This window comes from Micromonospora haikouensis (genome assembly GCF_900091595.1).
GTDB classification, from domain to species: domain Bacteria; phylum Actinomycetota; class Actinomycetes; order Mycobacteriales; family Micromonosporaceae; genus Micromonospora; species Micromonospora haikouensis.
The window spans coordinates 1-57,671 of the sequence record NZ_FMCW01000020.1; the positions used below are offsets into that span (position 1 = coordinate 1).

At 73.5% G+C, this 57,671-nt stretch carries 44 protein-coding genes and 1 riboswitch (1 of these 45 running past the window's edge); of the genes, 21 read left to right on the plus strand and 23 right to left on the minus strand.

Annotation, left to right across the window (positions count from 1 at the left end):
• Nucleotides 1–917 precede the first annotated feature (917 nt).
• A complete protein-coding gene (locus GA0070558_RS20475) occupies nucleotides 918–7,304 on the minus strand; it encodes an RHS repeat-associated core domain-containing protein (protein ID WP_256092043.1) in 6,387 nt (2,128 codons plus the stop codon).
• A 340-nt stretch (nucleotides 7,305–7,644) separates the two neighbouring features.
• Here GA0070558_RS20475 and GA0070558_RS34880 point away from each other — a divergent pair, with 340 nt between their 5' ends.
• The gene (locus tag GA0070558_RS34880; RefSeq protein WP_091282768.1) at nucleotides 7,645–12,054 is read left to right on the plus strand and encodes a LamG-like jellyroll fold domain-containing protein; all 4,410 of its coding nucleotides are present in this window, start codon (nucleotides 7,645–7,647) and stop codon (nucleotides 12,052–12,054) included.
• Between the two features lie 61 nt (nucleotides 12,055–12,115).
• On the opposite strand, the gene GA0070558_RS20485 is transcribed toward GA0070558_RS34880, so the two are convergent.
• Nucleotides 12,116–13,156: an App1 family protein phosphatidate phosphatase gene (locus GA0070558_RS20485; RefSeq protein ID WP_043964328.1), complete on the minus strand. Its 1,041-nt coding sequence runs from the start codon at nucleotides 13,154–13,156 to the stop codon at nucleotides 12,116–12,118.
• Nucleotides 13,157–13,319: 163 nt separating this feature from the next.
• Between GA0070558_RS20485 and GA0070558_RS20490 the strand changes: the two genes are divergently transcribed.
• The 4 genes from GA0070558_RS20490 to GA0070558_RS20505 all read left to right on the plus strand — a co-directional run bounded on the left by GA0070558_RS20490 (nucleotide 13,320) and on the right by GA0070558_RS20505 (nucleotide 17,694).
• Nucleotides 13,320–14,936 (plus strand): glycosyltransferase family protein, encoded by a 1,617-nt coding sequence (locus tag GA0070558_RS20490; protein ID WP_091282882.1) that lies wholly within the window; start codon nucleotides 13,320–13,322, stop codon nucleotides 14,934–14,936.
• 64 nt (nucleotides 14,937–15,000) lie between these two features.
• Nucleotides 15,001–15,816: a peroxide stress protein YaaA gene (gene yaaA / locus GA0070558_RS20495; protein WP_091282770.1), complete on the plus strand. Its 816-nt coding sequence runs from the start codon at nucleotides 15,001–15,003 to the stop codon at nucleotides 15,814–15,816.
• 106 nt (nucleotides 15,817–15,922) lie between these two features.
• Nucleotides 15,923–16,630: a hypothetical protein gene (locus tag GA0070558_RS20500; protein WP_091282772.1), complete on the plus strand. Its 708-nt coding sequence runs from the start codon at nucleotides 15,923–15,925 to the stop codon at nucleotides 16,628–16,630.
• 107 nt (nucleotides 16,631–16,737) lie between these two features.
• Nucleotides 16,738–17,694 carry a TAXI family TRAP transporter solute-binding subunit gene (locus GA0070558_RS20505; RefSeq protein WP_091282884.1) on the plus strand — a complete coding sequence of 319 codons (957 nt, stop codon included), beginning with the start codon at nucleotides 16,738–16,740 and terminating at the stop codon, nucleotides 17,692–17,694.
• A 4-nt stretch (nucleotides 17,695–17,698) separates the two neighbouring features.
• On the opposite strand, the gene GA0070558_RS20510 is transcribed toward GA0070558_RS20505, so the two are convergent.
• The gene (locus tag GA0070558_RS20510) at nucleotides 17,699–19,117 is read right to left on the minus strand and encodes a sensor histidine kinase (RefSeq protein WP_091282774.1); all 1,419 of its coding nucleotides are present in this window, start codon (nucleotides 19,115–19,117) and stop codon (nucleotides 17,699–17,701) included.
• A 10-nt stretch (nucleotides 19,118–19,127) separates the two neighbouring features.
• Nucleotides 19,128–19,784: a response regulator transcription factor gene (locus tag GA0070558_RS20515; RefSeq protein ID WP_043962785.1), complete on the minus strand. Its 657-nt coding sequence runs from the start codon at nucleotides 19,782–19,784 to the stop codon at nucleotides 19,128–19,130.
• A 127-nt stretch (nucleotides 19,785–19,911) separates the two neighbouring features.
• Between GA0070558_RS20515 and GA0070558_RS20520 the strand changes: the two genes are divergently transcribed.
• Together GA0070558_RS20520 and GA0070558_RS20525 are read left to right on the plus strand one after the other, a co-directional pair.
• The gene (locus GA0070558_RS20520) at nucleotides 19,912–20,250 is read left to right on the plus strand and encodes a DUF952 domain-containing protein (protein ID WP_091282776.1); all 339 of its coding nucleotides are present in this window, start codon (nucleotides 19,912–19,914) and stop codon (nucleotides 20,248–20,250) included.
• Between the two features lie 162 nt (nucleotides 20,251–20,412).
• Nucleotides 20,413–20,955, plus strand: coding sequence for an acyltransferase (locus GA0070558_RS20525; protein WP_091282778.1), 543 nt, complete (start codon nucleotides 20,413–20,415; stop codon nucleotides 20,953–20,955).
• A gap of 57 nt (nucleotides 20,956–21,012) precedes the next feature.
• Here the strand turns inward: GA0070558_RS20525 and GA0070558_RS20530 are convergent, their stop codons facing one another.
• From GA0070558_RS20530 to GA0070558_RS20545, 4 genes are all read right to left on the minus strand, one after another.
• A complete protein-coding gene (locus GA0070558_RS20530; protein ID WP_176734288.1) occupies nucleotides 21,013–22,770 on the minus strand; it encodes a CDP-glycerol glycerophosphotransferase family protein in 1,758 nt (585 codons plus the stop codon).
• A 230-nt stretch (nucleotides 22,771–23,000) separates the two neighbouring features.
• The gene (locus GA0070558_RS20535; RefSeq protein WP_091282780.1) at nucleotides 23,001–25,388 is read right to left on the minus strand and encodes a DUF6077 domain-containing protein; all 2,388 of its coding nucleotides are present in this window, start codon (nucleotides 25,386–25,388) and stop codon (nucleotides 23,001–23,003) included.
• Between the two features lie 168 nt (nucleotides 25,389–25,556).
• Complete coding sequence (locus tag GA0070558_RS20540) at nucleotides 25,557–26,519, minus strand: Gfo/Idh/MocA family protein (protein WP_077937092.1); 963 nt, start codon at nucleotides 26,517–26,519, stop codon at nucleotides 25,557–25,559.
• The gene (locus tag GA0070558_RS20545) at nucleotides 26,516–27,616 is read right to left on the minus strand and encodes a DegT/DnrJ/EryC1/StrS family aminotransferase (RefSeq protein ID WP_077937091.1); all 1,101 of its coding nucleotides are present in this window, start codon (nucleotides 27,614–27,616) and stop codon (nucleotides 26,516–26,518) included. Before GA0070558_RS20545 ends, GA0070558_RS20540 begins: the two co-directional genes overlap by 4 nt.
• Nucleotides 27,617–27,820: 204 nt before the next feature.
• On the opposite strand from GA0070558_RS20545, the gene GA0070558_RS20550 reads away from it, so the two are divergent.
• Nucleotides 27,821–28,894: a lysylphosphatidylglycerol synthase transmembrane domain-containing protein gene (locus tag GA0070558_RS20550; protein WP_091282782.1), complete on the plus strand. Its 1,074-nt coding sequence runs from the start codon at nucleotides 27,821–27,823 to the stop codon at nucleotides 28,892–28,894.
• 17 nt (nucleotides 28,895–28,911) lie between these two features.
• On the opposite strand, the gene GA0070558_RS20555 is transcribed toward GA0070558_RS20550, so the two are convergent.
• From GA0070558_RS20555 to GA0070558_RS20595, 9 genes are all read right to left on the minus strand, one after another.
• Nucleotides 28,912–30,150 (minus strand): acyl-CoA reductase, encoded by a 1,239-nt coding sequence (locus tag GA0070558_RS20555; RefSeq protein WP_091282784.1) that lies wholly within the window; start codon nucleotides 30,148–30,150, stop codon nucleotides 28,912–28,914.
• 76 nt (nucleotides 30,151–30,226) lie between these two features.
• Nucleotides 30,227–31,276, minus strand: a complete 1,050-nt coding sequence (locus tag GA0070558_RS20560) for a LuxE/PaaK family acyltransferase (protein WP_091282787.1) — start codon at nucleotides 31,274–31,276, stop codon at nucleotides 30,227–30,229.
• On the minus strand, nucleotides 31,273–32,694 hold the full coding sequence (locus GA0070558_RS20565; protein ID WP_091282789.1) for an AMP-binding protein: 1,422 nt from the start codon (nucleotides 32,692–32,694) through the stop codon (nucleotides 31,273–31,275). Before GA0070558_RS20565 ends, GA0070558_RS20560 begins: the two co-directional genes overlap by 4 nt.
• Nucleotides 32,691–33,446, minus strand: coding sequence for an SDR family NAD(P)-dependent oxidoreductase (locus GA0070558_RS20570; RefSeq protein WP_043962777.1), 756 nt, complete (start codon nucleotides 33,444–33,446; stop codon nucleotides 32,691–32,693). The genes GA0070558_RS20565 and GA0070558_RS20570 overlap by 4 nt, the downstream gene beginning before the upstream one ends.
• The gene (locus tag GA0070558_RS20575; protein WP_091282791.1) at nucleotides 33,439–33,678 is read right to left on the minus strand and encodes an acyl carrier protein; all 240 of its coding nucleotides are present in this window, start codon (nucleotides 33,676–33,678) and stop codon (nucleotides 33,439–33,441) included. Before GA0070558_RS20575 ends, GA0070558_RS20570 begins: the two co-directional genes overlap by 8 nt.
• Before the next feature lie 33 nt (nucleotides 33,679–33,711).
• Nucleotides 33,712–34,344, minus strand: coding sequence for an acyltransferase (locus GA0070558_RS20580; protein WP_218107046.1), 633 nt, complete (start codon nucleotides 34,342–34,344; stop codon nucleotides 33,712–33,714).
• On the minus strand, nucleotides 34,341–35,531 hold the full coding sequence (locus GA0070558_RS20585) for a glycosyltransferase family 4 protein (RefSeq protein ID WP_091282794.1): 1,191 nt from the start codon (nucleotides 35,529–35,531) through the stop codon (nucleotides 34,341–34,343). The genes GA0070558_RS20580 and GA0070558_RS20585 overlap by 4 nt, the downstream gene beginning before the upstream one ends.
• A 117-nt stretch (nucleotides 35,532–35,648) precedes the next feature.
• Entirely contained in the window at nucleotides 35,649–36,581 is a 933-nt protein-coding gene (locus tag GA0070558_RS20590; protein ID WP_077937082.1) for an NAD-dependent epimerase/dehydratase family protein, read from the minus strand.
• 27 nt (nucleotides 36,582–36,608) lie between these two features.
• Nucleotides 36,609–37,751: a DegT/DnrJ/EryC1/StrS family aminotransferase gene (locus GA0070558_RS20595; RefSeq protein ID WP_077937081.1), complete on the minus strand. Its 1,143-nt coding sequence runs from the start codon at nucleotides 37,749–37,751 to the stop codon at nucleotides 36,609–36,611.
• 130 nt (nucleotides 37,752–37,881) lie between these two features.
• Here GA0070558_RS20595 and lhgD point away from each other — a divergent pair, with 130 nt between their 5' ends.
• Complete coding sequence (lhgD, locus tag GA0070558_RS20600) at nucleotides 37,882–39,078, plus strand: L-2-hydroxyglutarate dehydrogenase (protein ID WP_091282796.1); 1,197 nt, start codon at nucleotides 37,882–37,884, stop codon at nucleotides 39,076–39,078.
• Nucleotides 39,079–39,154: 76 nt separating this feature from the next.
• On the opposite strand, the gene GA0070558_RS20605 is transcribed toward lhgD, so the two are convergent.
• On the minus strand, nucleotides 39,155–39,790 hold the full coding sequence (locus GA0070558_RS20605; RefSeq protein ID WP_077937079.1) for a TetR/AcrR family transcriptional regulator: 636 nt from the start codon (nucleotides 39,788–39,790) through the stop codon (nucleotides 39,155–39,157).
• A gap of 224 nt (nucleotides 39,791–40,014) precedes the next feature.
• Here GA0070558_RS20605 and GA0070558_RS20610 point away from each other — a divergent pair, with 224 nt between their 5' ends.
• The 4 genes from GA0070558_RS20610 to GA0070558_RS20625 all read left to right on the plus strand — a co-directional run bounded on the left by GA0070558_RS20610 (nucleotide 40,015) and on the right by GA0070558_RS20625 (nucleotide 45,115).
• A complete protein-coding gene (locus tag GA0070558_RS20610; protein ID WP_091282799.1) occupies nucleotides 40,015–40,911 on the plus strand; it encodes an ABC transporter permease in 897 nt (298 codons plus the stop codon).
• On the plus strand, nucleotides 40,904–41,722 hold the full coding sequence (locus GA0070558_RS20615; RefSeq protein ID WP_091282801.1) for an ABC transporter ATP-binding protein: 819 nt from the start codon (nucleotides 40,904–40,906) through the stop codon (nucleotides 41,720–41,722). The genes GA0070558_RS20610 and GA0070558_RS20615 overlap by 8 nt, the downstream gene beginning before the upstream one ends.
• Before the next feature lie 144 nt (nucleotides 41,723–41,866).
• Nucleotides 41,867–43,372, plus strand: coding sequence for a bifunctional cytidylyltransferase/SDR family oxidoreductase (locus tag GA0070558_RS20620; RefSeq protein ID WP_091282803.1), 1,506 nt, complete (start codon nucleotides 41,867–41,869; stop codon nucleotides 43,370–43,372).
• 42 nt (nucleotides 43,373–43,414) lie between these two features.
• Nucleotides 43,415–45,115 carry a CDP-glycerol glycerophosphotransferase family protein gene (locus GA0070558_RS20625; RefSeq protein WP_091282805.1) on the plus strand — a complete coding sequence of 567 codons (1,701 nt, stop codon included), beginning with the start codon at nucleotides 43,415–43,417 and terminating at the stop codon, nucleotides 45,113–45,115.
• Nucleotides 45,116–45,260: 145 nt separating this feature from the next.
• Here GA0070558_RS20625 and GA0070558_RS20630 read toward each other — a convergent pair whose 3' ends face one another.
• The 5 genes from GA0070558_RS20630 to GA0070558_RS20645 all read right to left on the minus strand — a co-directional run bounded on the left by GA0070558_RS20630 (nucleotide 45,261) and on the right by GA0070558_RS20645 (nucleotide 49,566).
• The gene (locus tag GA0070558_RS20630) at nucleotides 45,261–46,133 is read right to left on the minus strand and encodes a C39 family peptidase (protein ID WP_176734289.1); all 873 of its coding nucleotides are present in this window, start codon (nucleotides 46,131–46,133) and stop codon (nucleotides 45,261–45,263) included.
• A gap of 218 nt (nucleotides 46,134–46,351) precedes the next feature.
• A riboswitch (cyclic di-AMP (ydaO/yuaA leader) is annotated at nucleotides 46,352–46,494 on the minus strand.
• Nucleotides 46,495–46,713: 219 nt separating this feature from the next.
• The gene (locus GA0070558_RS32920) at nucleotides 46,714–46,908 is read right to left on the minus strand and encodes a hypothetical protein (protein WP_141722271.1); all 195 of its coding nucleotides are present in this window, start codon (nucleotides 46,906–46,908) and stop codon (nucleotides 46,714–46,716) included.
• Between the two features lie 5 nt (nucleotides 46,909–46,913).
• Nucleotides 46,914–47,681 carry a hypothetical protein gene (locus tag GA0070558_RS20635; protein ID WP_091282809.1) on the minus strand — a complete coding sequence of 256 codons (768 nt, stop codon included), beginning with the start codon at nucleotides 47,679–47,681 and terminating at the stop codon, nucleotides 46,914–46,916.
• Nucleotides 47,682–47,826: 145 nt separating this feature from the next.
• Complete coding sequence (locus GA0070558_RS20640; protein ID WP_091282811.1) at nucleotides 47,827–48,240, minus strand: hypothetical protein; 414 nt, start codon at nucleotides 48,238–48,240, stop codon at nucleotides 47,827–47,829.
• Nucleotides 48,241–48,408: 168 nt separating this feature from the next.
• Nucleotides 48,409–49,566 (minus strand): acyltransferase family protein, encoded by a 1,158-nt coding sequence (locus GA0070558_RS20645; RefSeq protein WP_256092044.1) that lies wholly within the window; start codon nucleotides 49,564–49,566, stop codon nucleotides 48,409–48,411.
• 198 nt (nucleotides 49,567–49,764) lie between these two features.
• Between GA0070558_RS20645 and GA0070558_RS20650 the strand changes: the two genes are divergently transcribed.
• The 8 genes from GA0070558_RS20650 to GA0070558_RS20685 all read left to right on the plus strand — a co-directional run.
• Complete coding sequence (locus GA0070558_RS20650) at nucleotides 49,765–51,087, plus strand: polysaccharide pyruvyl transferase family protein (RefSeq protein ID WP_091282813.1); 1,323 nt, start codon at nucleotides 49,765–49,767, stop codon at nucleotides 51,085–51,087.
• 90 nt (nucleotides 51,088–51,177) lie between these two features.
• On the plus strand, nucleotides 51,178–52,317 hold the full coding sequence (locus GA0070558_RS20655) for a glycosyltransferase family 2 protein (protein WP_091282815.1): 1,140 nt from the start codon (nucleotides 51,178–51,180) through the stop codon (nucleotides 52,315–52,317).
• Complete coding sequence (locus GA0070558_RS20660) at nucleotides 52,314–52,871, plus strand: GNAT family N-acetyltransferase (RefSeq protein WP_256092045.1); 558 nt, start codon at nucleotides 52,314–52,316, stop codon at nucleotides 52,869–52,871. The genes GA0070558_RS20655 and GA0070558_RS20660 overlap by 4 nt, the downstream gene beginning before the upstream one ends.
• Nucleotides 52,868–53,917 carry a pseudaminic acid synthase gene (gene pseI / locus GA0070558_RS20665; protein WP_043962757.1) on the plus strand — a complete coding sequence of 350 codons (1,050 nt, stop codon included), beginning with the start codon at nucleotides 52,868–52,870 and terminating at the stop codon, nucleotides 53,915–53,917. The genes GA0070558_RS20660 and pseI overlap by 4 nt, the downstream gene beginning before the upstream one ends.
• Before the next feature lie 189 nt (nucleotides 53,918–54,106).
• Nucleotides 54,107–55,090, plus strand: coding sequence for a UDP-N-acetylglucosamine 4,6-dehydratase (inverting) (gene pseB / locus GA0070558_RS20670; protein WP_082106258.1), 984 nt, complete (start codon nucleotides 54,107–54,109; stop codon nucleotides 55,088–55,090).
• Nucleotides 55,087–56,244 (plus strand): DegT/DnrJ/EryC1/StrS family aminotransferase, encoded by a 1,158-nt coding sequence (locus tag GA0070558_RS20675; RefSeq protein WP_091282817.1) that lies wholly within the window; start codon nucleotides 55,087–55,089, stop codon nucleotides 56,242–56,244. The genes pseB and GA0070558_RS20675 overlap by 4 nt, the downstream gene beginning before the upstream one ends.
• A gap of 10 nt (nucleotides 56,245–56,254) precedes the next feature.
• Complete coding sequence (locus GA0070558_RS20680; protein ID WP_077937062.1) at nucleotides 56,255–57,097, plus strand: hypothetical protein; 843 nt, start codon at nucleotides 56,255–56,257, stop codon at nucleotides 57,095–57,097.
• Nucleotides 57,087–57,671, plus strand: the beginning of a protein-coding gene (locus GA0070558_RS20685) for a hypothetical protein (protein ID WP_091282819.1). It continues 1,320 nt past the right edge of the window; 585 of the gene's 1,905 nt are visible here — the first part of the coding sequence; its start codon is at nucleotides 57,087–57,089; its stop codon lies off the right edge, out of view. The genes GA0070558_RS20680 and GA0070558_RS20685 overlap by 11 nt, the downstream gene beginning before the upstream one ends.

Here is a 57,671-nt window from a genome sequence, read left to right on the forward strand (position 1 = left end):
GGTGGCCCGCGACACCCCGAACCCGGCCCCGAGGGTGGTCTTGTCCTCACCCTTGCGGAACCACACCAACACCAGAAGCGCCTGGTAGAAGCACGTCAACGCCCTCGCACGGCGGCGAGTGCGCACCGCCCGACGTTCGGCGTGCAGAAGCCGCGCCACGTGTCGCACCAGTTCCCTGGGGACGTCAAGCCTGGCAGAATACGTGATCACGTGGGGCCCTCTCGGAGACCGATTCCGTCGCAAGAACCTGTCTACCGATGGCTCCACGCCCATATCCAGCGCCGTCCGGTATGGACGTTAAGCCCGTGTCATCCCACTCGGCCGCCGAACCTTGCTGAGATCACCTCAATGGTCAGTTCGTTACATCTCCGGCCCACACACGGGCCTCCTTGATCCGTCTTAGTGCCTCGTCCCGAGCGGGCGCTATCTGCCGCACCGACCAGACGAGGCCAGGCCCGCCGGGGGGACAGGATCCACAGATACCGTTGATCTTGCCAAGCCACCGGTCAGCCTATAACCAGATCCCTGATCACCTACGACCGCCAACCCGAATGCGGACTTACCCGTCTAGCTACTTCTTTGATCCTCCCAGCCACAAGAGGTCCCTCCACAAGGCCCGCAAGAAGCCCAACTGCCCGTCAATGCTTCGCGCTCCAACCCCCAGCGAACTCACGAACTTCGACGTCGCAACAGCACAAGGAATCGCCACCAGGGATGCCAAAACTGAGGCAAGAACCGCGGCTGCTGCCAACCGTCCAAGAAGGTTTGCGGGGGCGCCGAAAGACACCGCCACGAGCAATGCCAATGCGGCGAAGAATCCCAACAGGAAGACTCGCATCGACTGCACCAGTAGCCTATACGTCAGACTGTTCCGAAAGGCCGCCAAGCCCACAACCACCCTTCCCGATAGTGCACGCCTACCAAAGGTCTACATGTCCCAACACCCACGAATAGGACAATCCAGCCTCGCCAAAAGAGACACCCGGCCCGCCGGAAACCTCGCCGCTTATACCGTAGATGTCACTGGATGTAGATTTCGAAAAGCCCGCCGTCCCGCCGACAGGCTGCTCAACGCCACCCTGGATGTAATACGACGAGCCTCCCTGGTCTCGCACGCCCCCATTAGACAGAGTCACGCCAGCGGATCCACCTATACCTACACCGGGGCCCATTCCCCCCTTAAAGCCGTGATAGGCACCAACGCCATCATGGTCGACTCCGATACACACTGAATACGATCCCGCACCGCCGATCTGCAGATTGGGTCCACCACAGACGGCGACCATCCACGTGGACGGCTCGGCTGGCGGCGGCGGCTGGTCGAGCGTGGGATCCCGATCATGGGGAAGTCCATCCCCCCACGGCGAGGGGGCGGGAGTAGGGGAGCCCATCACACGGGTGCCCACCGAAGGCTGCGGATAGGGCTTAGGCATGGGCTTCATACGAGGCGATGGCCGGTAAGTGCCTCGCTTCGATCTGGTCGATGACCAGCCATTCTTTTTACCCCATGCCTTGTTCTTCGCGGTGCCGCAGCCACCATGGCAGCCGCCGGCACCGCGACCATCACCCTTCTTCAAAGGCCGAGGGTCATAGCCATAGCAGTCGAAGTGGCGGCAGTCTTCAGGAATCATGCCGGTCGGATCGCTAGAGGTGATGGGGGTGTTGTTGGCGTAGGAATAGGCGTTCCACTGTTGTGGCTGAGCGACGTCCTGCAGCGGGTCGACGGAGGCGAAGCGTCCGATGACCGGGTCGTAGGCGCGGGCGCCGACGATGGTGAGCCCGGTCGGGCTGATCGGCTTGTTGAGGAACCCACGGTTGTCGGGAACGGCGACCGCCGCGCCTCGGGTCGCCCCGTACGGCGTGTACTGCCGCCAGGTGGGGTTCTGCGCGGTGTTGTCGAGGTACAGGGTCGGGGTGCCCTGGTGGTCGGCGATGGCGAACGTGTAGGCCGTGCCGCTGCCGGAGCGGATGCAACTACCACCGCCCGGGAGTGCGTGGTAGCGGTTGCCGTCGACGGCGTTGGTGGCGGTGTTGAGGGTGAGCTGCTGCCCCGGCAGGTAGAGGGTGGTCTTGCCGGGTTCCTTCTGCAGCAGGAGCTCACCGTCGGCGTCGTGGGTGAAGGTGTTGGTGCCGCTGGTGCCACCGGTGACGCTGGTCAGCTTGCCGGCATCGTCCCAGGCGAGGGTCTGGTTGCCCTGGGCGGCGTTGCGGCCGGTGGTGTTGCCGGCGGCGTCGTACGCGTAGGAGGTGCTCCCGGTCGCCCCGCCGCTGGTGGCGGTGGAGGTCAGGGTGTGGGGCTTGTTCTGCCCGTTGCCGTCGTAGGTGTAGGTGGTGGTCGTGTCGGTGCCGCCGGTCAGGTTGTGCTCGACCTGCTGGGTGCGGTTGCCGATCGGGTCGATGGTCCAGGTGGTCCAGTAGGCGCTGCCGGCGCCGACGGTGTTGCCGACCATGGTCTTGTCGGCGTTGGTCGGCGTGGTGGCGCAGGCGTCGGTGGCGGTCCACGCGTCGGTGAGGCGGGCGAGGCCGTCGTAGCCGTAGCACTGGGTCTCCGCCGGGGTGGTGACCCCGAGGCGCTTGCTGGTCTTGCGGGTGATGTTGCCGACCAGGTCGTACCTGTACTCCTGCTCGTCGACGGTGGCCGGGGTGGCCGTGGAGCGGGTGACGAGCTGGTTGGTCAGCCGGCTGGTGTGGGTGTCGTAGGTGTTGGTGACGTAGGCGGCGCTGGTGGCGGTGCCGAGACTCTGCTGGTTGACCCGACCCCAGGCGTCGTAGGTGACGCCGGTGGTGTAGGCGGCGAGGCCCGCGAGGGTGGTGGGCAGGTCCAGCACGCCGGAGTAGCCGTGCAGGACGGTCTCGGCGGGCAGGCTGCCCTTGGCCGGGTACGTGTCGGTCAGCGGCAGGCCCAGCACCGAGGTGTACGAGTGCCCGAAGACGTACGAGCCGGCGAGGGCGCCCTCGGTGGCGGGAACGGTGACGGTCTGCCCGAGGCTGCTGCCGAAGACGTTGAACGCCTTCTGCTGGGTCGTGAAGGGCTGGCCGTCGCGGTAGGCGATGGTGGTGGTGAGCTTGCCGACGGCGTTGGTGACCCCGGCGACGGCGTTGCTGTTGTCGTACACCCAGGCGGCGCGCTGATTCGCCGACGACTGGCTGGCCACGGTGGCAGCGTACTCGCCGGTCTTGCGGTCGAGGGCGTCGTAGGTGAACGACAGGGTCTTGGCGCGGCCGTCGGTGGACTGGACGAGGTTGCCGTTGGCGTCGTAGACCATGCTGCTGTTGCCGGCGTCGGGGTCGGACTTCGCCACGACCTGGCCGAGCAGGTTGTAGGTCGAGGTCCACACGTTGTTGTCGGCGTCGGTGAGCGTCGCCTGGTTGCCGCGGCTGTCGTAGCCGTACGTGCTGGTCGTGGCGGTGCCGCCGGTGACGGTGAAGTCGCCGGTGAAGGTGTCCGCCGGGGTGGTCACCGTCGGGCGGGCCTGGTATTCGTGCAGCTCCTTCTCCCGGCCCAGCGGGTCGGTGACGGTGGCCTTGACCACGCCACCCGTGGGCGGCACGACGGTGGTGCGGTCTCCGGCGTGGATCGTCGTGGTGGTGGAGACGGTGACGCCGTTCTTCGCCGCCGTGGTGACGATGGCGCGGCCGAGGCCGTCGTAGGTGGTGAAGGTCTGGTGGGGCACCTGCTTGCCGAGGGTCGCCGCCGACACCGGCGTGGTGACCGCGGGCGTGGTCGCGTCGTCCCACCAGCCGTTGTAGGACGCCCTGGTCCAGCCCCGGGTGTCGTAGAACGTGTCGGTGATCATCCGGCCGCCCTGCGGGGTGACCGTCTGCGTCTGCCGGCTGCGCAGCAGGGCGTCGTAGAGGGTGATCGAGGTCTGGTAGCCGTTGGAGTTGTTGAGCTTCTGGCTGGTCACCGCCGTCACGCCGGTCTTGGACACCGTGTAGGTGAACTTCTGGTTGGCGTTGCTGCTGGTCGCCCGGTTGTGCAACCAGACGGCGGTGGCGCGGCCGAGGGCGTCGTACTGCTGCCGGGTCACCACGCTGTTGGCGTCGGTGCTGGTGAGCATGCCGCCGCGCTTCGGGTTGATCGTGGCCGACGACGTCTGGAGCAGCGCATTGGTCGTCGACGTCCCGGTGACCAGGTTGACGGCGTTCATGGTGTAGCCGGTGCTGGTCTTGTTGTTCTTGGCGTCGTACTCGTCGACGACGCGGCCGTACGTGTCGTAGGTGGTCTTCCCGCTGGTCTGCCAGACGTAGGCGCCGGAGGTGTGGTCCCTGGCGAGCTGGGTGAGGGTGACGTCGCCCTTGGTCGGGGCGGCGGCCTGCGGGAACGTGGTGGCGAACGTCGGATCGTCGTAGAAGTTCCGCTCGACCTTGACCACCTGCGCCGGCCGGTTCACCGTCGCCGGGGCGGTCAGCGTGTTGACGCTGCCCGGTGCGGAGGCGGGGCTGCCCTGGGTGAAGCCGCCGCACGCCACCGACACCGTCTCGGTCTGGCTGACCAGCCCGGCCAGGTTCGCGCCCGCGTTGACCGGGGCGTACGTGTAGCTGGTGCACTGGTCGTACGCGGTGTTGACCGGCACCGTGTAGGTGTAGCTGTGCTTCAGCTCGCCGAAGGTGGCGCTGGCGGTGTTGGCGTCGTAGCTGTTGTCGCTGGCCGTGTAGCGCCAGGTCAGCGACGCGCCGCTGGTCACCGCCTGCCGCGCGTACGTCTTGATCGGCGCGACCCACTGTGCGGTCAGGGCCGACAGGCCGGTGCGCGAGCGGGTGGCGGTGGCCCCGGACACCCAGTAGGAGGTGATGGTGGAGGAGTCGACCCGGCCGCCCTCACCGAGATACTGGGTCGTCTCCAGCTCCCTGCCGGCGAGTTCGTCGATGTCCTCGTGGACACCGCCGGCGGAGTCGGTCAGGTTGACCACGGTGGTGGAGTTGTTCTTGCTCATGCCGCGGTGGTAGGCGACCTCGGACTGGGTGCGGCGGTCGTTGACGCCGTCGCCGGTAAAGGTGCGCACCTTGGCGTAGCCACGGAACTGCCCGTAGGTGCGGTACTTGGCCTTGACGACCTCGTTCTCGTCGTAGCGCCAGGCCGCCCCGCCGAGGTAGCTGTAGCTGGTCGACAGCGCCGGCGCCCCGCCGGTCGGGTCGGTGGAGGTGACGCGGGTGACCGCGTACTTGTGGAACCAGTCGAGCTTCGGGTTCACGTACCCGTCGGGGGTCCAGTAGACCGGGTAGCACGACTTGGTGTTGGTGGCCGGGGTGGTCGTCACCGGGGCGGTGCACGGCACCGGCAGCTCGTAGCTCGGGGAGATCACCGAGCCGGTCTCGGTGGTGATCGTGTTGATGCGCTGCCGGTAGAAGTTCGGCAGCCCGCCGGTGGTGTCGACCCGGTTGGCCAGCTTGACCCCGGTGAACGACACCGTCGGCAGGGTGATCGCCGCCGTCGAGCCGCCCGCGCTCGTGTCGTGGCCGGTGCGGGCGACCGACGTCAACCACAGCGTCGGGGAGGTGCCGTCGCCGGTGGCCGGCATGGTGTGCGACAGGGCGTACGAGTCGACCGCCTCGTACGCCGACGTGGCCGTGTTGTACTGCTGCGCCTCGATGGACGTCAGGCGGACCGTCGAGAAGAACGACGGGCTCCAGTCGTCGCAGTCGGTGCCGGAGTTGCAGATCAGGTCGAACGGCACGTCCGGCCAGTTCGCCTTGTTGGCCGAGTTCAGCGGCTGGCACGTCCCCGACAGGCAGCGGTCGCCGGTGGTGAACACCACCCGGTTCGGCACGGTGCCGTAGGCGTTGCCGTCGGTGAAGCCGTAGTCGATGCGCGCCAGGTTGCTGTCGCGCACGTACGACACGTCGGTGGCGCCCTTGTTGCGGCCGTAGAAGTTGGTGGCCTGCTGGTAGTAGTAGGCCATCGCGTTGCCGTGGACGTCCTTGACGTAGTCGAGGTTCCACCGGTAGGCCATCGTGCACACCGACGAGGAGAACCCGGCCGCGTTGTAGCACGGGTTCCCCGAGTGCGGCGAGTAGACGGGGGTGTGGTCGACGGACTTCGTCTCGGCCTTGCCCGACGTCCAGCCCGGCAGGCGGTTACGGCCGAACTCGTACACCGTGCCGTCGCGCAGCGTCACCCGCCAGTAGTCGGTGTTGTAGGTGCCGGTGCCGTTGTTCGAGTTCACGACGTGGGTGATCACCTCGCCGTTGTCCGACTCCGGCTTCCACTCGCTGTTGCCCGAGTCCCACACCAGCGACGTCGACGACCCGTTCAGCGACAGGGTCAGGATCGGCCCGTCGTAGCAGCGGTCGTAGGTCTTGACCGGCGAGGCGCTGCCGCCCGGATCGTCCATGCAGGAGGCGAAGGTCTGCTCCACGTACGAGCGGGGCGTCGACCAGCCGTCGCCCACCCACGACGACTGGGCGTTCGTCGACGCGGTCTGCCCGTCGACGCTGCCCGAGTCGTAGGAGAGGGCCACCGTGGGCACCAGGTCCGACGCCGCCGGCGGCACCGTCACCGGATACGAGTACGTGAACGAGCCCGTGTTCCCGCCGCCGGTCCACGAGCCGGACGGCTTGAGGTCGGTGGCCGCGTAGGTGCCGCCGTTGCCGCCCTCCTCGCCGGCTGCGGCCACCGCCGCCAGCACCACGCGCGCGCCGGACGCCGACGCGGTCATCGGCACCTCGGCCGAGACGGTCCGCGCCGCCGGGTCGTTGGTGGACGCCAGGGGCTGCGCCGTGCGGCACGCCGCCGCCTTCGGCGTGGTCAGCGCGCACTCGGGCAGCCGGACCAGCCGCAGCCGCGACCCGTAGTTGCCGCCGAACGCCTCCGCGAAGCCCGCGTAGTCCACGCCGACCCGCGCCGCGCCCGACGACCGGTCCGGCGTCACCGACAGCAGCACGCCGTCGACGCCGGCCGCCTCGGCGGCCTTGCGGCCGGCCACCGTCACCGCGAGCCGCTTCGGCCCGGAGGATTGTCCGCTTTTGACAGCCACCGGCTGCGCCCACACCGGCGTGCCCGCCGCCCGCGCCTTCGGCGACCCCGCCGACAACGCCTGCGGTGTCCCCAACGCGACCTGCGCCGACGCGGCGGCCGGCCACACCGTCCGTGCGGGGCGGTGGGTCGACTTCGCGTCGTCGCGCGGCGTGACGAACCGCGTCGGCATCGGCTTGACGCCCTTCACCGACGGGCCCGGTGACGTCGCGGGCGGCTTCGCCGCGCCCTCGCCCTTCGGCTTCGCGGCGGCCGGCGTGCCCGACCACAACCCCGCCACCAGCGCCGTCGACACGACCACCGCGACCAACCGTCTCGGTCCAGTCAACAGGCGTGTTCCCCCGTGCCCGACCATGCGCGCTCCACTCCACAGAAGACAGAAAGCCACGCAGCGTGCCCGAACGAGCACCCGCGTGGCGCGAACAATGTTTCACGTCCACTCAGGCCGGAGGTCACGGCAAGGTAACGATAGGAGGGTGGCGCGCGGATCAAATGCGCCACAGGGAGTCCGAAAGGGACAACCCGGTGTGATGTTCGGCGTTCCCCGTGGTCGCGCGGGCTGATTCACTGTGCCCGCCCACCGGACGCGATCCCGCGTCCGCCGGACACACGCACGGGGGAGAAACCACTCCATGCCCTTGAACAGCCCTTCTATCAGGACAACCGGGGTGAAGGCGATCGGGTCGGTCGTCGCGACGAGTGTCGTCGCGGCGGGCGCGGCCATCGCCCTGGCCGCCCCGCCGGCCGCCGCCGCAGCCCCTGTGGCACCCGTCGAGAGGCCGGCCGCCGGCCCGCTCGGCGTGGACCGGGCCATGGCCGAGGCGCGACGCACGGGCCGGCCCGTCGAGGCGACCGCCGCCGGCAGCTCCACCTCCACCGTGACCGCCCGCCCCGACGGCACCGTCGAGCTGACCCAGACCGCCGTGCCCACCCGCACCCGCGTCGACGGGAAGTGGCGCAGCCTCGACCCGACCCTGGTCCGCCACCCCGACGGCAGCATCACCCCGACCGTGACCACGAACCAGGTCCGGCTCTCCCCCGGCGGCACCGGCCCCCTCGCCGAACTGACGAGCGGCGACCGCGCGCTGTCGCTCACCGCGCCGATGGCGCTGCCCGCGCCCACGTTGTCCGGGCCCACCGCCACCTACCCCGAGGTGCTGCCCGGCATCGACCTCACCGTCCGGGTCACCGGCGAGGGCGGCTTCTCCCACGTCTTCGTCGTCAAGAACCGCCAGGCCGCCCGGCACCCCAAGCTGGCCACCCTCGACCTGACCACCACCACCCGGGGCGTCACCCTCACCGCCGACACCACCGGCAACATCACCGGCCGCGACCGCGCCGGACAGGCCGTCCTCACCGCACCCGCCCCGACCATGTGGGACTCCGCCACCGGCCGCAACGAGCGGCCCACCGCCGCATCGAGCGCCGCCGCGCCGGGCCGGACCGCGAGGAGCGCCCCCATCGGCGTACGGATGGCCCCCGGCACGCTGCGCCTGTCCCCCGACCGGAAGCTGTTCGACGACCCGGACACCGTCTACCCCGTCTACGTCGACCCCACGTTCAACTGGACGCCCGTCGGGCCCAAGATGTCCGGCTGGGCCACGATCTCCTACCAGCACCAGTCCACCAACTTCTGGAAGGACACCCCCGACCTCATCGGCCGCATGCAGGTCGGCAACTCCGGCAGCCAACGCTCCCAGACCCTGGTCAACTTCCCCGTCCCGTACAGCACCCTCGCCGGGGCCGAGATCTACGACGCCATCTTCAGGATCACCAACACCAAGTCGTGGAACTGCACCGACAAGACCGTCAACATCTACGCCCCCGCGACCACCCTGACCTCCGGCAACGCCACCTGGAACCACTGGGAGGGCGTCACCAAAGGCAGCGTCGTGACCTCCAAGAGCTTCGCCTACGGCTACAGCGGCTGCGACGCCGACGCCGTCTCCTTCGACGTCACCAACCAGATCGAAGCCGACGTCACCGCCAAGAAGCCCACCCGCACCCTGTGGATGATCGCCGCCAACGAGGCCAGCGACACCCAGAGCTGGAAGGAGTTCCTCGAAACCAGCCCCACCCTCACCATCCGCTACAACCACAAGCCCAACACCCCGACGGGGATGACCACCTCACCCACCACGTCCTGCGCCGCCGCCAGCCCCACCGTCGTCGGCGACACCTCGGTCTCGCTCTACGCCCCGGTCTCCGACACCAACCGCGGCACCCTCGGCGTGACCTTCAAGCTGTGGAAGGCCAGCGCGCCCGGGACGCTGCTGGTCAACACCAACCCGAACCTGCTGACGTACTCGTCCGGCAGCACCGCCGTGTACGTCGTGCCCCGCGCGACCCTCGCCGCCGCCGCCGGCGTCACCGGGACCAGCAACGGCGTGCCGACCACCTTCGCCTGGCAGGTCCAGGCCACCGACTTCCGCACCCCCAGCAACTGGTCGGCCACCTGCCGGTTCACCTTCGACGCGACCCGCGCCGGACCGCCGCGGATCTCGCCGCCCGCCCAGACCACCGTCGGCGTCCAGGCCACCTTCACCGTCGCGCCACCCGTGGGCGGCACGCTGCCGACCGGCTACACCTACCAGCTGAACGCCGCGCCGCCGGTGACCATCACCGCCGACGCCAGCGGCAACGCGACGATTCCCGTCCGACCCACCCGGCTGACGAACACACTCTCCGTCACCAGCGTCACGGCGGCGGGCCAGAACTTCGGCGAGACCGACACCCTGACCTTCAACGCCATCCCCCCGGCCACTCCGGCGGCCGACGGTGACCTCACCGGCGACGGCCGGGCCGACCTGCTGAACGTGGGCTCCGCCAACAACCTCGCGGCGGGGATCTGGCTGGCGGAGAACAACGGCGCGGCCGGCGTCAACCCGAGCATCAGCAACATCGGCGCTCGGGGCAACGGGGTCTCCGGGAGCAACTCACCGTCCGACTTCGACGGCACCCAGGTCGTCAGCGGTCGCTTCCTGGGCGGCAGCTTCCAGGACGTCCTGGTCTACTACCCGGCCGCCGACCCCGTCCGCGCGGAGCTGATCGCCGGCAACGGCGACGGCTCGGTGCTGCGCCCCGAGCGGGTCGAGAACCAGTTCGGCATCGAGGGCTCGTTGCTGAACGACCCGAACGGCAACCCGCCGATCCAGCTCGCCAACGCCGGCGACAGCCGGCAGGCCGGCTCCGGCTACCCCGACCTGATCGGGACCAGCGGGGACGCCGCCAACGGCTACTTCCTCACCTACTATCCCAACTTCGGCATCCCCGGCGGCTACCTCGGCACCCAGCACACCACCGCGTCGACCCCGACCGGTGGCACGGACTGGAACAACTGGCGCATCGCCACCGCCGAGGCGTCGGACGGCACCGCCATGTTCCTGTGGAACCGGACCACCGGCGCGCTGCACCTGTGGACCGGCCTCGCGTTCAGCCAGGACACCGGGCAGCTCACCTACACCGCCCGCACCCTCGCGGCGTCCGCCTGGAACACCGGCGCGAACCTGAGCCTGCGCGCGGGCGACATCAACGGCGACGGCACCGTGGACCTGTGGACCGTGGCCGCCGACGCCGCCACGACCGCCTGGCTGGTGACCGGCCTCCAGGCCGGCAGCGCCACCGTCACGGCGCAGCCGAAGCAGACCCTGATCACCTCGGACCACACCTGGAAGTTCGACGACCTCGGCGACGGGGCGGTCACGACCGCGACGGACGTCACCGGCGGCAGCGCGCTGACCGCCTCCGGCGGCGACGCCTACTGGCGCAGCGACGACCTGTTCAGCCCGGCCCTCATCATGAACACCGACGAGACCGGCACCACGGTGAACCCCACGGGCGACGGGGCGCTGACGGTCAACAGCCCGCTGATCGACACCACGAAGTCGTTCAGCATCTCGGTCTGGGCCAAGCCGACCGCGGCGGGCGGGGTCATCGCCAGCGAGGACGGCGCCAACGCGTCGCGCTTCCTGCTGTGGAACAACACGAGCGACAACACGTGGCGCTTCGGCATGGGCAACGCCGACAGCGGCTGGTCGTACACCCAGGTGGTGACGCCGGCCGGGACGGCGCTCGGCGTCTGGACGCACCTGGTGGCGACCTTCAACGCCAAGACCCGGACGATCTCGCTGTACGTGAACGGGGTGCTCAAGGGCAGCGCCCAGTTCACCGCGACGCCGACGTGGCCCAGCGGCGGCAAGTTCGTCGTCGGCCGCTACCTCTACCAGGGCCAGCCCACCGCCTACTACGCCGGGATGATCAGCAACCTCCAGGTGTGGAAGCGGGCGCTCACCCCGACCCAGGTGGGGGCCACCAACATCGTGCCGGCGACCGGGGCACGCACCCCGTTCGGCGCGACCACCTGGACGCCGCCCGGCACCGGGACCACGGAGACGGACATCTACGCGGCCGACACCGCCGGCAACCTGTGGCGGTACCGCAAGCAGAACGCGCAGGTGGGCACCCCGCGGCTGATGTCGACCGGGTGGAACCAGTTCACCGTCTTCGGCATCGCCGACTGGGACCACGACGGCAACCAGGACATCGTGGTCCGCGACAACACCTCCTGCGAGCTGCAGGTCTTCCTCGGCACGGCCGACGACCTGAGCGCCACGCCGACGTTCCTGGGCAACCAGTGGTGCAACTACCGCCCGTACGGGGTGGCCGACTGGAACCGCGACGGCTTCCAGGACGTGATCACGGCGGGATCCACCAACGACCTGTGGGTGTATCCCGGCGACCTAGCCGGCGGCACGAGCGCCCGGGTGGACATCGGCGACGGCTGGTCGACCGGCTACGCCCCGTACGGCATCGCCAACGTCGTCGGCGATGCCACGCCGGACGTCTACGCCCGGGTGGCGAGCACCGGCATCCTGCGGTTGTACGACTTCCCGGCGGTCAGCATCACCCAGGTCGGCGTGGGCTGGGGCGGTTACACCGCGTTCGGCCTGACCGACTTCAACCGCGACGGCAAACCCGACGTCGTCGCCCGGGAGAACTCGACGGGGATCCTGTGGCTGTATCCCGGCGCGTCGGCGGGCCTGTTGAGCGCCCGCAGCCAGATCACCACCGGCTGGTGACGTAGGGCGACCGGCCGGCCGGGCTGACGGGCCCGGCCGGCCGGTGCCGAGCGGGGGCGGGTCAGACCAGGCCGGCGTCGCGCAGCAGCTTCCACAGGCCCGCGCCGTCCGGCGCGGAGAGCCACTTCTGCCCCACGGGGCCCGAGGAGGAACTGCCCGACGGGGTGGGCAGGCTGCCGGCGAGCACCGACTGGGTGGGTGACAGCCGGCGGATCGCCACGCCGGCCACGTTGTCGGGGTGCCCGGCGGCGAACTCGCGGTAGATCTCCGGGTCGTGCTGGCCGTCGTCGCCGATGAGCAGCCAGCGCACGTCGGGGAACTCCCGCGACAGCCGGGCCAGGGTGGCGCGCTTGTGTTCCCGGCCGCTGCGGAACCACCGGTCGGCCGTCGGCCCCCAGTCGGTGAGCAGCAGCGGCCCGGCCGGGTAGAGGTGCCGGGACAGGAACCGGGTCAGCGTCGGCGCGACGTTCCACGCGCCCGTGGACAGGTAGAACACGGGCGCGCCGGGGTGGGCGGTGACGAGGCGCTCGTAGAGCACCGCCATGCCGGGCACTGCGGCGCGGGCGTGCTCGTCGAGGACGAAGGTGTTCCACGCGGCGAGCAGCGGACGCGGCAGGGCGGTCACCATGACCGTGTCGTCGATGTCGGAGAGGATGCCGAACCGGACGTTCGGGTCGAGGACGCGGATCAGTGCCTCCACCGGCTCGGCGTCGGCGACGCTGAGGCGCACCGACGCCCAGCCGGGGGTCAGGTCGGCCTCGACGACGGTGTCGACGAAGCCGCTGCGGTCGGCCTTCGCCTCGTGCGTCACCCCGCCGGCCTCGATGGTGACCGTCACGTGCTTGGCGGGCAGGGTGGTGAAGCTGCGCCAGCCGCGCACCTTCTCCAGCCGCTGCCGGGACCGGGTGTCGGGGCGGCCGAGCAGCACCCGGCACAGCACCCGAGCCCAGCCGGGGGCGCCGTAGCCGGCGTACGCGATGATGTTGGTCTGCCACCCGGTGCGCCGCAGCCGACGCTCGACCAGGTTGTGCACGGCGTCCTCGAACCGCGCGGCCCGGTGCAGGTTCGGTACGGCCAGTTCGCCGGCGGGTGTCGGTGGCACACGGCAACCCTGCCACACCGCGGCGACGTCGGCCACGCGAGCCGCCGGCTCCGCGACGGCCGCACGGGCGACCTCGGCCCGCCCCCCGGTCTGCGGCGATCCGGCCCGGCGCGTCCCGGGCGCGTGACACACTCCGGTCGGGGCGACGACGGGGGCGTTGGTCGTGTCGACAGCTGTGCGGGACCGTGGGCGGTGGCGTCCGGCGCTCGACCGGCCGGCGCTGGCGGCGCTGCTGCTCGGGCTGGCCGGGTTCGGCTACCGGCTGGTCCTCACGCTGCTCACGGTGCCCGTGTCGAACAGCGACGAGGCCACCTTCGGCCTGGCCGCGCTGCACATCGCCGCCGGCCGCGAGCACCCCGTGTTCCTGTACGGGCAGCGCTACATGGGCATGGCGGAGGCGTACCTGGCGGCGCCGCTGGTCGCCGTCGCCGGGCCGAGCTGGCCGGTGCTGCGGCTGCCGGTGCTGGCGCTGTGGGCGCTGTTCGTGTTCCTGGCCTACCGGCTGACCCGGCGGATCTGCGCGCCCTGGTTCGCCGTGCTGGTCGTCGGCCTGCTCGCGCTCGGCCCGGAGCGGGTGCTGCGCGACCAGTTGCAGGCGGTCGGCGGGCGGCCCGAGGTGAAGCCGGCGGTGCTGGCGATCCTGCTGGTGGCGGTGGGGCTGGCCGACGGGCGAATGCGGTCCCGGCCACTGGCGGCCGGGGTGGCGGGGCTGCTGGCCGGGCTGGCCGTCTGGTCGGACTGGCTGATCGTGCCGTACCTGGCGGCGGCCGTCCTGCTGCTGGCCTGGGTGCTGCGCCGGGAGCTGCTCGGTTGGTGCGGGGCGGCGCTGGCCGCCGGGTTCGCCGTCGGGGCGGTGCCGCTGATCGTCGACAGCCTGCGCGCGCCGCCGGGGCAGGACTCGCTGTCGGTGGTGCGGCGGATCAGCGGGGAGGCCGGCGCGGCGCCGCCGCTGGCCGAGCGGCTGCGCGGCGGGCTGCTGGAGGGGGTGCCGCTGGCCACCGGGCTGTGCCCGGCCGGCGGCTGCGCCCGCTGGCAGCAGTGGTTCGGGGTGGCCTACCCCCTGCTGCTGGTCGCCGCCGCGGTGCTCGCGCTGGTCGCGTACCGGCGGGCCGCCGCCCGGCCGGCCGGCGACCGGGTCGGGCCGGCCGCGCAGCTCGCCCTGGTCGCGGGCGCGGCGTCGACCCTCGCGGCGTACGTGCGCAGCCCGCTGGCCGCCACCGACCCGCTGAACAACGCCCGCTACCTGTCGGTGCTGCAGCTGTCGCTGCCGGTGGTGCTGTGGCCGCTGTGGGTGGCGGCCCGGCACGTGTGGCGGGGCCCGGCGGGCGCGGCCGGGCGGCTCGCCGGGGCGTCGGCGACGGCCGCGCTGGCGGGGCTGGTCGCCACGGCGTTGGCCGCCACCGGCCTGTTCGTGGCGGGTCTCGGGCCGCTGCGCGTCGAGGAGCGGCAGGCCCGGCAACTGGCCGACGTGGTGCGCCGGGCGGGGCTGCAAGCGGTGTACGGCGAGTACTGGACCTGCAACCGGCTGGTCTTCGAGACGGCGGAGGAGGTGCTCTGCGGGGTGCTCGACGGGCGGCTCATGCCGGGGCAGAACCGGTACCGGCCGTACTGGCGGCAGGTGGCGCTGGCCGACCGGCCCGGTTACGTGCTGGTGGCCGGCGGCCCGGCCGACCGGCGGCTGCGGGAGCTGCTCGGCCCGCGCGCCGGGGCGGCGCTGCGCGCCGAGGTCGGCCGGTATCGCGTGTACCACCCGGAGACGGCCGTGCGGCCGTGGCGCTGAGCGGGGTGCGTACGCTGGCCCGACCGGCGCGCACGTCGCCGGGTGCGCGAGGAGTCGTGAGGCGATGCTCATCCTGCTGCCGCCCTCGGAGGGCAAGGCCGACGCCGGGACCGGCCGGCGGCTGGACCTGACCCGGCTGTCCCTGCCCGAGCTGACCGACGCCCGCGCGCGGGTGCTGGCGGCGCTGGTGGGGCTCTGCGTGGGCCCGGCCGGGCCGGGGGCCCCGGAGGAGACGGCGGCTCTGGAGGCGCTGGGGCTGACCCCGGGGCTGGCCGGCGAGCTGCGCCGCAACGCGCGGCTGGAGCGGGCGGCCACCGCCGAGGCGGGCCGGCTCTACACGGGCGTGCTGTACGAGGCCCTCGACCTGGCCACGTTGCCGGCGGCGGCGCAGCGGGCGGCCCGCCGGTCGGTGCTGATCAGCTCCGGGCTGTGGGGCGCGGTGCGGCTCACCGACCGCATCCCGCCGTACCGGTGCCCGATCGGGGCGCGGCTGCCCGGCGTGGGGGCGCTGTCGGCGTACTGGCGGCGGGAGCTGGGGCCGGCGCTGGAGGCGGCGGCCGGGCGCGGCCCGGTGCTGGACCTGCGCTCCGGCGCGTACGCGGCGACGTGGACCCCGCGCGGCGAGCTGGCGGAGCGGACGGTGACCGTGCGGGTGCTGCACGAGCGGGACACCCCCTCCGGGCCGGTCCGCAGCGTGGTGAGCCACTTCAACAAGGCGACGAAGGGGCGGCTGGTGCGCGACCTGCTCACCGCCGGGGCCCGGCCGCGCACCGCCGACGGGCTGGTGGCCGCCCTGCGGGAGGCGAAGTACACGGTGCTGGAGCAGCCCGTGGCGGCCGGGCGGCCCCGGGCGGTCGACGTGGTGGTGACGCAGTTGTGACGCTCTGAACTGTCGCAAGATTTCCTCAAGCCTGGCGGCCACGGGTACCACCGGGCCGTCCGGCGGGCCACGGTATGGGGTATCCGACGCCGACAAGGAGACTGTGGTGCCCCTCGAACCCACGCTGCTCGACCGGCCTCGTCTTCCGGCGACCCCGGCCCCGCTGGACTGGGTGACCCTCGCCGACGCGTTCGAGGTGGCCTGCCTGTTGCGCTGCGTGTCCGCGCCGGCCGCCCCGGCCGCACCCGTCCGGGCCGGGCGGCGACCGGCGGCCCCCGCCCACCCGCACGCCGGCCCCGCCGCCGAGTTCAACCGGGAGGACGCGGCGCACCGGATGCGTCAGCTCCTGGCCCGGCTGGAGATCCCGGTGCGGCACGAGGTGACCACCGGTGGCCTGCGCCGCCGCTACGAGCTGCACCGCCTCCAGGTGGCCCGCGAGCACCGGGCGGCGTACGCGGCGCTGGTGGAGACCGGCTGGCGGCAGGGTCGCCGGGAGCTGCTCGGCGGGCCCGCGTCGGGGGCGTCGGCGCCGCGCCGGACGTGGCGGCCCCGGCTGGCCGCCGCGGCGTGGCGGGCGTCGCTGCTGGCCGGCGGCCGGCACGTGCGCCGGCACATCCTCGGGATCCGGCTGACCGACCGGGAGCTGGCCGCCGTGCTGGTCCGGGGGGCCGCCCTGCTGGAGGTGCCCGCCCTGCTGCGGCCCGGCGCGGGCTGCTTCGTGGTGAGCGTGGCCGACGGCCCGGACCGGGACCGCATCCTGCACAGCGTCACCCTGGACCCGGCGACCGGGCCGGGGGTGGCCGCCGTCGGCTGACCGGCCCCGCGCACCGGCCCCGCGCACCGGCGGGGACGGGACCGGCCAGCGGCGGGCGCGGCCCGTGGGCTTGCGCGGGCGGCGGTGCACCGCGCAGAGTGCACCGGGTGAGCCGTAGCTGGACTGTGCCCCCGCGCGCCGCCGGCGTGGCGGCGCTGCTGCTGGTGCTGGTCGCGGCGGCGCCCGGGCTCGCCGGCTGCCAGGACTCGCCGGGCGAACCGGTGCCGATCCGCATCGCCACCGGCAGCCCCACGGCCGTCTACCACGCGTTCGGCCGGTCGCTGGCCGGCATCCTCAACCGGGAGCTGCCCGGGGTGCGGGCGAGCGTGGTGGTGACCGCCGCCTCGGCGGAGAACATGCGCCTGGTGGGCGCGGGCCAGGCCGAGCTGGGCTTCACCCAGGCCGACGTGCTGCCCACCGAGCGGGAGGAGCACCCGAGGGTCCTGGCGGTGGCGCGGGTCTACGACGACCTGCTGCACCTGGTCACCACGGCCGGCAGCCCGGTCCGCAGGGTGGCCGACCTGCGGGGCCGGCGGGTCTCCGTCGGCGCGCCCGGCTCCGGCACGGAGGTCACCGCCACCCGGCTGCTGGAGGTCGCCCACCTCGGCGGCACCGCCGTGCGTCGGGAACGGCTCGGCCTCGACGACTCCGTCGCCGCGCTGCGCGCCGGCCGCATCGACGCGTTCTTCTTCTCCGGCGGGCTGCCGGTGCGCGGCGTCAAGGAACTCGCCGCCGGCAGCGCCGTGCGGATCGTCGACCTGGGCGAGTGGACCGAGCCGCTGCGGCGCAGCTACCGCGAGGTCTACGTGTCCCGCGACATCCCCCGCTCGGTGTACGGGGTGGAGCCGGTCACGACCGTGGCGAACCCGAACTACCTGGTGGTCCGGGCGGACCTGCCGGAGCCGCTGGTGCGCGAGGTGACCCGGCTGCTGATGGAGCGCCGGGCGGAGCTGGCGGCGGCCCACCCGGCGGCCGGCCGGATGAGCCCCCGGTCGGCGATCGCCACCGCCCCGCTGCCGCTGCATCCGGGGGCCGCCGCCTGGTACCGGTCGGCCAAGCCCTGACCGGTCAGCCGGCGTCGTCCGCGACCGGGGCGGGGGCGGGTGCCGCGTCGACCGCGTCGGGGGCCGGGAACCACAGGCCGGCCACCAGCCCGCGCGGCTGCCCCGGCCGCATGGTGAGCCGGCCGTCGGAGGCGTCGACGAGGACCGCCACGATGGTCAGCCCGAGCCCCGCCCCGTCGACGTTCTGCACCTCCGGGGCCCGCCAGAACCGCTCGGTGGCCCGGTCGAGCTGGTCGAGGGTCATGCCCGGTCCGGTGTCCCGGACCTCCAGGGCCACCCCGTCGTCGGCGCGCCCGACGCTCACCGTCACCTCGCCGCCCGTGCCGCTGAACTTCACCGCGTTGTCGATCAGGGCGTCGAGCGCCTGGTCGACCGCGGTCGGCACGGTCCGGGCGTACGCCGGGCCGTCGGCCGTGGCCAGCCGGAGGGTGACCGACCGGTGCCGGGCCAGCGGCTGCCACGCGGCGACCCGCGACGCGGCCACGGCCGCCGCGTCGACGGTGACCCGCTGGTTCTCCTCGCGCTCGGCACGCGCCAGGGTGAGCAGGGCGTCGAGCAGCAGCGCCAGCCGGTCGGTCTCCTCCAGCGCGAGCCGGTGCTCGGCCCGCCCCTGCGGGTCGGTCAGGCTCGGCCCCAGCTCCTCGACCCGCAGTCGCAGGGCGGTCAGCGGGTTGCGCAGCTGATGGCTGGCGTGGGCGACGAACGCCCGCTGCCGGTCCATCACGTCGGACACCACGTCGGCCATGTTGTTGAAGCTCGCCGCCAGGCGGCGCAGCTCCGGCGGGCCCAGCCGGTGCTGGACCCGGGCCCCCCGGTCCCCCTCGGCGATCTCGTGGGTGACGGCGTCCAGCTCGGTGACCGGGCGCAGCACCCACCCGGCCAGCCCGAACGCGGTGAGCACGCAGGCCAGCACGGCGACGATGCCGGTCGCCGCGAGCAGCAGCCACCACGCGGTGACGGTACGGCGCAGCGCGCCGGCCGGGGTGGTGATGACGACGGCGCCGAGCACCTCGCCGCCGTCGTTGATCGGCACCGCCACCACGACGGGCCCGTCCGCCCACGGCCACACCGAGCCCGGGGCGCTGAACTGCTGCCCGGCCAGCGCGTTGTCCAGCGCCGACTCGGTCCCGGCACCCGACCGCCAGCTGCGCGACGCCACCACCGTGCGGCGGTCCCGGTCGACCACCGCCGCGCCGATGCCGTACAGCTCGTCGTAGCTGCTCAGCTCGCCGCCGAGCGGCCCGGGGACGCCGCCGCGCAGCGCCGGCCCGGCGAGCGAGGCGAACCGGGTGGCGTCGGCGAGCCGGTCGGCGCGCACCAGGTCGGTCTCCCGGGTGGCCAGGGTCGCCGCGAGCGGGGTCTCCAGCGCGACGAGCACCAGCACCATCAGCAGCAGGTAGCTGATGACCAGCCGACGACGCACGGGGCTCCCCTCACTCCCCGCGCAGCCGGTAGCCGACCCCGCGTACGGTCTCCACCAGCCGGGGGTCGCCCAGCTTGCCGCGCAGCGACCCGACGTGCACCTCCACGGTGTGCCGGTCGGCCCAGGTGGTGCCCCACACGTCCAGCAGGATCCGGTCGCGGGACACCGCCACCCCGAGCTGCCGGGCCAGCGACACCAGGATGTCGAACTCCTTGCGGGTGAGGGTGACCTCCCGGCCCGCGACCGTGACGGTCCGGGCGGCGACGTCGATGCGCACGGGCCCCGCCTCGATCACGTCCCGCTCCGGGGCGGCGTGCGCGGCCCGACGCAGCACCGCCTCGATCCGGGCCTGCAGCTCGACCATCGAGAAGGGCTTCACCACGTAGTCGTCGGCGCCCAGCCGCAGGCCCAGGACGCGGTCGCGTTCCTCGCCCCGGGCGGTGACGGCGATGATGCCGAGCTGGGCGCTGCGCCGACGCAGGGCGCGGCACAGGTCGGTGCCGTCGCCGTCGGGCAGGGTCAGGTCGAGCAGCACCAGGTCGCAGGGCGCGGCGCGCAGCGCCGCCGCGACGGTGGCCGCGTGCTCCACCTCGTAGCCGCGGCGGGTCAGGGCGGACGACAGGGCGGCGGCCACCCGACGGTCGTCCTCGACCAGCAGGATGCGCAACCCGCCTCCCCGGTTCCTCGTTCTCGACCGTGGAATGGTCGCAGACGTGCCGACCGGGCGGGAGGGCCGCCCGGTCAGTCCCCGTGTGCCCGTCCCGCCGGGGCGGTCCCGGCCGTAGGCTGCCGGGGTGATCTACAAACTGCTGACCGGTACGGAGTGGGAAGCCGCCCGCGCCGCCGGGCACTTCGCCGGCTCGGCGGTGGACCGCCAGGACGGGTTCATCCACCTCTCCGCCGCCGGTCAACTGGTCGAGACCGCCCGGCGGCACTTCGCCGGCGCCACCGGGCTGACCCTGCTCGCCGTCGATCCGGCGGCGCTCGGCGCGGCGCTGCGCTGGGAGCCGTCGCGGGGCGGCGAGCTCTTCCCCCACCTGTACGCGGCGCTGCCGGTCGCCGCCGTGGTCGAGGCGCACGCCCTGCCGGCCGACGTGCCGGCCGCCGACGCGGTCGCGCGCCTGCTGGGCTGACCGCTCGCTATGCTCACTCCCGGCCGACGCCCCGGCCGGGCCCTCCGAGCCCACCGCCGGGCGCGGCAGCCCCCGATCCCGCGCGGACGGCGGCGAACACCCGCCGTCGTTCCGCCGCGTCCACCGCCGGCGCCCGGCGCCCCGAGCGATGCGAGTTGAAGGATGACTGACACCACCGAACAGCCTGCCGCGACCTTCGTCCACCCCAGCGCCGACGTGGAGGAGGGCGCCCGAGTGGGCGACGGCACCAAGGTCTGGCACCTGGCCCACATCCGGTCCAGCGCCCGGGTCGGCGCCGGCTGCGTGATCGGTCGCAACGTGTACGTCGACGCCGGCGTCACCGTCGGCGACCTCGTGAAGATCCAGAACAACGTGTCGGTGTACCAGGGCGTGACCATCGAGGACGAGGTCTTCGTCGGCCCGTGCGCCGTCTTCACCAACGACCTGCGCCCCCGGGCGCAGAACCCGGACTGGACCATCACGCCGACGCTGGTCCGCCGGGGCGCGTCGATCGGCGCGAACGCCACCCTCGTGTGCGGGGTCGAGATCGGCGAGTACTCGATGGTCGCCGCCGGTTCGGTGGTCACCCGGGACGTGGCGCCGTACCAGCTGGTCGCCGGCAACCCGGCGCGGCCGAAGGGATGGGTGGACGAGAAGGGTGAGGTCGTCTCCCGCGACGTGACCAGCCCGCGCCGCCCCGACTGACGGTGGTACGGCGAAAGGGGGCGGCAGGTGCCGCCCCCTTTCGCCTGGCGTCGCCGATCAGCCGCAGAGGCGGCCGATCTCCTGCCGGAACCGCTCCATCGAGTTCGGCTCGTCCGGGCCGAGCAGGTAGACCTTCAGGTCCCGGCGGGCCTCGGTCATCGGGTCGTCGCCGGCCCGGGTGAGCGCGACGATCTTCTCCAGCTCGCCGCAGTCGCGCGACAGAAGGTACGCGCCCCGGGAGGTGGGGAAGTTGCGGCGGAAGTCGTCCTCGGGCAGGCCGCTCGGGTTCGCCACCACGTACGGGCGCTGGCTCTGCACGAAGTCGGAGACCACGCTGGAGATGTCGCTGATCAGCAGGTCCGTCTGGTTGAAGCAGTCGAACAGGGCCGGGACCCGGCCGGTGACGACCCGGTGGCGGGGGCCGTCGAGGGAGCTGGCGTCGACGTCGCCGCCGGCCGCGCCGATCAGCTCCACCACCCGCTCGTGGACGGCCTTCGCCTCCTTGGACCGGGTGCCGGTCAGCGGGTGCGGCTTGTAGATCAGCCGCAGCGACGGGCGGGCGGCGAGCAGGCCCCGGACGATCCGCTCCCCCATCAGCACCAGCGACGTGTGGTACGGGTCGTCGTCGAGCCAGCCCTCCCACGTCGGCGCGTAGAGCACGGTGAAGGGCCGGTCGGGCGACTCCGAGCCGAACGTGTGCACGCCCGCGAGCTGCGGCCGTCCGATCTCGACGATGTCGGCGTCCAGCACGCCGACGCCGGCCCGCGCGTACCGCTCCCGGCCCGCCAGGCCGGCGACCCACACCTCGTCGTACACCTTGCTGTACGGGTTGACGCTGGCCTGCTTGTCGCTGTCGCCGTGCCCGACGAAGACGTGCTTCATGCCCGGCTCCCGGAGCATGTGGATGTTCGCGCCGACGTTCGCCGCGTACATGGCGGCGCGGACGCTGCCCAGCTCCAGGTTCATGAAGTCCACCCCGGCCGGCACGCAGATCACCGGCAGCCGGGTGTCGGCCAGCTCGTTGAACGCCTCGCGGCTGCGCATCAGCACCACGGCCCGCCGTTCGAGGGCCTCGGTCGGGGCCAGCCACATGTTGGCCTGGTAGACGTCCTTCGCCGGGCCGGCGAAGTAGAGGGCGACCTCGGGCCGGTAGGAGTCCAGCCACTTCTGCACCGCCGGCAGCACCGGGCTCTTGCCGGTGCCCCGGCCCCGCAGCCAGGTCAGCGCGACGATGCCACCGGCCACGGCCGCGGCGAGCACGGCGGCGGCAGCGCCGGCCAGCACCGGCGCGGCGTCGTCCCACAGCGCCGAGAGCACGGCCGCCGGGACCAGCAGCAGGTTGCACATGGCGAGCCGCTCACCGGCGACCCCGGCCGCCCACTCGGGCGGGCGCGGCGCCGAGCGCATCGGGCCGAGGTCGATGTTGCGCACCAGCGCGGAGACCGGGTTGCGCCGGTCGATCATGCGGTTCAGCGCCCCGGCGAAGACCGCGATCACCCAGGTCACGGCGGGCAGCAGCAGGATCGCGGTCAGCTCGACCGAGCTGGGCCGGATCGCCGAGACCACGAGCAGCACGGCCGAGAGGTCGCGGGTGAGCTGCCGGTAGCCGCGGCCGAGGCCGACCTTCTCCAGCAGCGTCATGGTGGGCGCCGACCACCGGGCGAGGGCGAACTCACCGGCGATCGCGGCGATCCCGCTCACCGCGAACACCCAGACCGCGCCGAGGGCTCCCGCGGCGAGCGCGATCAGGTAGAAGAGCAGCAGCACGGCCCCGCGAGCGGCCACGCCCGCCGGTCCCATCAACTTGCCGAACAACGGTTACTCTCCCCCAACGAGATCGGCGACGGGGCCGGGCCCCTGCGGGACCGGCCTCCTCGTTCAGTGCGGCTAGCGGCGGGGACCCCCCGTGTGTCGTCCTGGTCCCACTCGCCCCCAGACCTTAACGCGAGACGAACGGCGAGCCATATTCGGGTATTACGGGCTTCGTCCCGTTGCTACCCGATCGGCCCCCGACCGCGCCGTCGGGCGGGTCGGGGACCGGCCGTTCAGGGCTGCCGGAAGCAGCGGACCGAGCCGGGGGCGAACCGCCGGGCGTACATCTCGTAGCCGAGCCGCTTGAGGGCGGCCTTGGCCTCCAGGTTGACCCAGTAGACGCAGATGGTAGTCACGTCCAGCCGCTCGATGGACGCCTTCACCTCCGCGTCGGGGGCGATCGCCGTGCCGTCGGCGAACGCGGCCAGGCGCTGCCGGTCGCGGACGAAGTCGGAGTTCTGGTCGTACTCGACGAGGTAGCCGTCGCGGGGCATCACGACCCGCAGCCGGCTGCTGACGATGGGGGCGACCCGCATCAGCGTCGACGGGGCGAGCAGCAGGCCCGGCTCGCGGGGCAGCCCCTCGATCCACTGGACGATCTCCAGGCGTTGCTGCGGCAGCTTCCACAACGGGCGCGGCGCCACCTCCATGAAGCTGTCCCTGCTCCACATCGGCACGCCGAACGTCGCGAAGCAGAAGATCAGCGAGCTGGCGACGATGAGGCCGACCAGCCGGGACACCCACGGCAGCCGAGGCAGCCGGACGGTGCAGAGGATCCCGATCAGGCCGGGCAGGGCGAGGATCCAGGGCACCCGCCACAGCACCGCGGACACGCCGCTGGCCTCGGCGAGCGCCTCCAGCACGCCCGGCACGAACAGCACGCTCATGGTCAGCGCCGCGCCGGCGGCGAGCAGCCGGGGCGCGCGCCCCCGGACGAGCAGGGGCGCCAGCCACAGGGCGAGGCCGCCGATCACGCCGAGCACGCCCACCAGCAGGGTGCGGCGGTAGGTGCCCTCGGCGTCGAAGAACTGGGTCTCGCCCCCGGCGGTGGCGACCGGCCCGAGCACCAGCCGGGACACCAGCACCCCGCCGATCGGGTAGGCCAGCGCGGCGACGCCCGCGGCCAGCGCGGTCCCCCAGCGGCCCACCAGGAGCATCGCCAGGCCGGCCGCGCCGACCAGCAGCGGCAGGATGATCGCGGACGTCGTGGACAGCCCGGTCGCCACCACGGACAGCGCGGCGATCAGGAACAGCTTCCACCTCGACCGGGACTCGAACCAGTCGGTCAGGTAGACCCACATGAGCGGGACGACCGCCGAGACGAACATGCCCTTGCCCTCGTAGAGCCGGGGCAGGTGGAAGGTGCCGAGCGCGGCGTCCGAGCCGACCACCAGGTAGAGGTAGGTGATGGCCACGACGAACGCCAGCACCGGACGGCGGGGCGCCCAGCGGTGCACCAGCCGCCACAGGGCCAGCACCGCGAGCACGGCCAGGGCCGGCAGCAGCACGAACCAGGTGGCGTCGGCGGCGTGCAGGCCCAGGAACCGGGCGAGCGCACCGGCGAAGACCTCGATCGAGGCGGTCGGCGGCTGGGTGCTCAGCGGGGCGGCCACGTTCTCGGTGAACAGGAAGTCCCGCACCGGGACGATGTCCCGCTCGGCCACCCACACCGACTTGCCGAGGTAGAAGACGTCGTCCTTGCTGTTGCGGGCCATGTAGAGCGAGGAGACCGCGACGCCGGCCGAGACGAGCAGCACGAAGAGCGCCTGCCAGCCCGTGGCGGTCGGCTCCGGCGGACCGGTGCGGGCCAGCCAGGCCCGGCGGGCCAGCAGCGCCGCGCCGACGGAGGCGGCGAGCCCGAGGCCGGTCGGCACCCACCACGACGCGAGCCCGCCCATGCCGGCGATGACGGCGGCGGCGATGCCGAGCGCGGCGGTGACCACGCCGACGGCGAGCCACCACCAGCGCGCCCTCCCGGCCGGCGCGGGGTCGGCGGGTGCGGCCGGCGGCACCGGCGCGACGCGGCGACGCCGTACGGCACGGACCACCCCGAGCACCACGGCGAGGACGGCGAGCGCGCCACAGCACCACAGCCAGCTCAGGAACATCACCGACGGTCGCAGCTCGGCCAGGAAACCCGCGTGGTAGATCACCGTGAACAACGCGAACGCCAGCACGGCGGCGTCGGTGATCCGGCGCGGGAGGGCACCGAAGGCGGCCCCGAACCGCCGGGGGAAGGACAGCCGCGCGGGGGCGGTCGGGGCGTCGGGGGTGCGCTCCGGCGCGGGCGGCTGCTCAGCCGGGTCGGCGGGCTCGGCGCTCGCGGCCGGCTCGGCGCGCGGTGCGCCGGGCTCGTCGCGCGGTGTGCCCGGCTCGTCCTGCGGCGTGCCCGGCTCGTCGCGCGGCGTGCCGGGCGGGTCCTGCGGTGTCGCGGGCTCGTCCTGCGGTGTGCCGGGCTCGTCCTGCGGTGTCGCGGGGCGGTCGTCGGGCGTCTCCGGCTGGGCCTCGCGCGTGCCGGGCGGGTCCTGCGGCGTCTCGGGCTGGTCGTCCGGGGCGCGGGGCAGGTCCTCCGGCGCGCGCTGGTCCTCCACTGCCAGGGCGTCGTCTGCGACGTTCGGCACAGGGGATTCCTTGATTTCTGTCGAGGATTTCTGTCGAGTCGAAGGCGGGCCGCCGGGGCTCGCCCTCGGCGGGCGGCGGCGGCCGGCCGGGCGCACGGTGGGCAAGCCTACCCGAACGCGATCGCCGGCCCGGCCGGCGACACGAGGCCGCCGCCCGGGCCCGCGGGCTCAGCCGTGGTCGGCGAAGAGCCGGCCGACGGCCCGGTGCGCCGGGAGGATCGACCGCCGCTCCGCGTCGGCGTCGGCGGTGCCGGCGAGGAGGTCCAGGAAGTGGTCGAGCTGGGCGGCCAGCGGCTCCCGGCCGGAGACCAGCTCCGGCACCTCCATGATGCTCTGCTGCCGGTAGCCCCGGCCGTCGGGCGTCGCCGCGTCCAGCGACACGTGCCGGTAGATGGTGACGTCCCGCCGGATCAGGTCCGCCTCGATCAGCCGGTCCACCTCGCTGACGACCAGCGTCCGCACCTTCCGCTGGCCGATCCGGCTCGCCGAGACGTTGGCCAGCGCCGCGCCGCCGAAGGTCAGCAGGGCCTCGGCGACGTCCTCCGCGCCGGGCAGCGAGGACGGGTGGAAGTGGCCCAGCACCCCGCGTACGTCGGTCGGCTCCTGGCCGCCGAACGCCCGGATCGCCAGGTCGACGTCGTGGATCAGCAGGTCCCAGGCCACGCCGGTGCGGATCCGCGGCGCGTACGGTGAGTGCCGGGTGACCGTGAGGTGCACCGGGTTGTCGACCAGGGCGAGCGCGGTGAGCACCGCCGGGTTGAACCGCTCCAGCAGCCCGCACAGCAGCGGGACCCCCCGCTTCTCGGCGGTGGCCACGATGTCCTCGGTCTCGTCGAGGCTGCCGCAGACCGGCTTCTCGATCAGCAGCGGCAAGTCGGCGGCGAGCACCTCACCGGCGAGCGCGTGGTGGAACTCGGTGGGGGCGGCGATCACCACCGCGTCGACGCCGGACAGGTTCGACCCGTCGGGCGTCCACCGCGCGCCGTACCGGTCGGCGACCTCCCGGCCGACGGCCTCGCGGGGCTCGACGACCCGCACCAGCCGGGCCCGGTCGGACTGGGCGATGACCCGCGCGTGCAGGGCCCCCATCACGCCCGTGCCGACGAGGGCGAAGCGCACCGGGGCCGTCACGCGCCCGCCGCCTTGCGCACGGCCTCGACGACCCGGTCGACGTCGCCGTCGGCGAGGTGGTGGTGCACCGGCAGGGACAGGCACTGCCGCGCCACCCGCCCGGTGACCGGGGCGGGGTCGGCGACCACCCGGGGGTGCTCCCGGTAGCAGTCGTAGTCGTAGACCGCCTTCGGGTAGTAGATGCCGCAGCCCACCCCCTGCTCGCCCAGCCGGGCGGCCACCTCGTCGCGGCTGACCGGCGCGGCGTCGGTGACCAGCACGGTGTACTGGTGCCAGACGTGCGTCCGGCCCGGCAGCTCGGCCGGCAGGCGCAGCCCCGGCACGTCCGCCAGGCCGGCGTGCAACCGGGCCGCGTTGGCCCTGCGCCGCGCGACGGTGTCGGCGTAGCCGGCCAGCTGCGGGATGCCGAGGGCGGCCTGCAGGTCGGTGAGCCGGTAGTTGTGGCCGGCCACCTCGTACTGGTAGCGCTGGCGCATGCCCTGGTTGCGCAGCACCCGGAGCCGGTCGGCGAGGACGGCGTCGTCGGTGGTGATCATGCCGCCCTCGCCGGTGGTGAGGTTCTTCGTGGCGTACAGGGAGAAGGTGCCCAGGCCGAAGCTGCCGGCCCCCCGCCCGCCGACCGTCGCACCGAGTGACTGCGCGGTGTCCTCGACCAGGCCCAGGCCGTGCCGCTCGACCAGGGGCACGATCGCGCCCATGTCGGCCGGCTGGCCGTACAGGTGCACCGGCATGACGACCCGGGTGCGCGGGCCGATCGCGGCGGCGAGGGCCGCCGGGTCCAGGCAGAAGTCGTCCTCGCGGATGTCGGCGAACCGCGCGGTGGCGCCGGCCTCGAGGATCGCGTTGAGGGTGGCGACGAACGTGAACGGGCTCGTGACGACCTCGTCGCCGGGCCGCAGGTCGAGCACCTCCAGGGCGGCGACCAGCGCCGTCGTGCCGTTGTTGACCGCCACCGCGTGCTCCACCCCGACCAGGTCGGCGAACTCGCGTTCCAGCCGGGCCACCATCGGGCCCTGCGCCAGCACGCCGGAGCGGATCACCTCCACCGCCAGCTGTTCGGCCTTCTCGTCGAGTTTCACGACGGAAATGGGGATCACAGCACGTCTCCTCGGGGTCGGTGGCAGCGAGCACGGTAACAGCGGCGGACGTCGACACGACGGGCGGTGGCCGGCGTCGCGGTAGGAATTCCGCGCGGGCGCGCCGGACGAGTGGGGGCGCGCGGCCTGGGCTAGTGTAGTGCCCTGCTCGGTCCGTCCTCACTTTCCGCTACGGACGAAACGCGACGCGGAGGCACGTTACGCATGGTTCAGACCGTCACGCGGAAGGATGTCGTCACCTCCGGTGCCCCGGAGTCGACCGACGTTCCCGCCGCCCCGGCCGGCCCGCTGAAGCGGTGGCTGTCGCTGGGCGTCCGCGTCGCCGTCGTCGTCGCCATCGCCGCCGGGATGGTCTGGAGCGTCGTCGACCAGTGGCCGCAGGTCCGGTCGACGTGGCTGGGCCTGGCCTGGCAGTCGGTGGTGCTGTCCGTCCTCGCGGCGCTCGCCGGGATGGTGGCCAACACGATGGCCTGGCGCGCCGCCGTGCGTGACTTGGAGCACCGGGTGTCCGTGCCCGCCGCGCTGCGCATCTGCCTGGTGGGCCAGCTCGGCAAGTACATCCCCGGCAGCGTGTGGGCGTACGTGCTCCAGGTCGAGCTGAGCCGGCGGGCCGGCCTGCCCCGGGCCCGCGCCTTCCTGGCCACCCTGGTCTCCCTGGGCCTCGGCGTGACGGCCGCGCTGGGCCTCGGCCTGCTGAGCCTGCCGGCGCTACGCGACGCGGCCGGCGGGGGCGACTCCACCTACGCCGACTCGGTGCGGGTCGCGCTGTGGATCGTGGCGGCGCTGTTCCCGGTCGCGCTGGTCTGCGCGGTGCCGCGGGTGCTCACCGCGCTGGTGCAGCTCGCCCTGCGGGTGCTGCGCCGCCCGCCGCTGGAGCACCGCCTCACCTGGCCGGGTGTGTCGCGGGTCGTGGGCTGGAGCGCGCTGGGCTACGCCCTGTTCGGCGTGCACCTGTGGCTGCTGGCCAACGCCCAGGCCACCCCCGGCATGGAGGGGCTGCTGCGCAGCGTCGGGTCGTTCGCCATCGCGATGACCGTCGGCATGTTCGCCTTCCTCTCCCCCTCCGGGCTCGGCGTACGGGAGGCCGTGCTGGTCGCCGCGCTGGCCCCGTTCCTGGAGGGCAACGGCGGCGTCGGCGCCGCGATGGGCATCGCGCTGGCGTCCCGGCTCATCTTCACCATCGCCGACGTGCTCGCCGCCGGCCTGGCCGCCCTGTCCGGGGTGCGCCAGCTCCGCCGGGCGGCCCCGGCCGAGGCGGCCACCACCTCCGCCGGGTAGGACGCCCGGCGGCAGGGTCAGCGGGTGACGACGCTGGTGATCCGGGTGAACTCGCGCATCAGGTCGTACCCGTCCCAGGTCGCGGCGAAGCTCAGCGCGTCGCCGACCGGGACGATCCGGTCCACCCCGCGCCCGCCCAGCGCGCGGGCGAAGGCGACCAGCTCGTCGGCGGCGAAGCCGAAGTGGGTGACGGTCTGGTCACGGCGCACCACCACCGGCGCGAGGTCGGCGAGGCTGTCGAGGCGGGCCTGCGGGAACGTGCCGACGCCGAGCCAGCGGCGCGGGATGTCGCCTGGCCCGGCCAGCTCCACCGTCGCCAGGTCGTTGCCGTCGAAGCGGATGGCCGTCGCCACTCCCTCCACGGCCAGGCCGTAGGTGGCGACCCGCTTCTCCACCGCCATCGCGGCGTCCACCTCGGGCCGCTTGGCGTCGAGCACCGTACGCAGCCGGGCCAGCAGGTCCGTGCGGGCGGCGTCGGTGCTGGCCGGGTCGCCGACCCAGTAGACGGTGCGGGGCGAGGCGCAGGCGGCCTGGTCGAACCAGTACGAGTCGTTGTAGAGGCCGAGGGCGGCGGCGTCGCGCTCGGCCTCGGCGGCGGCGAGCCAGCCGGCCGCCCCGATCACCGTGAACGACGACCGGTCCGGGAAGGTCAGGTCCCGGGCGTGCGGGGCGAGCGGGTGCCGGCGGATCTCGCCGACCGACCGGTCGCCGCCCCAGATCACCCGCAGGTCCGCGGCGGCCGACAGCGCGGCGGTCACCGCGTCGTCCCGCCCGTACGTGACCATCCGCTGGGTCTGCCGGACCACGTCGTCGGCGTCGGCGAGGGTGTCGTCGAGCGCGTCGAGCACCGCGTCGGCGGCACCCGCCGACCGGGACGAGATCCGTACCACGTTGGCGTTGCCGGCGAGCGCGGACAGCGCCCACGAGTAGACGAAGATGGTGTCCACGTTGGCCGGCGGCACGTGGAAGACCAGCCCCCGCGGGAAGCGGAGCTGGCCGGGCTCGTCCGCGACCCGGGCCAGGGTCTTGGCGATCTCGCCCCGGCGCAGGAAGAAGCCGAGGGAGGCCAGCTCCGGGTGCCGGCGGGCCACCGCCGGGCGCAGCAGCCGCCGGGCGAACGCCACCAGGAACTCGACGATCCGGTCGTCGCCGACGGTCAGCGGGCCGCCGGCCGGCACCGCGCGCAACGCGCCGACCAGGTCGTCGACGGCGGTCGCACCGCCGGCCGGGAATCGCTCGACGACCTTGCCGCTCATGCCCGCCCCTCGCTGCGCCCGGTGCCGGCAGGAGGCGCCGACGCGCCCTGCCCGATGATTCGCTCGCTGCGCCCGCTCATGCCGCCGCCTCCGCGAACGTGTCGCTGCACCCGCGCGCCTCGGCGCGGGGCAGCCGGCCCAGGATGGAGAACCGCTTGCCCGGCCAGGCCCCGTCGTCGACGCCGTGCACGACGCCCCGGTCCTCGGTGAGCAGCAGGTGCCCCGGGTACGACCGGGGCATCGTGCTGACCACCTGCACCACCCCGGGGGTGCCGACGGGCACCTCCGCCCAGGTGTGCGGGTCGCGGACGATGACGTCGGCGAACTCGGGGCAGTAGAGGCCGCCGCCGTCCGGCCCCTCCAGGAACGTCGTGCCGATCTGCTCGACCATCCCGTAGAAGTTGTGGATGCGCCGCAGGCCCGTGTCGGCGGTGAAGCGGCGGCGGAACTCCGCGTTGTCGACCGCGCGGTCGACCAGCTTCTTCCAGCCGCCGCTGTGGATCAGGATGCCGTTGCTCAGGTCGAACCGGTGCTCGCGGGCCAGCTCGTAGAGGTAGAGCCAGGTCATGAACGTGAAGCCGAAGATGAGGAACGGCTGGTCGCCGTGGCGGCCCAGGAAGTCGCGCACCGCGTCGGGGTCGGGCCGCTCCTGCTCGTCGAGGACGAAGGTGTGGTCGCGGCCGAAGTTCATCAGGCCCAGCACCCCGGCGCCCCGGGCGGAGAACGACGTGCGGTTCTTGAACAGGGCCTTCGTGTCGACCAGCAGCATCGGCAGCCGCTTCGTGCCGATCACCGCGCTCAGCGTGGCCGACAGCATCTTCTGCTGCACGCCCGCCGCCTCCTTGTCCAGGTAGATCCGGCTGACGTCGCCGGTGGTGCCGGAGGAGGTGAGGACCTTGAAGACCTCGTCGTCGCCGATGCTCTTGAGGACGTGGTGCTTGAACAGCCGCACCGGCAGCCAGGGCAGGTCGGCGACCCGGTCGTAGCGGCGGCCGGGCAGGTGGCCGAGGGAGGCGAGCAGGCGGGCGTACTCGGGGCTGCGGGCCCGGTGGTGCTCGGTCAACTCGACCAGCTCCGGCAGGAGCCGGGCCTCGCGGGCCGCCTGGTCGAGGGCGAACAGGGTCATACCAGCGCCTCCAGGGAGCGGTAATCGATCTTGCCGTTGGGCAGCTGCGGCAACCGCTCGACCGTACGCACGTCGAAGCCCGACCGGTGCAGCCGCAGCCGCTCCGCCAGCCGCCCCGCCAGGGCCCGCGCGCCGTCGTCGGTGCCGCCCTCGACGAAGACGACGACCCGGTCCGGGCCGGACACGGCGACGACGGGCCCCTGGTCGCGGGCCAGCTCCTCGATGTCGTGCAGGTTGACCCGGATGCCGAAGACCTTGCCGAACCGCTTGAGCCGGCCGCGCAGCCAGACGAACCCGTCGGCGTCGAGGCAGCCCAGGTCACCGGTGCGCAGCACCCCACCCTGCTCGTCGCCGCGGGTCAGGTCGGCGGCGCTCTCCGCGTACCCCATCATGACGTTGGGGCCGCGGTAGACCAGCTCGCCGACCACGCCGGGACGGTCGGTCTCCGCGCCGTCGGGGCCGAGCACCGTGAACGAGCCGCCGGGCAGGGCCGGGCCGACCGAGCCGACCCGGTCGGGCAGCGCGTCGGCCGGCAGGGTGCTCATCCGGGGCGCCGCCTCGGTGCAGCCCCACATGACGTGGAACCGGCCGCCCGTCTCGGCGATCCTGGCGTGGAAGGCGAGGATCGTCTCGTCGCGCAGCTTGCCGCCGGCCTGGGTGAGGGTGCGCAGCGTCGGATACTTCGCGGGGCTCCACCGGATCCGGTGCAGCATCTCGTAGTTGTGCGGCACCCCGGCCAGCGACGTCGCGCCGTACGCCGACACGGCCTGCCAGAACTCGCGGGCCAGCACGCCGCCGTCGACCACCAGGACGGTCGCGCCGGCGGCGAGGTGGCTGTTGAGCACGGACATGCCGAAGCTGTAGTAGAGCGGCAGGCTGGTCGGGGCGACCTCGTCCGGGCCGATGGCCAGCACCCGCGCGATGGCCGCCGCGTTGGACTCCACGGCGGCGCGGGAGAGCCGGACGAACTTCGGGTCCCCCGTCGAGCCGGACGTGGCCAGCAGCACCGCGAGGTCCGGGTGCGGCTGGTCGGCGCAGGCCCGCTCGCGGACCCACACCGGGCCGAGCACCTCGTCGTCGACCGCGCGGTAGTCCCCGGGCCGCTCGCCGGTGTCAGCACCCGCGCCGCCCTCGGCGAGGCCCACCACCACGGCCGGGGAGAAGCGCCGGACGAAGTCGGCCAGCACCGCCGGGTCCAGCGCCGGGTCGAGCAGCGCCACCGGGCGCTGCGCGCGTAGCGCGCCCGCGTACCGCAGCACCGCCGGCACCGACGTGCCGCTGCGGGCGAAGACCACCCCGGGCGGGAACCCGGCGTACGCGGCGGCGTGCCGACCCACCTCGGCGGCGAGGCCCGCGCCGCCGAGGACGGCACCCGTGGCGGCGTCGATCAGCCGGGCGCTCGGGGCGACCAGGTTCACGGGACGAGCCCCCCGTCGACGCCGAGCACCTGACCCGTCACGTAGCGGGCGGCGTCGCCGGCCAGGAACCGGATCACGTCGGCCACCTCGTCGGGGTCGCCGAGCCGGCCGAGCGCGGCGGCTGCCGCCTGCCGGTCCAGCACCTCGGCGGGCAGCGACGCGGTGAGGTCGGTGCGGATGACCCCGGGCGCGACGGCGTTGACCCGGATGCCCCGGCCGCCCAACTCCCGCGCGGCCGAGCGGGCCAGCGCGGCCACGGCGGCCTTCGACGCCGCGTAGACGGACTGGCCGGCCGCCCCGTACGTGCCGACGACCGAGGCGAGCAGCACGATGGAACCGCCCCGCCGCTCGGTGCCGTCGGCGCTGCGGCGCTTGCGGGCCATCGCCCGACCGGCGGCCTGCACGGCGGCGACCGCCCCGGCGACGTTGACGTCCAGGGTGCGGCGGACGTCGTCGGCGCGCAGCATGCCCAGCAGGCCGCTCTCCATGATCCCGGCGTTGGCGACCAGCACGTCCAGCCCGCCGTGCGCGGCGGTGACCTGCTTGACCGTGGCGCCGACGGCGTCGAAGTCGGCGACGTCGAGCCCCAGGCCGTGCCCGCCGAACTCCTTGGCCACCGCCTCGGCCCGGTCGGCGTCGCGGCCGGTGACGACGACCGTGGCCCCCGCCTGCGCGAGGGCGCGGGCGGTGGCGAGGCCGATGCCGCGGGTGCCGCCGGTGACCAGGGCCACCCGGGCGGTCAGCTCACTCATCGACGCTGAGGCCCCGCAGCATGTCGAGGGCGACCTTGAAGCTGCTCATGTCGATGACCTGTTCGGTGTCGAGCTGGACGTCGAACTCGTCCTCGATGGCGGCGACGAGGGTCATGTGGCCGAGGGAGTCCCACTGCTCGATGCCGCGGTAGGTGAGGTTCTCGACGTCGGTGCCCTCGGGCAGTTCCAGGGCGTCGACGAAGACGCCGTGCAGGCGGTCGGTGAGGCTCATGATCGTGCTTTCTCCGTACGTGCTAAGGGGTGGTCACTGCGCGTCGCGGCGCCGCGCGGGCGACCCCCAGACGGGGGCCTCCCCGCGCGCCTGCGCCTCGGCCCGCAGCGCGGCGTTCTCGGCGCGGACCCGCTCGGCCTCCGCCCTGAGGTACTCCTCGTCGTAGCGTTGGAAGACCCGCGCGGGGTTGCCCGACACCAGACTGTAGGCCGGAACGTCTTTCGTCACGACAGACAGCGGGTTAACGGTGGCACAATCACCGATGGTGACACCCATCATGATCACGCTGTTGCCGCCGATGAAGCAGCCCTTGCCGATCCGCACGGGCTTGCGCTCGATCAGGTCGCTGCCGGGGTGGTTCTCCAGCATCATGTTCGCCAGCCAGCTGGAATGGGTGAACACCAGGCAGTTGAGCCCGATGCTGGTGTGGTCGCCGATCTCCAGGCCGCCGCTGGCGTCCAGGACGGTGTTCTCCCCGATCCAGCAGTGCTCCCCCATGACCAGGTTCTCCGGGCTGACGATCTTCGTCCGCTCCCGGATCCGGGTGGTCTCGGGCAGGCCGAGGTAGCGGGCACGCTCGACATCGTTGAGCAGCCCGCCGACGAAGTCGTCGAGGATGCCGGTGCGCAGCCGGTTGCTGCGCTCGTCGGCGGAGAACACACTCATGCTCGTTCCTTCACCATCCGGTCGAACGCCGCCAGGTGCTGGCGGGTGACCACGTCCAGCGTGAAGTGGGAGTAGACCAGGTCGCGCTGGCGCTTGGCGATCCACTCCCGCTCCTCCGGGTCGTCGAACAGCCGGATCACGGCGTCCGCGAGGTCGGCCGGGTCGTCCGGCCGGGCCAGCACGAAGTTCTCCCAGTTGCGCAGGTGCACGGCCGGGAAGTTCGTCTCGGTCACCGTGCCGATCGTCGCCCGGCCGGCGGCCATCGCCTCGAGGCTGGCGGTGCCGAACCCGCCGCCCTGCAGGTCGTGGGCCACCACGTCGGCGGCGGCGAAGTAGGCCGGCACCTCGGCCGACGGGACGACCCCGGTGCTGATCACGGCGTGGGCGACGCCGAGCTCGGCGGCCCGCTTGGCGTACGCGTCGTAGTAGACCCGGCCGATGATCAGCACCCGCGCGTCGGGGTGCTTGGCCAGGATGGTCGGCAGCGCCTCGACCAGGGCGATCCGGTCGCGCAACGGGATGACGTGCCCCAGCGAGACGATCAGCGGCGCGTCGCCGATGCCGTGCCGGGCGCGCACGTCCAGCTCCGGCGTGCCGTCGAAGCGGCTCGGCTCGACCGCCACCGGGATGTACTCGAAGTCGGCCGTGGTCGCGCCGTAACGCTGCGCGCAGTAGCGGGCGGCCAACTCGTCCATGATGACGTAGCGCGGGTGGAACCGGCGGATGAGCGGCCTGACGAGGAACCGGTCCAGCAGCCGGAACAGGGCCGCGTACTTCGGGTCGGGGCTCTCCAGGCGGGTGTGGATGGACAACAGCACCGGGGTCCGGTGCCGGCGCGCGTACTGACCGGAGATCCAGCTCAGGTCGAAGAACTGCCCGTGCTGGTGGATGACGTCGGGGGCGAACTCGGTCAACAGCCGGGACACCCGACGCAGGTTGCCGGGGCGGGCCAAAGCGAAGGCCATGTCGAAGTCGATGGAGAGGCCGAGCTTCGGCATCGGCATCGCGGGCAGCCGGACCACCCGGTAGCCGTCCCGCTCCTCCTCGTCCGGCGCGCCCTGGTAGGCGGCCGTCAACACCAGCACCTCGTGGCCGGCGGCGGCGTAGCGCTCCGCCAGGGCCGCGGAGAGGTGGGAGCTTCCGCCGGGACGGGGCGGGAAGAAGTTGTTGACGACCGCGATCCGCACAGCGGGGACTCCTGTCGAGGTCGGTGTGGGGGCGGGGGGAGAGAGCCGGGGGCTCACCGATGGATCGTACGGGCGGGCGGGGGTGGGCGCCGGGAGCCGACGCCCACCCCGGCCGCGTCAGGCCACCTCGACCTTGATCAGGTCGGTCATCCCGTCCTCGACCGCGATGGTCGGCTCCCAGCCCAGCACCTCGCGGGCCCGGGTGATGTCCGCCGCGCGGCGGCTGACCAGCACCTCGCGCGGGTTGAACTGGGGTTCCACGTCCACCCCGACGGCCTTGATGAGGATCTCGGCGAGCGTGGCCACCGAGGTGTCGATGCCGGTGCCGATGTTGACCGGCACGTTGCCCTGCTCGGCCTCCAGCGCGGCGACCACCGAGCGGGCGATGTCGTGGACGTGGATGAAGTCCATCGACTGCTCGCCCCGGCCGTCGATGATCGGCGGCTGGCCGGTCTTCAACCGCTTGACGAAGTGGTTGATCACGGAGGTGTAGTACGCGGTCGGCTTCTGGCCGGGGCCGTACACGTTGAAGAAGCGCAGGGCGATCCAGTTGAGGCCCTTGCTGCGCTGGTAGAAGGCGAGCAGGTCCTCGCCGGCCCGCTTGGAGATGCAGTACGGGGTGAGCGGGTCGAGCCGGTCGTCCTCGTGCATCGGCAGCTTCTTCGGGTCGCCGTACACGGAGGCGGAGGAGGCGAACACGAGCCGCTTCACGCCGTGGTCGGCGGCGGCCGCGAAGACGTTGTGGTTGCCGACCATGTTGATGTCGATCGACTCGTACGGGTCGGCCTGGCTCTTGTTGATGGAGACCGCCGCGAGGTGGACGACGAGGTCGCAGCCCTTCATGGCCGCGTGCACCGCGCCGCCGTAGCGCACGTCCTGGTCGACGAGTTCGACGTCACCGGTGGCCGCCAGCTTGGCGACCTGCTCCCGGTCGCCGCGGAACATGTTGTCGAAGATGCGGACCCGGTAGCCCTTGTCCAGCAGGAGCGGCACCACGTGCAGGCCGATGAAGCCCGCACCCCCGGTGATGAAGACGGTCTGCTTCGACATGTCGTGCGATGTCCTTCCTGAAGGAGATCAGCGGCCGGTGGCGGCGCTGGCGACGACGTCGACCAGAGTGGCGACGACGGTCTCGACCTGGGAGTCGGTGAGGTTGGCGTGCATCGGGATGGCCAGGTGCCGGGCGAACAGGTCCGCCGAGACCGGGCACGGCGCCGACTGGCCGTAGAGCGGCTGCACGTGCGAGGCGTACGTGCCGAAGGTGCACTGCACGCCGCGCCGGCGCAGCCCGAGGGCGACCGCGCCGCGGTCGATCGAGGGATCGAGGGTCACCACGTACGACTGCCAGGGGTGCTCGCGGTCTGGCGCCTCGTGGGGGGTGACGATCAGCTCGTGGTCCTTGAGCAGCTCGCCGTAGCGGGCGGCGGTGCGCCGCTTGGCGGCGAGCAGGTCCGGCAGCCGGTCGAGCTGGGCGAGCATGATCGCCGCAGCCACGTCGGAGAGCCGGTAGTTGTAGCCCAGCTCGGTGAAGGCCGGAATCGGCAGGTCGGACAGCTCGGCCCGGGTAAGCGCGCCCTCCACCCCGTACGTGTGCAGCTTGCGGGCGTGCGCGGCAAGGTCGTCGCGGTCGGTGACGTAGGCCCCGCCCTCGCCGGCGGTGATGCCCTTGCGACCGTGGAAGCTGAAGGTGGCGACGTCGGCCAGGCTGCCGGCGGGGCGGCCCTTGTAGGTGGCGCCCGCCGCGCACGCGGCGTCCTCGACCAGGAACAGCCCGTGCCGGTCGGCGATGGCCCGCAGCTCGTCGTAGTCGGCCGGCTGGCCGAAGGCGTCGACGGCGATGATGCCGACGGTGCGGGGGGTGATGGCGGCCTCGACGGCGGCCGGGTCCACGGTCCAGATGTCGGGCCGCACGTCGGCGAAGACGGGCTTCGCGCCGGCCCACATCACGGCGTGGCCGGTGGCCGGGAAGGTGTAGTCGCCGACGACGACCTCGTCGCCGGGCCGGACCCCGAGGGTGAGCAGCGCGAGGTGCAGGGCGGAGCCGCAGTTGGCGGTGGTCAGGGCGTGTCGGGTGCCGGTGGCGGCGGCGAAGCGCTCCTCGAAGCGGCGGCAGGTGGGCCCGGCGCCGGCCAGCCAGCCGGAGGCGAAGACCTCGGCGATCGCCGCGAGCTCCGCTTCACCGACGGTGGGCTGGCCGAGCGCGATGACGTCGTCTGACATGAGGCTCCCTAGAAGACGGACCCGGTGAGTGTAGGCACCCCCGGCCGGCAGCGACGAATCGGGCACGCCGGGCGCTGGTTACCATCGGTGGTCGCCTGGCGGAGGCGACGACCGGGCAGGGGAGAGCGTGATGACGAGGTTCGTGGTCGTCGGCGGCGGCATCGTCGGCCTGGCGGTCGCCCACCGGCTGGTGACCGACCGGCCGGGCGACTCCGTCACGGTGCTGGAGAAGGAGGCCGGCTGGGCGGCGCACCAGACCGGGCACAACTCCGGCGTGATCCACGCCGGGGTCTACTACAAGCCGGGCAGCCTCAAGGCCACCCTGTGCCGGGCCGGCAGCGCGTCGATGGTCGAGTTCTGCGCCGACCACGGGCTGCCGTACGAGGTCTGCGGCAAGCTGATCGTCGCCACCGACGCGGCGGAGCTGCCCCGGCTGCGGGCGTTGCACGAGCGGGCCGAGGCCAACGGCCTGCCGGTGCGGTTGATCGGGGCGGCCGAGGCCGCCGAGCACGAGCCGCACGTGGCGGCCGTCGCCGCGCTGCACGTGGCTTCGACGGGCATCGTCGACTACGGCGCGGTCTGCCGGAAGCTGGCGGAGCTGCTCGCCGCCGCCGGGGCGGACCTGCGCACCCGCGCCGAGGTGACGGGGGTGGCCGACCGGCCGGGGGGCGTGGTGGTCACCACCACGGCCGGCGAGGTGGTCGCGGACGTGCTGATCAACTGCGCGGGGCTGCACGCCGACCGGGTCGCCCGGCTGGCGGGGGTGCCGACGCCGGTGCGGATCGTGCCGTTCCGGGGCGAGTACTACGAGCTGACCCCGCAGCGGCGCGGCCTGGTGCGGGGGCTGATCTACCCGGTGCCGGACCCGCAGTTCCCGTTCCTCGGGGTGCACCTGACGAAGATGATCGACGGCAGCGTGCACGCCGGCCCGAACGCGGTGCTGGCCACCGCGCGGGAGGGCTACTCGTGGGGGCGGTTCAGCCCGCGCGACGTGTGGGACGAGCTGACGTACCGGGGGCTGTGGGCGCTGGGCCGGCGGCACTTCCGGTACGGGTTGACCGAGGTGGCCCGGTCGCTGTCGAAGGCGAGGTTCGCGGCGAGCCTGGCCCGGCTGGTGCCGGAGCTGACGCCGGCCGACATCGTCCGGGCCGGCGCGGGGGTGCGCGCGCAGGCGATCCTGCCCGACGGTGGCCTGGTCGACGACTTCCTGATCGTCGAGGCGGACCGGCAGGTGCACGTGCTGAACGCACCCTCCCCCGCCGCGACCAGCTCGCTGGAGATCGCCCGGCACATCGTGTCCCGGCTGCCGGTGGACACCGCCCGCTGAGGCGGCGGGCGGGACGGCTCAGGTCGGCGGGACGGCCTGCTTCGGGCGCACGGTCAGCTTCGGGTGGGCGGGCTCGTCAGGCGGGGGCGGCGTCGCGCTGCCTCGGCACGGCGCCGGCCGCGCCGAGGCCGGTGGCGACGGCCTCCACCAGCGCGTCGAGGTACGCCTCGGTCGGCATCGTGCGGGTGATCGCCAGCCGCCAGTACAGCGGTCCGACGATCAGGTCCACGGCGGCGCCGGGCTCGGTGTCGGCGGGCAGTTCGCCCCGGGCGACGGCGCGGGCGACGAGCGACCCGCCGACCTCCTGCTGCTGGGCCCGCAGCGCGGCCTGGAGGGTGGCGTCGATCTCGGGGTTGCGGGCGGCCTCGGCCAGCAGGTCGGGCACGATCTGCGCGGCCAGGGGGTGACTCAGGGCGTGCGCGACCACCCGCAGCAGCAGGCCGAGGTCGCCGCGCAGGCTGCCGGTGTCCAGGCTCGGCAGCTTGCTGCCGGCGGCGGCGCCGACGACCTCGACGACCAGCTCCAGCTTGGAACTCCAGCGCCGGTAGATCGCGGTCTTGCTCACCCCGGCCCGGCGGGCGACGGCCTCGATGGAGAGCCGGCCGTAGCCGACGGCGGCCAGCTCCTGCATCAGCGCGCGGCGGATGGCCGTGGTGATCTCGCCCCGCAGCACCGCCGCGCCGGCCGGCGCGCGCCTCTTCTCGGTGGTCACGGCAGACTCTTCTCGCGCGTCACGGCAGACCCTCCTCGGCTGTCACGTGGGACAATGTACCGCAACGACGCTACGGTTGCGTCCCGACGTGGTTATGGACTACCTTCCACGCAGCGACGAGGCGGCGCTCCCACGCACCGGCCACCGGCGAACCCGTCGTCGCACCCCCCCGTTGGTACAACAGACGCACCCCGCTGGCACGACAAGATCGGAGCGCCCATCCCATGGCCAACACCGCGCTGGCCGACCCCGACGCAGGCCTGACCCAGGCGCAACTGGCCGCCCGGTACGGGCTGCGGGTCGCCGGCGAGCGGCCGTCCCTGGCGGAGTACACCCGCCGCCTGTGGGCGTACCGGCACTTCATCGCCGCGTACTCGAACGCCAAGCTGGTCGCCTCGTTCAGCAACGCCCGACTCGGGCAGCTCTGGCAGGTGCTCACCCCGCTGACGAACGCGGCGGTCTACTACCTGATCTTCGGCCTGGTGCTGAAACAGAACAGCATCCCGAACTTCATCGCGTACCTGACCGCCGGGTTGTTCATCTTCAACTTCACCCAGACCGCGGTGCAGAACGGCACCCAGTCGATCACCGGCAACCTGGGGCTGATCCGGGCGCTGCACTTCCCCCGGGCCTGCCTGCCGCTGGCCGTCATGCTCACCCAGTTCCAGCAGCTGATGGCCTCGCTGGTGGTGCTGATGGGCATCGTGCTGGTCACCGGCGAGCCGCTCACCGTCGAGTGGCTGCTGCTCGTGCCGGTCGTGCTGCTCCAGGCGCTGTTCAACGCCGGGCTCACCATGGCCGTGGCCCGGATGGGCTCGAAGGTCGCCGACCTCAAGCAGGTGATGCCGTTCCTGGTGCGCACCTGGATGTACGGCTCCGGCGTGCTCTACAACGTCGCGCTGTTCGAGGAGAACCTGCCGAGCTGGGCGACCCGGATCGTCGAGGCGAACCCGATGCTGGTCTACATCGAGCTGGCCCGGCACGCGCTGCTGGAGGGGGCGCCGCTGCTCAACTCCTCCATGGTCCAGGCGTGGACGTACGCGGTGGCCTGGGCGGTCGTGATGGGCGTGGGTGGTTTCATCTACTTCTGGCGGGGCGAACAGGAGTACGGCCGTGGCTGAGCACATCGAGACGTCCAACGACGTCACCGTGACGCTGCCGAGGATCGTCGAGCGCATCCCGACCGTGGTGGTCGACGACGCGCACGTGATCTACCGGGTGCACAAGGGCGCCGCCGGCGGCACCAGCCCGGTGGCCGCGCTGAAGCGGATCATGTCCCGCACGTCCGCGCCGAACATCCGGGAGGTGCACGCGGTCAAGGGGGTCAGCTTCACCGCGTACCGGGGCGAGGCGATCGGGCTGATCGGCAGCAACGGCTCCGGCAAGTCCACCCTGCTGCGGGCCATCGCCGGGCTGCTGCCGGTCAACCGGGGTGCCGTCTACACGCAGGGGCAGCCGTCGCTGCTCGGCGTCAACGCCGCCCTGCTCAACGACCTGCCCGGTGAGCGCAACGTCACCCTCGGCTGCCTCGCCATGGGCATGCAGCCGGCCGACGTGGCCCGGCTCGCCCCGGAGATCATCGAGTTCTCCGGGATCAACGAGCGCGGCGACTTCGCCTCGCTGCCGATGCGGACGTACTCCTCCGGCATGGCCGCCCGGCTGCGCTTCTCCATCGCGGCGGCGAAGAAGCACGACGTGCTGCTGATCGACGAGGCCCTGGCCACCGGCGACAAGGGCTTCCGCAAGCGCAGCGAGCAGCGGGTGCGGGAGCTGCGGGAGGGCGCGGGAACGGTGTTCCTGGTCAGCCACCAGCTCTCCTCGGTGCGGGACACCTGCGAACGGACGATCTGGCTGGAATCGGGCGTGCTGCGGATGGACGGCCCGACCGACGAGGTGCTGCGCGCGTACGAGGACTTCTCCAACAAGAAGTAAGGTTGCGGCGTCCGTACGGTGTCGTGCGGGTGTCTTCCCCACCGCGTCGTCCCTGGGGGGCGGCGCGGTGGTTGCGTTATGGTTCACCCGGCCGCCGTGCGGCCGTCACCCCCTGTTCGCAAACCGTGAGAGTGAGGATCGGCAATGACGCAGGACCACACCACTGGCCCGGACGCCACACCGGAGACCCCGGCGCCGTGGCGGCCCTCGCGGACGGTGGCGGTGGTGCTGGCGGGCGGGACCGGGACCCGGCTCGGCCTCGGCATCCCCAAGCAGCTGCTGAAGATCGCCGGCAAGCCGATCATCGAGCACACCCTGGCGGTCTTCGAGGCGGCCCCCGAGATCGACGAGATCATCGTGCTGATGGCCGACGGGCACGTCCCCGACGCCCAGCAGATCGTCGACAAGGCCGGCTTCCGCAAGGTCAGCAAGGTCATCGCCGGCGGTGACACGCGCAACGCCACCACCCGCATCGCGCTGGACGCGGTCGGCGAGGGCGACGTCAACATCCTCTTCCACGACGCGGTGCGCCCGCTGCTCAGCGGCCGGATCGTGCGGGAGTGCGTCAACGCGCTCTGGACGTACTCGGCGGTCGACGTGGCGATCCCGTCGGCCGACACGATCATCCAGGTCGACGACAACGACTGCATCACCGACATCCCGGTGCGCTCCACGCTGCGCCGGGGGCAGACCCCGCAGGCGTTCCGGTCCGGCACGATCCGCGAGGCGTACCGGGTCGCCGCCGGCGACCCCGACTTCGCCGCCACCGACGACTGCGGCGTCGTGCTGCGCTACCTGCCGGGCACCCCGATCAAGGTGATCGACGGCTCGGACGAGAACATCAAGGTCACCCACCCGGTCGACGTGCACCTGGCGGACAAGCTGTTCCAGCTCGCCGCCGCGCAGGCCCCCCGGCTGACCGACCGGGGCTACACCGAGGAGCTGACCGGCCGCACGATCGTCGTGTTCGGGGGCAGCTACGGCATCGGCCACGAGCTGACCGAGCTGGCCCGCCGCCACGGCGCGCAGGTCTTCCCGTTCAGCCGCTCCACCACCGGCACCCACGTCGAGCGCGCCGAGGACGTCGAGGCCGCGCTGAAGACCGCCTTCGAGGCCACCGGCCGGATCGACCACGTGGTCGTCACCGCCGGCATCCTGGAGAAGGGCGAGCTGGCCGAGATGGACCAGGAGACGATGGACCGGGTCCTGCACGTCAACTTCGTCGGCCCGGTCACCATCGCCCGGCAGTCGCTGCCGTACCTGCAGCAGACCAAGGGCCAGCTGCTGCTCTACACCTCCAGCTCGTACACCCGGGGCCGGGCCCGCTACGCGCTCTACTCGGCCACCAAGGCCGCCCTGGTCAACCTCACCCAGGCGCTGTCCGACGAGTGGGCCGAGTTCGGCGTACGGGTCAACTGCATCAACCCGGAGCGCACCGCCACGCCGATGCGCACCAAGGCGTTCGGCGAGGAGCCCGAGCACACCCTGCTGGCCGCCGAGACCGTCGCCCAGTCGTCGCTGGACGTGCTGATCTCCGAGCTGACCGGGCAGGTCATCGACGTGCGCCGGGCACCGGGCGAGCTGCCCGCCGCGGGCGTGCCCACCCAGGCCAGCCGGGCGTCCGCCCCGGCCCCGGCCCCGGCCGGCTGACGCGTCGACGGCCACCGCGACGGGCGAAGGAAGCGAAGCGACATGCGTGGTGACCTGGTCAGGAAGCTGGCCGCCCGGGTGGCGGCCACCGGCCTGGCGGTGCTGGCGTTCCTCACCCTCTCCCTGACCGGGGCGACGGGCTGGGGCCTGGCGCTCGCGGTGGCGGCCCTCGTCGCCGCCGGCTGGGAGCGCCGGGTCCGCCCGGCCGCCGACAGCACCGCCGAGGCGGTGCTGCTCGCCGCCGGCATCCTCGTCGGGTACGCGCGGCGGCTCGACGCCGGCTTCGACCCGGCGCTGGCGGCGACGGCCCTGGTGCTGCTGGGGCTGGTGCTGCTGGTGGGGCCGCTGCGGCAGGCCGGCGACCTGGAGATCCGGGCGGCGAACCTGCCCGTGCGGTCGTGGACCCCGCTGGTCGCGGCCCGGCTGGGCGACGCCCTGCTGGTGCTGCTCGCCGTGGTGGCGCTGGCCGCCGCCCTGGTGCTGCCGGCCTGGGTCGCCCTGCTGGTGGCCCTCGCCGTCGGCGCGGGGGCCGGGGCGGTCGCGGCCGACCTGGCGAAGCGGCGGTTCCGGCCCGGGGCGGGCGGCTCGGCGGTGGCCCGGGCGCTGCGGGCGCACCGGCCGGAGTTCCTGCTGCACTTCTCCGCCCCGCCCGGGTCGGAATACCAGGTCACCATGTGGCTGCCGTACCTGGAGCGGATCGGCCGGCCGTTCTTCGTGATGGTGCGGGAGCCGGAGTTCCTCGCCCCGATCGCCGCGGCCACCAGCGCCCCGGTGGTCTACTGCCCGACGCTGAAGGCGATGGACGAGGCGCTGGTGCCGAGCCTGAAGGTGGCGTTCTACGTCAACCACGGGGCGAAGAACAGCCACTGCATCCGGTTCTCGCAGCTCACCCACGTGCAGATCCACCACGGCGACAGCGACAAGGCCCCGAGCGCCAACCCGGTCACGGCGCTGTTCGACCGCAACTTCGTGGCCGGGCGGGCGGCGATCGACCGGTACGCCCGGGCCGGGGTGGACATCCCGGCGGAGAAGTTCGTCGTGGTCGGCCGCCCGCAGGTCGAGTCGATCGAGGTACGCCGCGCGCCGGCCACCGGCCTGGCGAACCCGACGGTGCTGTACACCCCGACCTGGACGGGGCACCACGCCGACGCCAACTACTGTTCGCTGCCGGTGGGCGAGACGATCGTGCGGGGGCTGCTGGCCCGGGGCGCGACGGTGATCCTGCGCGCCCACCCGTACACGGGGCAGAACCCGGCGTCGGCGCGGCAGCTCGCCCGGCTCACGGAGCTGCTGGCGGCGGACCGGGCCCGCACCGGGCGGCAGCACGTCTTCGGGGCGGCGGCCAGCAGGGAGCTGTCCCTGGTCGACTGCGTCAACCGCTCCGACGCGCTCGTCTCGGACGTCTCCGGCGTCATCTCCGACTACCTCTACTCCGGCAAGCCGTACGCGGTGACGGACATGGTCGGCGACGGCGACCGGTTCGTCGAGCGGTTCCCGCTGGCCGGCTCGGGTTACGTGCTGCGGCGCGACGCGGGCAACCTCGACGAGGTGCTCGGTCTGCTGCTGGACACCGACCCGAAGGCGGCGGCCCGCTGGGGCACCCGGGCCCACTACCTGGGCGACTTCCCGGCCGAGTCGTACGCCGAGGCGTTCCTTTCGGCGGCCCGCCGGGAGCTGGAGCCGGGCTGGAACCCCCCGGCCCCGCGCGCCGCCGACGCGATGAGCCACTCCCCCACCGCCTGATCGTCCCGCCTCCGATTCTTGGACAGGTGCTGTTCGCCCTGAACCGCAACTGTCCAAGAATCGAGGCCGCCCCCGCCTGCCCGGAGACGGCACCGGCCCCGGCTCTCTGCGCAGGAGAGCCGGGGCCGGTGGGGGGAGGGTGATGTCAGGCCGAGTAGCCCCGCGTCGCCGCCCAGTGGGCCAGCGCGGCGGTGCTGATCCAGTACGCCGGGACGGCCGGGTCCGCCGAGTCGGCGATGCGCACGGTCCGCCCGGAGTCGCGGTAGCCGACGACGGCGATGTAGTGGCCGCCGGGGAACGAGTGCCAGCCGCCGTCGACGTCGGTGGCGTCGCCGGCGATGTTGACCACGACGCCGCGACCGGCGCTGACCGCCTTCACCACGTCGGCCCGGAGCCGCTCCGTCTCCGCCGAGGTGGCGGCGCCGCCGGGGATCAGCCGGGTCCGGTACGGCTCGCCCTTGACCATCTCGTTGAGCACGCGGGTGGTGTCGTAGGCCGAGTTGGTGCCCATCTCGGTGGTGCCGAGGCGGGCGGCCAGGTCGTCCTGGGTGCCGTCGACGCCGGTGGCGGAGAGCGCGTTGCGCACCGCAGCCGGGCCGCAGTAGTAGTAGGTGGTCTGGGCCTCGTAGTCGTAGTCGAGGACCTTCGACGACGGCGGCTTCGGCGCCGCGGGCTTCGCCGTGGTCTTCTTCGGCGTCGCCGAGGCCGTCAGGTCGGGGTTCGGGGCGGTCGAGGTGGCGCTCGGCGACGGCGCGGCGCTGCTCGGGGAGGCGAGCGGCGCGGCGACCCGGGCCTGGGCGCGGCTGGCCGCGCCGTCGAGGCGGGGTGCCACCTCGGCCACGGCGGCGTTGGTGGTCCGCTGCGGGGCGGGGGCGTCGTCGTCGACGGCGGCGAGCAGCGCGCCGGTGCCGGAGGCCAGCAGCAGCGCCGCGGCGGAGCCGGCGACGACCTGGTACGGGCGTTCTGTGGCGAGTCGCCGCAGGTGCCGCTTGAGCTGATCGTTCACGTGTTCCTCCACGGGACGGGGGCGGAAGCGGAGGCACCCGGGCGCGCGTCGGCGCACGGCGGCGCGGACGTGTCCGCGGCCGGTGGGGTCCGCTTTCTGGGGCGCCCGCTCAGGCGGGCGTACGCAGGGGTGCGACGGTCAGTGCGCCGGCTCGGCGGCGGCGGACACGGGCACCGGGCTCCGTGGTGGAGGAACAACCCGGGGGGTGGGGTCAAACTGCACGAGGATGGAACTCCTTCCGACACCGCCTACCGGGTTAGCTGACGGATTCGGGCGGGAAGATCGCCCTACCGCAGGCCGTGGCCCGCGGATTCACCCCGGACGTGCAATGGGTCCCCGGTTCGTGATCGTCACGATTGAGCGGGTCGGCGCGGCGTCGCCTCTTGCGATCGGGTACCGCACCGGACGGGCCGACACTACTGGCCGACGAAAGCCCTGCCAACCCCACGCCACCTGCTTAAACGTCCCCTGGCCGACCTATTTACGGGGCATTCGGAGACTGACGTGACTCAATGGGACTGCCGACCCAACCGACGCCAACGAACCCGCAACGGGACGACGCGGCCCGAATCTCGGCGAATACCGCCCCCGATCAAACCGAATGGCCCCGCCTGCCCGATCCCACCCCACCATGACCCGCCTCACACCCACCCACCCCGCCCCCGCCGCGTCCCGCCTCGGTGATCAAGAGAAAAGCGTCAGAGTTGATCTCCGCGATGACGCAAACCTTGATCACCGCGATCACGGCGATCACCAAGGTCACGGCGGTCACCGCGATCACCACCACCACGGTCACCGTGCCGGGGCGGGGCGGGGCGGGCGCCAGCCGGTGATCCCGAGGACCCTGCCGGAGGCCGTTGCGCTGGTCGTCGGCGCGTGGGCGGGCCGGGCGCGCTCGGCGGCGGCGTACGCCTCGGCGGCCAGCGCCCGGGCGGCCTCGGCCGCCAGTTCGGCATCGCCCCACGCGGCCCGCTCGCGCGCGGCGGCGGCACGGTAGCGGGCCAGCCTGCCGTCCCGGACGGCCCGGGCCAGGACGACCTCCTGCTCCACCGGGTGCAGCCGGGGGTCCCAGCCGCCCCGGCGGGCGAAGACGTCGCAGAGCTGCCCGATGGACAACTCGCCCCGCAGGTGGGCCGCCGTGGCGGCGTGGTGCAGCCAGCGCTCCCGGGCCGCGTACTCGGCGGGGGTACGCGGGGTGTGCGGCGTCGGCAGCGCGCCCGCGTCGCGGAAGCGTCGGGCGGCGGTCTCCGCCTCGTCGTACGCCTGCCAGGCCCGCTCGGCGGCGTCCTGGGCGGCCGTCCAGGCGGCCCGTCGGCGGCGGGCGTTCTGCGCCGCCCCGGCGGCGGCCACCGCCACCTCCTCGGCGTACCGGCGCAGGTCGGCGGCGGCCGGGGCGGGCGGGGCGGCGGGCCGGGCCGGGGGCTCGACGGCGGCAGGGCGGTCCCGCTCGGGGCGGGCGACCAGCACGGCGAGCACGGTGAGCGCCAGCACGAGCAGCACGGACCAGATGGCGGCGGCCAGCGGCACCTCGGTCAGGAACTGGTAGAGAACGATGTCCATGGTCGGCACCTCGCGGGCAGGGAGGCGGAAAGGGATCCGGGCCGCCGCCGGGCGGGACGCCTGCGGCGTACGGGCCCGGCGGCTGGGGCGGCGGTGGGTGAGGGTCGTCGGCGACGGTGGTGGCGGGCGCGGCCCGCCGCGTGGCTCAGGCGGCCGGCGGCGCGCGGGGGCCGACGGCGGCGGGGACGAGCCCGGTCGGCACCCGCTGCGGGGCCGGCGCGGCGACCTGCGGGGGCCCGGCCTCGGCGGGCGGCGGTGCGTCGGCGGGCGGCCACGGGCCGGCGGCACCCGCTGCGACGATGGAGCCGGCGGCGATGGACCCGGTGGCGGCGGATGCCGCGACGGTGCGGGCCTCCCCGACGGCGGCGGGCCCCGCAACGGAGGCGGCGGCAGGGCCGGAGCCGGCCTGGCCGGGGTCGACGCCGGCGGGGAGCATCGTGCCCGGCGGCAGCGACGCGGCACCGAGGGAGAACGCGACCACGACGGCGAGGGTCGCCAGCGTCCGCGCCGTCCAGCGCGCGACCCACCACAGGGGACAGGTCAGCGCGACGGGAAGCACCCGTCCACGCTACCGCCACCGGCCGCGCCACGCACCGCCGGCGAGCGTGTCACCTGCTGAACGCGGCGTGGCGCACCACGGGCGATGCACCACTGGCCACGCGCCCGCCGGCCACCCGCCACCGGCGGCGGGGTCAGGGGCCGGGTCGGCGGCGGAGCGGGCGGCGGGTCAGGCGGCGGCGGCCGGGGCGCGGGGTCGGCGCGGCGGCCCGAGCCGGCGGGTCAGCGGCATCTCCACCCACCGGTGCAACAGCGCGGCCAGGCCGAGGTTGACCAGCAGGAAGCCGACCGCCGCCAGCGGGCCCCACCAGCCGGGCAGCCCCGTGCCGAGCCGGTCGGCCAGCCGCAGGACGGTGATCATGACGAAGACGTGCACCAGGTAGAAGGCGAAGGAGACCTCGCCGAGCCAGACCATCGGCCGGGACCGCCACGGCGTCCGCGCGCCGCGCACGTCCGCGTCGGCGGCGGCCACGATGACCAGCAGGTACGCCGCCGCGAGCAGCGCCGCCCACAGCTCGGCGCGGATCCACTGGGCGGCGACCACCCAGGTGACGACGAACATGACGCTGGCGGCGGTGAGCCCCGGGCCGCGCCAGCGCCCCCGGCGCAGCAGCTCGGCGGCGGCCACCCCCATCCAGAACTCCAGGGACCGCACGACCGGGAAGATCTGGGTGAACCACCAGGTGCTCTCCTGCGGCACCAGGCGCTGCCCCGGCCAGAGCGCCACGATCAGCAGCGGCACGGCCGCCACCACCGCCCACAGCGCCCCGACCGGGGCCCGGCGCACCAGCGGCAGCGCGAACGGCAGGCAGACGTAGAAGAACAGCTCGCAGGAGAGCGACCAGCTCACCGAGTTGACGCTGTAGAAGTAGCCGGGCGTCGGGTCCCACGCCTGGACCAGGAACAGGTTCTCCACCGCGGCGCGGACGTTGACCGGGTCGGCGAAGACCCACACCCCGGTCACCAGCACCACCGCCCACATCAGCAGGTGGTTCGGGTAGATCTTGGCGAGCCGGCGGCGCAGGAAGTCGCGTCGGCGGTCCCCGTCGCGGGCCGACCAGACCAGCACGAAGCCGCTGAGGATGAAGAAGAACTCGACGCCGGACAGGCCCAGCGTGAACAGCCAGTCGACGACGGCCTTGGCCTCGGGCTGGCCGACGATCCGCATGGTGCCGACGTGGTAGCCGAAGACGAGCAGGGCGGCGACCCAGCGCAGCCCGGTCAGCGAGGGCAGCCGGCTGGCCGAACGGGCCGGCGCGTCGGGGCGTACGACGGTCGGGGTGCCGGGGAGGCCGGCGGCCCGACCGGCCGCGGGGGTCACCAGCACCGCTCTCCTCCTCGCGGACGCCCCGGGTCGAGGCCGCCGCCCGGGTGGCGGCGGGCCGCGCGGTGCCGCCCCGCCGGCACCCTACCCGGTGCGGCCGGGCGCGCCGCCCGCCGTCGGCCACCACGTGACGCGCCTGGCGGCGGCACAGGCGCCATGGCCTAATATCGCGGTCTCGGCCACGACGAGGGGACAACACGGATGCACCAGCGGATCCTGCTGCGGGCCAAGAAGGGGCCGTTCGACGTCAAGTCGCCGGAGGAGACGTTCGAGCGCAACTGGATCGGCGAGAACGCTGGCAACCTCGTGTTCAGCCACGCGGCGCACAAGCTGCTGCGGACGTCGACGGCGGAGGTCACCTCCTCGGAGTTCCGGGTCAACCCGCGCGAGGCCGACGAGATCAACGAGCGGTACGACGTGTTCGTGGTGCCGCTGGCGAACGCGTTCCGGCGCAGCTACGCCCACCGCCTGGTCGCCATGACCCGGCTGATCGAGCGGCTGAAGATCCCGGTGGTGGTGTTCGGGGTCGGCGCGCAGACCAACGTCGACGGCGACCGGGAGTACCTGCGGCCGATCGACGACGCGGTGAAGGCGTTCGTCTCGGCGGTGCTGGACCGGTCGCACAGCATCGGGGTGCGGGGCGAGATCACCGAGGGATATCTGCGGACCCTGGGCTTCTCCTCCGTCGACGTGATCGGCTGCCCGTCGATGTTCCTGCACGGCGACAGCCTGCGGATCGACAAGCGCAAGACCACGCTCACCGTCGAGGACCGGGTGGCGCTGACCGTCTCCCCGTACGTGAAGTCGATGGCGAAGGTCATCGCCTCGCACCACCGGCGGTACCCGAACCTGCGCTACCTGCCGCAGGACCTGAAGACGCTGGGCACCCTGCTCTTCGGCGACGCCCCGGAGGACCGGGGCAAGAAGGCGGCCATCCCGATCCACACCTCCCACCCGCTGTTCACCGAGGACAAGGTGCGGATGTTCGTCGACCCGTGGACGTGGATGGACTACCTGTCGCGGTTCGACTTCAACTTCGGCACCCGCATCCACGGCACCATCACGGCGCTGGTGGCGGGGACGCCGGGCTATCTCTTCGCGCACGACTCGCGGACGCTGGAGCTGGCCCGGTACTTCGACATCCCGCACCGGCTGATGAAGGACGTGCCGCCGGACGTGGACGCCATAGAGCTCTACGACGAGGCCGACTACTCGGCGCTCAACAACGGGCACAAGGCCCGGTACGCGACGATGACGGCGTTCCTGGCCAAGCACGACCTCGGGGTCTCCTTCGCCGACGGCGACAGCGCCGCCCGGTTCGACCGGCAGGTCGCCGAGACGACGTTCCCCCCGGCGGTACGCGCGCAGTCGGCCACCGACCCGGCCGAGCTGATCGCCCGCATCCAGTGGCTGCACGACCGCAACCAGGAGCTGAAGGAGACCGTCGCGGGGTTCGAGTCGCACCGGCTGCGGGCCCGGATGCGGGCGGCCGGCGGCCGGGTGAAGCGGATGCTCAACCGTTAACCCTCCGTAGGGGGTCTGTTCAGCGAGCCCACCCCCGGCGGATACGTCAGGTTCCGGGGCCGTCCATCCGGGCGGTCGAAGGTGTCGGGCGTGGTCAATGAGCCGACGCGGAGCCCACTGCTGAGCATCGTCGTCCCGGTGCACGGCGTCGAGGCGTACCTGTACCAGTGCCTGGAGTCGATCCTCGGCGGCCTGTCCGCCGCCGAGGCCGCCGAGGTCGAGCTGGTCGCCGTCGACGACGCCTCCCCGGACCGGTGCGGGGAGATGCTGCGCTCGTACGCGGCCGGGCGGCCCCAGGTGCGGGTGGTGTCCCTGACCCGCAACGTCGGGCTGGGGCTGGCCCGCAACGCGGGGCTGACGGAGGCGACCGGCCGGTACGTGTGGTTCGTCGACAGCGACGACTGGCTGCCCCCGGGCGCCCTGCCGGTGGTGCTGGCGCGGCTGCGCCGCGACGAGCCGGACGTGCTGCTGGTGGACCACCTGCGGGTGCACGAGGGCGGCCGGCTGGAGGTCGACGCGAGCAGCCACCTGCTGCGCGGGGTCGACGGGTGCGTCCGGCTGGCCGACCGGCCCGAGCTGCTGCGGGTGCAGCACACCGCCTGGAACAAGGTGGTCCGCCGGGGCTTCCTCGACGAGTTGGAGCTGCGCTTCCACCCCGGCTGGTACGAGGACATCCCGTTCAGCCACCCGCTGCTCATCGCCGCGGACCGGATCGGGGTGCTGGACCACGTCTGCTACCACTACCGGCAGGGCCGGCTCGGCGCGATCACCTCGACCCGCAGCGGCCGGCACTTCGACGCGTTCGTCCAGTACGAGCGCCTCCAGCAGTGGGTGGCCGAGCACGTCACCGAGGACTGGATCCGCACGGACCTGTTCGGCCTGATGATCAACCACTATCTGGTGGTGGTGGGCAACGACGGCCGGGTGCACCCGAGGCTGCGGCGGGGGTTCTTCCGCCGGGTCGCCGAGCACTACCGCCGCTACCTGCCCTCGGGCGGGTACGCCCGGCCGGGCGGGGTGGCCGGGCTGAAGCACCGCCTCGTCGCCCGGGACAGCTACCTCGCGTACAAGACGTTGCGGCGGGCGCACCGGCTGGCCGGCTCGCTGCGGCCGGCGTCGCCCGCCGGGGCGGCGGCCCCCGACGCGGCGTCCGGCGGGAGCGGGCCGCTGGCCGCCGAGGGCACGCCGTCGGGGGCGGAACAGGGCAGCGCCATGGCGGGACGCGGATGACCGGGACGGGGACGAGCGGGACGGGGACGAGCGGGACGACCGCCACCCGGGCCGGCGGAGCGCTGCGGCCCGCCCGCGACGGCGACCTGGCGACGATCCTGCGCTGGCGCAACCACCCGCAGGTCCGCGAGGTCAGCCTCACCCGGCACGAGATCGGCGCGGCCGAGCACGCCGCCTGGTGGGCGGGCGTACGCGTCGACCCGGACCGGCGGGTGCTGGTGCACGAGCACCTCGGGCAGCCCTGCGGCGTGGTGACCTTCTCCGGCGTGACCAGCCCAGACAGGGCGCTGACCTGGGGCTTCTATCTCGACGTCGAGGGGCTGGACGCGCGGCGGGCGCTCATGCCGGCCTGGTTGTCGCTGGAGCAGGCGGCGATCGCGTACGCGTTCGACACCCTCGGCGCGCGCACCCTCGGCGGCGAGACGCTGGCCACCAACCGGCCGGTGCTGGCGCTGCACCGGCGCTTCGGTTTCACGATCGTCCGGCGCTACGAGCGGGACGTCGACGGCACGCCGCACCAGGTGGTGTGGACGCAACTGAGCAGGGGAACATGACGACAGTCAAGATCGGCCCGCACGCGGTGGGCACCGGCGAGCGGCCCTTCGTGGTCGCCGAGATGTCGGGCAACCACAACGGCAGCCTCGACCGGGCGCTGGCCATCGTGGACGCGGTGGCGGCCAGCGGCGCGCACGCGCTCAAGCTCCAGACGTACACCCCGGACACGCTGACCATCGACGTGGACGCGCCGGAGTTCCGCATCTCCGGCGGCCACGAGCTGTGGGGCGGCGAGCGGCTCTACCAGCTCTTCGAGCGGGCGCACACCCCGTACGAGTGGCACGGGCCGATCTTCGAGCGGGCCCGCCGGCACGGCCTGACGGTCTTCTCGTCGCCGTTCGACGCCACGGCGGTGGAGCTGCTGGAGGAGCTGGACGCCCCGGCGTACAAGATCGCCTCGTCGGAGCTGGTGGACCTGCCGCTGATCCGGCTCGTGGCCGCCACCGGCAAGCCGATGGTGATCTCCACCGGCATGGCCACGGTCGGCGAGATCGACGCCGCGGTGACCGCCGCCCGCGAGGGCGGGGCGGGCGGCATCGTGCTGCTGGCCTGCACCGCGTCCTACCCGGCCCCGCCGCAGGACAGCAACCTGCGCCGGCTGCCGGTGCTGGCCGACACGTTCGGCGTGCCGGTCGGGATCTCCGACCACACCCCCGGCATCGGGGTGCCGGTGGCGGCGGTGGCGCTGGGCGCCTGCCTGATCGAGAAGCACGTGACGCTGCGCCGCGCCGACGGCGGGGTGGACTCGGACTTCTCGCTGGAGCCGACGGAGCTGGCGGACCTGCGCGTCGAGTCCGAGCGGGCCTGGGCGGCGCTGGGCGTCACCACGATCGGCCCGACCCCCACCGAGCGGGAGGGGCTGCGGTTCCGCCGGTCGCTGTACGTGGTGGCCGACGTCCGCGCGGGCGAGCCGGTGACCCGGGACAACGTGCGCTCGATCCGCCCGGCCGGCGGGCTGCCCCCGGCCGACCTGGACCGGGTGCTCGGCCGCACGTTCCGCCGCGACGTGCCCCGGGGCACCGCGCTGGGCTGGGACCTGGTCTGACCGGCGGACACGTCCCGTTCACCTGGCGGCGCGCTGTCGACGCGGGACGGGCATGACGCATTCACCGCCCGCGTCGCGCCCGTTCACCGTCCGGCGTGGGGCCGTTAACTCTGCCGGCTTAGCGTCACGAACCGTCCGCCGGCCGGCACCGTCCCCGGCCGGGAGATCAACCGACCTTGGGAGCACCAGTTGAGCGAGTTGAATGGGTCCTCCATTCTGATCACCGGGGGCACCGGGTCCTTCGGCCGCACCTTCCTGCGGCACGTCCTGGCCGAGGCCGACCCGGCCCGGGTGGTGGTGTTCTCCCGCGACGAGCTCAAGCAGTACGAGCTGCGCCAGCAGCTCGGCGACGACCCCCGGCTGCGCTGGTTCATCGGCGACATCCGGGACCGCCACCGGCTCACCCGGGCCATGCACGGCGTCGACCACGTCGTGCACGCCGCCGCGCTCAAGCAGGTGGACACCGCCGAGTACAACCCGTCGGAGTTCATCGCCACCAACATCACCGGCTCGCAGCACGTCGTCGACGCGGCCATCGAGGCCGGGGTGAAGAAGGTCATCGCGCTCTCCACCGACAAGGCGTCCAGCCCGATCAACCTGTACGGGGCGACGAAGCTGGTCGGCGACAAGCTGTTCGTCTCGGCGAACCACTACGCCGCCCACCACCCGACCCGGTTCGCCGTGGTGCGCTACGGCAACGTGGTGGGCAGCCGGGGCTCGGTGGTGCCGCTGTTCCGCCGGCTCGCCGCCGAGGGCAAGAGCCTGCCCGTCACCGACAAGCGGATGACCCGGTTCTGGATCACCCTGGACCAGGCCGTGCAGTTCGTCATGGACTCGTTCGACCAGATGCAGGGCGGCGAGCTGTTCGTGCCGCGCATCCCGAGCATGCGCATCCTCGACCTGGTGGAGGCCGTCGCCCCGGACGCCACCACCCACGAGATCGGCATCCGGCCCGGCGAGAAGCTGCACGAGGAGATGATCGCCCCGGACGACAGCCGGCGGACCCTGCGCACCCCCGACCGGTTCATCGTGCAGCCGACCATCGCCACCTGGGGCTACCAGCCGCCCGCGCACTGCGAGCCGGTGCCGGACGGGTTCGCCTACCAGTCGGACAGCAACGACGAGTGGCTCGGCGTGGAGCAGCTGCGCGACATGCTCGGCATCGCCGCGTGATGGCGATGCTCCCGTACGGGCGGCAGTCCGTCACCGACGACGACGTCGCCGCCGTGGTCGCCGTGCTGCGCAGCGACTGGCTCACCACCGGCCCGCAGGTCGACGCGTTCGAGGCGGACCTGGCCGGCTGGACTGGCGGGATCGGCTGCGCGGCCGTGTCCAACGGCACGGCCGCCCTGCACGTGGCGTACGCGGCGGCCGGCGTCGGCCCCGGCGACGAGGTGATCGTGCCGCCGATGACGTTCGCGGCCACCGCCAGCACCGCCGTCGCGCTCGGCGCGCGGGTCGTCTTCGCCGACGTCGAGCCGGAGACGTACACCCTGGACCCGGCGGCGGTCGGCGCGGCGCTGACCGGCCGGACGAAGGTGGTGGCGGCGGTCGACTACGCCGGCCACCCCGCCGACTACGACGCGCTGCGCGCGGTGCTCGGCGGCGGCGACCCGCTGCTGCTCGCCGACGCCGCCCACTCGATCGGCGCGGCCTACCACGGCCGGCCGGTCGGGTCGCTCGCCGACCTGACCACGTTCTCGTTCTTCCCGACGAAGAACCTCACCACCGCCGAGGGCGGCGCGGTCGCCGCCGTCAGTCCGGCCCTGCTGGAGCGGGCCCGCCGGTTCCGCAACCACGGCCTCGTGCGGGACCGCGCCGCGCAGCGCTGGCCGGACGAGGGCGGCTGGCACCAGGAGATCCACGAGTTCGGGCTCAACTACCGCCTGCCGGACGTGCTCTGCGCGCTGGGCCGCAGCCAGCTGCGCCGGCTGCCCCGGTTCCTGGCCCGCCGCGCCGAGCTGGTCGCCCGCTACGACGCGGCCCTGGCCGACCTGCCCGGCGTGTCGGTTCCCGGCCGGCGGTCCTGGGCCGAGCCGGCCTGGCACCTGTACCCGATCCGGGTGCACGAGGGCCGCCGCCGCGCCGTCTACGACGCGATGCGGGCCGCCGGGATCGGCGTGCAGGTCAACTACGTCCCCGTGCACTGGCATCCGGCGTTCGCGGAGCTGGGCTACCGGCGCGGCTCCTGCCCGGTGGCCGAGGGGTTCTACGCCGAGCAGCTCTCCCTGCCGCTGTTCCCCGACCTCACCGACGCCGACCAGGACCGCGTCGTCGACGCCCTGGCCGCCGCCCTGCACGCCGCCCCGGCGCGCGCCGCCGCCTGAGGAGACCGGGATGCACCACGCGAACCACTTCTACGGCCACGCGCACGTGCTGGCCCGCTACTGCGGCCTGGGCGACGGGCACCCGCCCCGGATCAACGGGTACGTCCAGCACGGCTGGAACATCGGCGACGGCCTCGCCCCCGGCCACCCGTACGTCGAGGGCACGCCGAGCCTGCTGTGGTCGGAGCAGACCCGGCGGCGGGCCTGGTCGGTGGGGCGGCGCAACGTCGTGGTGACCGGCGCGCCGTTCGCGTACCTGCTGGCGTTGCGCGCCGACGACCCGCCCCAGGCGCAGCGGGAGGGCACCATCTGGTATCCGTTCCACGGCTGGGAGGGCCAGCACGTGCGCGGCGACCACCGGGAGCTGATCGCCCGCATCCGCGCCACCGAGCCGGGCCCGGTCACCGTGTGCCTCTACTGGCACGAGTACGGCATGCGCCGGGTCCGCCGCCTCTACGAGCAGGCCGGGTTCCGGGTGATCTGCCACGGCTACCGGGGGCACTGGTGGAAGGACACGGACCCGCTCTTCCTCGACAAGCAGCTCACCGAGCTGCGCCGGCACCGCCGGGTGGCGTCCAACCGGCTGACCAGCGCCATCTTCTACGGCATCGCGGCCGGTTGCGAGCCCGCCGTCTACGGCGACCCGATGATCCTCGCCGACGAGGACCCGACGTTCGGCGGCACCGCCCGCATCCGCCGGCAGTGGCCGGACCTGCACGGCGAGTCGGTGCACCTGCCGACGGCGGTCGAGATCGCCCGCGCCGAACTGGGCACCGACCACCGCTGCACGCCGGCCGAGCTGCGGGAGCTGCTGGGTTGGGCGACCCTCCAGGAGGAACACGTTGACCACTGACACCTCGACCCGCATCGCCCTGCCCGGCGGGGAGATGCTGGCCTGGTCGGACCTGACCGGCCGGCGGCTGCCCGGCGGCGGGCCCCTCGCGGCGCTCGCCGCCCGGGTCACCCCGGCCGGTGCGCGGGTGCTGCTGGCCGGGCCGCACGACCCCGAGCTGGTCGACCGGCTGGCCCACGCCGACGTCACCTGCCTGCTGCGCAGCTGGCCGGACGGATCGGCGCTGGCCGAGGACCGGCCCGTGCGGGTGGTCGTCGGCGGCCCCGGCGGGCTGCCGGCCGACGAGACGTTCGACGTGGTGATCGCCGCGGCCGGCCTGGACGCGGTGGAGTCGGTGGAGGGGGCCCCGGTCGGCTGGGACGGGCTGCTGCGCCGGCTCGCCGCCGTGCTCGCCCCCGGCGGGATCCTGCTGCTGCGGCTGGACAACCCGGTGGGGCTGACCCGGATGGTCGACACCGCGCCCTGGTACGCCGGCCGCGCCGACGCCGACTGGGCGGTCGGCGGGGCGCTGGACGCCGGCCGTCCCGTCAACCTGGAGCAGGCGCGGGAGCGGCTGGCCGGGGCGGGGCTGCGC

Bases quoted from the DNA above. Each gene is read 5' to 3' on its own strand.
- yaaA (WP_091282770.1), top strand. From the start codon at position 15,001: ATGCTCATCCTGCTGCCGCCCTCGGAGGGCAAGGCCGACGCCGGGACC.
- GA0070558_RS20525 (WP_091282778.1), top strand. From the start codon at position 20,413: ATGACTGACACCACCGAACAGCCTGCCGCGACCTTCGTCCACCCCAGC.
- GA0070558_RS20550 (WP_091282782.1), top strand. From the start codon at position 27,821: ATGGTTCAGACCGTCACGCGGAAGGATGTCGTCACCTCCGGTGCCCCG.
- GA0070558_RS20555 (WP_091282784.1), bottom strand. From the start codon at position 30,150: ATGAGCGGCAAGGTCGTCGAGCGATTCCCGGCCGGCGGTGCGACCGCC.
- GA0070558_RS20560 (WP_091282787.1), bottom strand. From the start codon at position 31,276: ATGACCCTGTTCGCCCTCGACCAGGCGGCCCGCGAGGCCCGGCTCCTG.
- GA0070558_RS20570 (WP_043962777.1), bottom strand. From the start codon at position 33,446: ATGAGTGAGCTGACCGCCCGGGTGGCCCTGGTCACCGGCGGCACCCGC.
- GA0070558_RS20575 (WP_091282791.1), bottom strand. From the start codon at position 33,678: ATGAGCCTCACCGACCGCCTGCACGGCGTCTTCGTCGACGCCCTGGAA.
- GA0070558_RS20580 (WP_218107046.1), bottom strand. From the start codon at position 34,344: ATGAGTGTGTTCTCCGCCGACGAGCGCAGCAACCGGCTGCGCACCGGC.
- GA0070558_RS20590 (WP_077937082.1), bottom strand. From the start codon at position 36,581: ATGTCGAAGCAGACCGTCTTCATCACCGGGGGTGCGGGCTTCATCGGC.
- GA0070558_RS20595 (WP_077937081.1), bottom strand. From the start codon at position 37,751: ATGTCAGACGACGTCATCGCGCTCGGCCAGCCCACCGTCGGTGAAGCG.
- lhgD (WP_091282796.1), top strand. From the start codon at position 37,882: ATGACGAGGTTCGTGGTCGTCGGCGGCGGCATCGTCGGCCTGGCGGTC.
- GA0070558_RS20610 (WP_091282799.1), top strand. From the start codon at position 40,015: ATGGCCAACACCGCGCTGGCCGACCCCGACGCAGGCCTGACCCAGGCG.
- GA0070558_RS20620 (WP_091282803.1), top strand. From the start codon at position 41,867: ATGACGCAGGACCACACCACTGGCCCGGACGCCACACCGGAGACCCCG.
- GA0070558_RS20625 (WP_091282805.1), top strand. From the start codon at position 43,415: ATGCGTGGTGACCTGGTCAGGAAGCTGGCCGCCCGGGTGGCGGCCACC.
- GA0070558_RS20635 (WP_091282809.1), bottom strand. From the start codon at position 47,681: ATGGACATCGTTCTCTACCAGTTCCTGACCGAGGTGCCGCTGGCCGCC.
- GA0070558_RS20650 (WP_091282813.1), top strand. From the start codon at position 49,765: ATGCACCAGCGGATCCTGCTGCGGGCCAAGAAGGGGCCGTTCGACGTC.
- GA0070558_RS20660 (WP_256092045.1), top strand. From the start codon at position 52,314: ATGACCGGGACGGGGACGAGCGGGACGGGGACGAGCGGGACGACCGCC.
- pseI (WP_043962757.1), top strand. From the start codon at position 52,868: ATGACGACAGTCAAGATCGGCCCGCACGCGGTGGGCACCGGCGAGCGG.
- GA0070558_RS20680 (WP_077937062.1), top strand. From the start codon at position 56,255: ATGCACCACGCGAACCACTTCTACGGCCACGCGCACGTGCTGGCCCGC.